Below are 56705 nucleotides of genomic sequence, written 5' to 3'. Positions count from 1 at the left end.
GCCACCGGATTGTCATTGGCAATCTTTGGCCCGACCTGTGCTGGTTTGCGCGCTTTGCCAGAGACCGCATGGCCGAGCGGTTGATCGATCATACCGGCCCGTCCCGGCGCCCCAAAACCGGCGGATGACAGGCCCAGCGGATCAAAAACATGGGCCTTGATCAGAGTTTCCCACGACTGGCCGGTTATGTTTTCGAGCATAGCGCCCGCGACGATATAGCCGTTATTAGAATAAACCATTTTCTCAGCCAGAGCGCCCGCCGGTTTCTGTTTCAGCGCCGTTAGGGCATAGCGCTGGCGTTCCTCACGCGCGTCCGGCAGGGGGTCACGCGAATAGCCCAGCAGATGGAACATATCGATATTGGGTTGCAATCCCGCCCGGTGGCTGAGCAGGTGGCGGAACGTGGCATCGGCATAGGCGGGGTCAATGTCTTTTGGGAAAACTGATGCGACGCGGGTATCCCAAGTCACCTTTCCGGCTTCAACCAGACGCGCCACAAGGGTTGCGGTCATCGATTTGGTGATCGAGCCCCAATGCCACTGATCCGTCGGCTGAACCGCGATTTCATCTTCCGCCGAGCGCGCGCCATTGACGATGATGAGCGGGGTTTTACCTTTGATTTGCGCCGCCGCCCCCAAGGCTGGCGAACCCGCCTCAGCGCGCAGGGTTTGCAGCAAGGTTAAGGTCAGCGGCTCCACAATAACCGGCGCGGTCTCGGCAAAGGCCTCACCGCGTTTGAGGATCAGCGGAATGGGCGCCCCTTGCGTAAACGTGCCGGTCAGGGTGTCCTTATCGGTCAGTTCGCCCTCAAAGCGGGCATTGATCGACTTAAAACCCAGATCGGCCTTTTTGCCGTCAAGGTGCACCGAACTGGCCGGGATTTCGGCATTGCCCTGATCAAGGCTTACGACTTTCGCCGTCCTGGCATCAGTTATGACAAACCTCAGCCGCAGCGACGTGGCCCCAATATTCAGCGGCCCCGACCATGTGCCGATCAGGTCGGAGTCTGCCGCCTTGGACCCGCTGGAGCATCCAATCAAGCCCGCAGAGGCCAGCAGTGACTTAAGGTGTAAACGGCGCGATATTGACATGAAAGCCCCCTGATATGTGACCAGAAGGATCGGGCAACCCACCACCACAATCAAGTGAATTTCATGTCATGTCCGTAACCGTATCAGCCCTTAACGCGCTTGATCAACGCGGTCGTCGAAGCATCGTGGGCGGCGATGGCATCACCGGTGATGTCTTTCAACACCGAAGTCGCCAGCGTCTTACCCAGTTCAACGCCCCATTGATCAAAGCTGTTCAGCCCCATGACAATCCCTTCGGCAAATGTCTTATGTTCATAAAGCGCTAATAGCGCCCCAAGGGTTTCGGGGGTCAGTTCATTCAGCAACACCGTCGTTGACGGCTTATTGCCGGGGCAGACCTTTTGCGGGGCGATGATCTTGGTCTGCGCTTCATCAAGGCCCATCGCCTTGCACTCAGCCTCGGCGGTGGCGTAGGACTTACCGACCATAAAGGCTTCACCCTGCGCGATGACGTTCGACAGCAGTTTTTGCTGCATATCCACCGACGCCTCAGAATTATGCTGAACCGCAATCAGTTCCAGCGGCACGACGTCTTCCGACTGGTGCAGCATCTGGAAGAAGGCGTGCTGGGCATTGGTGCCTTCATCGCCAAACACCACCGGACAGGTGGCCGAACTTAAGGTCTCACCGGTCGGCGAGGTGCGCTTGCCGTTTGATTCCATTTCAAGCTGTTGCAGGAATGCCGCCAGACGGCGCAGACGATGGACATAAGGGATCACGGCGCGCGCCGGACGATCCAGACCGATGCGGTTGAAGATTTGCGCGGCTGCCAGCAATACCGGCGCGTTCTTATTCATCGGGGCGTGATAAAAATGCTGATCCATCTCATAGGCGCCCTTAAGCAGACGCTCATAGACATCAAAGCCGAGCGCGATGATAACGCTTAAGGAGACCGCCGACCACAGCGAATAGCGCCCGCCGACCCAGTCCTTGAAGCCAAACACGCGATCAGGCGCAATGCCAAAAGCGCCGGTCTTATCGGGCGCGGCCGATACAGCGGCCATGTGGGCCTTGGCCTTATCCTCACCCAGATGTTTGATCAGCCAGTCACGGGCCGCCAGAAAATTGGCCAGAGTTTCCTGCGTCGTGAAGGTCTTGGACACGGCGATAACCAGCGTCTCTTCCGCATTTAATCCGGCCAGCGCCAGAGCCAGTTCTGAGCCATCGACATTGGCGACAAAGCGGATATCGATCTGCGGGTTGAGAGCCGCCAAACCTTGGTAAAGCAGACGCGGCCCCAGATCCGACCCGCCAATCCCGATATGGACGATGGTTTTGAATTTTGTGCCGGTCGCACCGGTGATCGTACCGGAACGGATCGCCCCGGCATAGGCCTGCATCGCCTTGCGGGCAGACGCGACATCTTCGGTGATCTCAGGGCCACGCAGGCCCAGATTGTTGGCGTCGGAATCGCGCAGAGCCACATGCAAAACAGCACGGTTTTCGGATACGTTGATGGCCTGCCCCGACCACATGCGCTCCTGCGCGCCCTTGAGGTTGGCGGTTTCAAACAGTTTCAGCGCCGACTTAAACCCGGCATCGGACCAGCTTTGTTTGGAGACATCGACATAAAGCCCCGCGACCTCAAGACTCATGGTGCCAAGGCGGGCCGGATCAGCCGCAAAATGATCGACAATCGCAACCTTGGCATCCGCCTTGGCCTGGGACTTCAACGCATCAAACGCATTCATTGTCTCATCTCCTTCACATCAATACCGCGAATATCTACACCACGTCGGGTAATCTTACGGGGGTTCCATGTCAAAAGTTTTAGCAGGCGTAAAGACTTTAAGCGCCGCGCCCGCTGAATCTCACGACGTTTGCGCCGGATATGACCGAGGTTGGTCATAGCTTCCCAGACCGCGCGCACAGCAATCACACCTTTGCCCGACAGCGCATCCTTGATCATCACTGCGATAGTCATCAGCACATGCGGAATCAGGGTCAGAATCATCACCGGCCACGGCGTATTTTTCAGATACATCCATAGCCGGTTGCGATAGCCATAGCGCAGCGCGAAATCGGAGCGCGCCCCCAGAGTGGCTGAGCCGATATGATCGACCCTGGCCTGCGGGATCAGCAGGCATCTTTCGCCCAGCAGACGCGCGCGGTAGCCCAGATCGGCATCTTCGCAATAGATGTAAAAATCCTCATCAAAGCCCTTAAGTCGTTCAAACAGATCGCGCCGGATCATCATCGCGGCTCCGCACGCCGAAAAGACTTCACCGACCGGTAAAGACTGCGGCATATCGTGGCCGTAGCCCATGCGGTAATTAAATCCAAACGCCATCATGCCATCGCCCGCACCATCCAGCTTACCGGCATGATTGGCGCTCAGTTGCAGGGCGCTGAACATGGCGACATCAGGGTGATCGCTGGCCGCCCTCTGCAAGGTCTGCAACAGGTCGTCATGAGCAAAGGCATCCGGATTGATCAGCACCAACCACGGCGCATGGGCCATTTTGGCTGCGCGGTTATTGGCAACGGCAAAGCCCAGATTATCCTCAAACTGTTCAAACCGGATAGTGGGATAGCGGTCCCGCCACGCGTCCAGTTCAAAATCGGCCGAGGCATTATCAGCCACGATGATCTCAAAAGCATCACGCGGCAGGGTCTGAGCCTGCAACGCCTCAAGGCAACGGGGTAAGTAGGCCGAGCTGTTATAACTGACAGCTATGAGGGAAAATTTGAGACCGTCCGTCATAGGCCGTCCCATTCCGCCCGCACATCGGGATCGGCCTCGAACATATGCTGCGCCCGCAGAGCTGAGAACGCATCCTTCGCCATGACCTGCTTAAGCGCCCACACCGCAGAGGCCCGCACCACAGCCTGATCGCGCTTCAGATTATCTTTCAGCACCAAGATCATCTCGTCGTTTTCAGTTTCCGCCAACGCATTTCCCCCGAATGCGTTTCCTATGGCGTAGTGGACATTCCTTAAGAAAGACGCCAGTCCAATGCGCTTGATCGGTGATTTGGCAAACAGAGCCCGAAAGGCTACGTCATCCAGTCGCGCCAGATCGGTCAGGCGTAATTGATCAAACCCGTCACGCTGGGCGAGCTTTATTTCCTGCGTTGTTTGCGCAAACTTATTCCACGGGCAGGCCGCCAGACAGTCATCGCAGCCATAGATGCGGTTGCCCATCTGGTGGCGGAAAACCTCCGGCCACGCGCCCTTATATTCGATAGTAAGATAGGACAGACATTTGCGGGCATCCAGTTGGTACGGCCCGATAAAAGCCTCGGTCGGGCAGGCCTCAAGACAGGCCTGACACGACCCGCAATGATCCGGCTCATAGGCGTCACTGTCCAGCACATGGTCGGTCAGGATCACCCCTAAAAACAGCCATGACCCAAACTGGCGCGACACCAGATTGGTGTGCTTGCCCTGCCAGCCCAAGCCCGACAGATGGGCCAGCGGTTTTTCCATCAACGGCGCCGTATCGACAAATACCTTAAGCTGGCAGTCAAAATTCTGCGCAATAAAGCCCCCCAGCGCTTTAAGTTTCTTTTTGATCAGGTCGTGATAGTCATCGCCGCGGGCATAGACGCTGATATTGGCAGTATGTGGATGTCGCAGTTGTTCCAAAGGGTCGGTGTCGGGACCATAGTTAAACCCCAGCACAATCGCGCTTTTAGCCTCCGGCCACATGGCCGTGGGGTGGGCGCGGCGATCAAGTGTGTCTTCCATCCACTGCATCTGGCCGTGCAGACCCGCTTCAACAAAGGCCTTCAATCGCTCAGATGCCGACCATGACGATGGAATATCTAGGAACCTGAGATCAGCAAACCCAAGCGCCAGAGCCTCTGCCCTGACCGCAGCCTTAAACGCTTCTGGTGGCAGCTTTTTGGGTTTCGCCTTCATGGGATCATTGGGCGCACGCCGGCCTAAAAATCAAGTTCTTTATAATGGGCGGCCGCTGTCACCCCCGGCAGGATATCATTCAGCAAAGGCCGGAAACAGGGGCGCGATTTGATAACCATGTACCAGGTCTTAAGGTGCGGGTATTTCTGCCAGTTCATCTCATCGAAATAATCAATTACACTCAGATGCGCGGCGCAGACAAAATCGGCATAGGACATCGACCGTCCGGCCAGCCAGTTACGCGTCTCCAGCAAGCTCTCAAAATAGCTTAAGTGATCGCGCAGAGATTCACGCCCGGCGCGCAGATTGTTAATGTCCGGCGCACCATGCCCCATCAACCGCTTTTCCATTTTTTCATAGAGCAGCAGGGCATTGACCTCATAGTCGAACTTGCGCTCAAACCAGCCGACCAGACGGCGTGCCTCGGCTCGCTCCTGCATCGGCACCGGCCACAAGCGCGGCGACAGCGGCAGTTCTTCGAGGTGCTCTAAGATGGCGCGGTTCTCACACACTACCACGGTTTGGCCGTCTTCGTAATTCTCAACCAGTACCGGCAAAAGCCCTGACGGATTGAGCTTTAACAACTCATCGGTTGGCGACCAGTATTTGACGGCGATTTCAGTGACATCAAGTTTCTTCTCGCCCAGCGCCATGCGCACCACGCGCGAAGCCGGGTCAAAGGCAAAATGATAAAACTGCCGTTCAATGGCACTCATAAACTTAACCGTGATTGAAAAGCCGCGCGCGCGGCGACGCAAGCCAAGAGGACGAGTAAAACCATATTGCGCACGGTCACGGCAAGCCTTTTACCGCAGGATGCGCAAATTAGGCGTGAAAAGCTTTGAAATCATTCCAACACCCACCATGCTTATGATTTTCTTACATTTATTAGTTTCAAAACACTGTGATCGCCCGCGCAGACAACCGCCACATTATCGTCTTATTCCCTAAGCAGATAGTATGCGTCTCACGCTCACGCCCGGCTAAAAACTTAAGCGGGACAAGGGATGGACGGTTTTTAAGCTTAAGCTACGGCTAAAGCGATTTACGCACATCTTTATCGAAATCCATCTTGACTCACACCCGAATCAATAATGGATTTTTTATATGAAATGTGTCTAATTACCGCAAGTCGTCAATCTTGATTATCGCATTGTCAGTTCGCGTTCGCATACACAGGGAAAACATATGACACGTCAATGGATTAGCCGCGCCGAGGCGCTGGAGCGTCTGGATGTTAAGCCCCAAACCCTCTACGCCTACGTCAGCCGTCAGCGGATCGCGGCCAAAAGTGACCCTGATCACCCGCGCAAAAGCCTCTATTCCCTCGACGATGTTGAGCGCCTGTCCGGCCGCAGCGACCACACCCATGCAACGCCTGCGTCCCGTCCCGCCCCCAATATCATAAGTTCAGGCAATCCGGCGCGGGGCGAAGCCTCCATCGATTCCGAGATTTCGATTACCTTTCAGGGCCGCCACTATTATCGCGGCCAGGACAGCCTTGTCCTCGCTGAGACTGAAAACTTCGAGCCCGTAGCGACGCTGCTGTGGCAGAGCGATAATTCCAACCTGTTCGGCCCCTTGAAACCACGCCCCGATGTCAACTTCCCCGGCGGCCCGCGCGCACGGGTCATGGCCATGCTCAGCCGCCGCCTCGAAGAAGAGGCGATGCAGGAAATTTTGCCGGAGCGCGACCTTGAGTTAGAGGCGGCAGGCCTGCTCAACGAACTGATCGATTCGGTGACCAACGGTGGTCCGCGTCTGTTTTTCCATCAACGCCTTGCGCGCGGCTGGAAGGTCAATGACCCGCGCGATATCGACCTGATCCGGCGCATTCTGATTCTGTCGGCTGACACCGAACTGGACGAGGCAACCCTGGCCGTGCGCGTCAGTGCCGCCACCCAAGGCCCGCTGGCCAATTCGATCATGGCCGGTTTCGCCACCCTGATGGGACCAAAGCTCGGCGGTCGCATTTCCCGCGCCGAAGCCTATGTCACTCAGGTGCGCCGCCACGGCAATCCGGAACTGGTCGCCAAGACCTACCTTAATCAGGGTCTGGAGCTCCCCGGCTTTGAGGCTGGCACAGCATCATCCGAAAAGCAGCGCGCCGAAAGCCTGATGGCTGCCGCCCCCCACATGGGTAATGACCTCAAGACCATCCTTCAGGTCGGCGAAGACCTGACCGGACGCCCGGCCGGGTTCTCGCTGGCGGTTGCCTTGCTGGGTCGCCATCTCGATCTGCCCAAGGAAGCGCCGTTCACCCTTTACGGCTTAGGTCGCAGTGCGGGCTGGCTGGCGCACGCCATAGAGCAGATCGCTTCAAAATCCGCCCCCAAGGCCCGTCTGCGTTATATCGGCAAACACCCCTTAAACCCCTGAAAAACGTAATATAAACATTTCAGCGCGCGGCTTAACCCTCTTGTCATACCCGCACAGTAGATTAGGGTCGTTCAGACGTATGTGTTTGTGAGCCACTAGGCTGCGTTCCAAGAGGGTTTTATGGATTATCTGATCGCGTTGCTGCTGGGCTTTGTCGAAGGCCTGACAGAATATATCCCTGTGTCCTCTACAGGCCACCTACTGCTGCTCAGCCATTTCCTGAATTTCAGCACGACGGGTAAGACGTTTGAAGTGCTGATCCAGTTGGGGGCCGTACTGGCCTTGCTCAGCCTCTATTTCAACCGACTGTGGAACGTCGTCACCACCCTGCCCTCCAACCCGCAGTCACGCGGCTTTGTCATCAGCATACTGGTCGCCTTTCTGCCGGCGCTGGTGCTGGGGGTCCTACTGCATGACTTTATTAAGGGCGTGCTGTTTGAATCGCCGCAGACCATTTGCTACGCCCTGATAATCGGCGGCATATTATTATGGCTGGTTGACCGGTTCGCACCCACACCGACCCATAGCGACGCCATGCGGTTGGATGTTAAAACCGCGCTGGCCATTGGTCTGTTTCAGTGCCTGGCCATGATCCCCGGCATGTCGCGCTCAGGCTCGACCCTGATCGGGGCCATGCTGATGAAGGTCGAGAAGAAGGCCGCCGCCGAATTTTCGTTCTTTCTGGCCATGCCGACTATGGCCGGTGCTTTTGCCTACGACATCTATAAAACCTATGATCAGATGGATTTCAGCGATGTAGGGCTGATCGCCACCGGCTTTATTGCCGCCTTTGTAACGGCCCTGTTTGTGGTGCGCGCGGTGCTCGATTTCGTTAGCAAGCATGGCTACGGTGTCTTCGCCCTGTGGCGGCTGGCGGTCGGCATCACCGGACTGATCCTGCTGCACTACGGCGTGGTGTTCAGATAATAAAAAAGCCCGCTGATGTCTCAGCGGGCTTTTTAAATCAGGCTTCAGCAATCTTAGCTGACGGCTACGGCAAACTGGCCGTTCTTGCGGAAGCGCCACAGATAGCCCGGCACCACCGATTCCACGGCGGTCGGCGCTATGCCCAGAGCCTTAAGACCTGCCGCCTGCGCGCCCACAACATTATCCTTTTGCAGCAACAGCACCTGATCGGTCGTCACCAGCGGCGGCAGACCAAAGGCCGCCATCAGATCGCCACCGATCCCGATGGCACTGGCCACAAAGAACGGCATGTAAATCAGCGGCTTGGGCGCCATAACTTCCTGACCGACATATTTAACGACGTCATTGAAGCTGTAGACCTTGGGGCCACCCAGTTCATAGGTTTTGCCAAAATGCGCATCGGACGACATGATCGTCGCAAAGGCCTGGGCCACATCACCGATGTAGACCGGCTGGAACTTCGTCTTGCCGCCACCGATTGACGGCATGAACGGGAACATCTTGGTCTGATTGGCCAGCGAGGTGAAAAAGCCGTCTTGCGGGCCGAAGATCACGCTGGGCCGCACGATGGTAGCCGTCGGAATGGCCTTAAGCACGGCCGCCTCGGCCTGCCCTTTTGAGGCGGCATATTTCGACGAAGACTTTGCATCGGCACCAATCGCCGACATTTGCACAAAGCGCTTGATACCCAGATGAGCGGCCTTTTCGGCAATCGTCGCTGAAGCTTGACGATGCAGAGCATCAAACGTCTGCGCGCCGGTCTGATAAAGAATACCGACCAGATTGATTACGGCCGTAGCCCCCTCCAGCGCCCGATCTATATCGGCCTCTTTGCGCACATCGCAGCGCACAACCTGAATCTGGCCCACGTCACCGGCCGGCTTAAGGTCATAGGCCACGGTCGGTTTACGCACCGCCACACGGATGCGCCAGCCCTGCTTGGCCAGAGCCCGCACCACCTGCTTGCCCACAAAGCCCGAACCACCGAAGATCGTGACCAATTCCGCCATAGGAAACCCCTGGATAATCGCTACACTCCCCCAATTAGCGTAAGGTTTTCGCTTACGCAACGCCTGATGAAAGCCCCCCGTCAAAACATGCACAAATTGTTTTGGATATTCGTCACATAAGCCATTGACGCCACAAAAGTTTGTCGTTAAACGTCCGCCTCCTCAGCCGATAAGGCCTGAGGCCGCACCTAATGATAAAGTGCCCAGGTGGCGGAATTGGTAGACGCGCTGGCTTCAGGTGCCAGTGGCTTAACGGTCGTGGAGGTTCGAGTCCTCTCCTGGGCACCAATCAGCTTAATGTTGAAGATTTTCCATTAAGATACAACGATCTAAAACAATCCCCCTTCATTGCAGTCAACTACTGTAGCCCCAAATAATGAAATCTAACGATTCCGGCAATTTTGAGCGGGGGCGGTCATTATTGCGAGTCTGAAAACTGCTCGAACGCCAGAACGGCGTCGGCGGCGTACATGAGCGACGGGCCGCCGCCCATATAGATGGCCATACCCAGGGTCTCTTCGATCTCAGCCTTGGTAGCCCCCAGACGCACGAGCGCTTCGGTATGAAACCCGATGCAGCCGTCGCAACGGGTGGCAACGCCAATCGCCAGGGCAATCAGTTCCTTGGTCTTTTTGTCCAGAGCGCCATCGGCCGTGGCCGCCTTGGCCAGGGCCGAAAAGCCCGCCATAGTCTCAGGGATATCCTTACGCAGCGTCTTCAGGTTAGCCGAGAGACGCGCGGTAATGTCTGGGTAGGATTTGCTCATTTGAAAGCCGCCCCTGACTTGGCACCCAGGGCCTTGAATATCATCGCCGCAGGGCAAAACCGGGTGAAACTGGCCTGGATGAGGTTAGCCCCCACAAAAACGGTCAGCCACATCCAGGCCGGGTTTACATAGTGACTTAAGGCCACACTGATGAGCACAACAAGGCCGGCGAAGGCCATAACCATACGATCAATCGTCATTTTCTATCTCCATTACTTGATTTTGTGCGCGCCGATCAGATCGAGCGCGAGTTTTTCGTAGAACGGTTCGGACTTTCCGGACTTAACCTTGCCGATGAAGTATTTTTCAAAGCCCACCTTGGCGAGATGTACCCACTTGCCCGAGGCCGACCAGTTGATGTTGCGCGGTGGAATCTGCGGCTGGGCAAAGAAGGCCACGCCGCCATCACCAAAGTCGGCCAGACAGATAGCGTTCCAGGTCGCTTCATGGGTTGGGGCTTTACCCGCCAGAATCTCTTTAAAATTACGCGCAATGGCCGTGACCATCGACTCAATCATAAAGCCGGTCTTAGGCACACCAACGGGCACGGGCGTTTTGCCTGTCGGCGCAATCGCCACACAGACCCCAAGCGCAAAAATATTGGGATAGGCCGGGTTGCGCTGGTGCTTATCGATCAGGATAAAGCCACGCGGATTGGTCAGGCCTTCATGACCCCTGACCGCTTCGACGCCCCGGAACGCCGGCAGCAGCATAGAATAACCAAACGGTAATTCATGGCGCGCCTTGGTCGAGCCGTCGTCATTGACTTCCTCAATGTGCATCAGGCCCGCGGTGACCTTTTCGACCTTGGCATTGGTGATCCATTTGATATGGCGCTGACGCATTTCGCTCTCCAGCAACCCCTTGGTATCGCCGACACCATCAAGCCCCAGATGCCCGACATAGGGCTCCGGCGTCACAAAGGTCATCGGCACGCGGTCACGCACCTTACGTCGCCGCAGTTCGGTATCGAGTATCAAGGCGAATTCATAGGCCGGACCAAAGCATGATGCCCCCTGCACGGCGCCGACCACGATAGGTTTGGGGTCGCGAACAAACGCTTCAAAGGCGTCGGAAGCCCCAAGGGCATGATCGACGTGACAGACTGACTGGGTATAGTGTTGCGGGCCAAACCCCTCGATTTCATCAAACGCCAGTTCCGGCCCGGTCGCGATGACCAGATAGTCGTACGATAGATCAAAGTCGCTGTTCAGGGTGATTTTGTTGTCCTTTGGCGCTATCGATTTGGCGCCCATCGGATAGAAGGCGACGCCCTTGCGTTTAAACACCGGCTTCAAATCGACCTCGATGGCCTCGCGGGTGCGCCACTTCACCGCCACCCACGGGTTCGACGGTACAAAGTGGAAGGTGTCGCCCTTATTGACGACGCTGACATCGGCTTTGTCGCCGACAGCCGCCTTAATTTCGAAGGCGGCAATAGTTCCGCCTAATCCTGCACCCAAAATCACAATATGCGGCTTCGACATCGCAGTTTCTCCTGACCCCGGCACCACCCCTCCCTGTGAGGTATTCATTTTAAATAGTGCGGCGGGCTTGCCTTTAATTGCATATTATCTTAAATACGAAATTATATAATTTCAACCCCTCATTTGGAGACCGTCATGTTCGGACTGTTCAAATCTCAAAACCCGATTGTTAATCTGACACCCCTTGACGTGTCGGAGGGCCTGAAAAAGGGCGAAATAACCCTGATAGATGTGCGCGAGCCTTCAGAATTTGCAGCCGAACACATCAAAGGCGCGATCAACATCCCCCTGTCCCGCCTTAAGACCGAAACCCTGCCCGAGGCGAAAGGCCGCACCCTTGTTATGCAATGTCTGGCCGGTGGCCGCTCCGCTCAGGGGGTCATTTCCTGCCGCGACCTTGGCCTTGGGGTCGACCATCACATGCAGGGCGGCCTAAATGACTGGAAGGCCGCCGGCCTGCCGACGACCCGCTGAGACACATAAAGGAAACTGCCATGTCCCGCGCCCGCGCCTTTGTTTTCGCTGTGTCGCTTGCATCACTTACGGTCTTGTCAGCCTGCTCAGGCGGGCACGAGGATCAACCCAAAGCGGCCCCGCAGACCGTTTCTGGTGAAACCCTGACCGTCCGCACCGCACCGATCGACGACATCAAACGCGTAGGTGCCACCCTGACGACACGGGACATGGGCGAGGCGGTGGCGCGCATCTCAGGCGTCCTCGTCACCCTGAACGTGCGCGAAGGCGATACCGTTAGCAAGGGTCAGGTCATTGGCACCATTCAGGATCAACGCCTGAACTTTGAAGCCAGCGCCTATGCAGCCACCGCGGCGCAAGCCGAAGCCGACTACAATCGCGTAAAGACGCTGTATGAAAAAGGCATTTACGCCAAGGCGCGGATGGAACAGGCCGAAACGGCCTTACGGTCAGCGCGCGCCCAACGGGCCGCGGCCGGAGACCTTGCCTCTCAAGGCCTTATTCGCGCCCCGACTTCCGGTAAGGTCATTCGCGCCGATGTACCGGCCGGGGCCGCCGTCATGGCGGGCACCTCAATTGCCACCATCACCGCCGGTCCTCGCGTGGTCAGGTTGCAACTACCTGAGCAACAGGCCCGCAGTCTGGTGCTTGGCCAAAGCGTTCGGCTTGAGGCCAACGGCCTTAACGCCAACGGTACAGTCAGCCAGATCTATCCCGCCATCGATAATGGTCAGGTCATCGCCGATATCACCCCTCAAGGGCTGGACAGCGTGCTTTTGGGTGAGCGCGTGGTGACGGCGATAAGCCTCGGCCAGCGCACAGGCATCAAGGTGCCCCTAAGCTATGTCACCACGCGTTATGGCCTTGATTATGTGCGTCTGGTGGCCGCCAACAAAAGCGTTAGCGATATACCCGTCCAGACCGCCCCCCTTGATGGCCAAAGCGTGGAAATCCTGAGCGGCCTCAGAGACGGCGACACCCTGGCCCCTTACGGAGTTTCAAAATGAACGACGTAAAACCCGAGGTTAATCTGGGCCTGTCCGGACGGCTGACAAAAGCTGCGCTGCATTCTCCCCTTACCCCTCTGGCGCTGCTGGTGGCGATTTTCGTGGGCGTGATGGCGGTCATGTCCATCCCGCGCGAAGAAGAACCGCAGATATCCGTACCCATGGTCGATATCATCGTTCAGGCGGCAGGTTTGAAAGCCAATGACGCCAAGGAACTGATTGCCAAGCCGCTCGAAACCATCGTCAAAAGCGTCAATGACGTCGATCACGTCTACAGCTTCATCGAAGACGATAGCATCATGGTGACCGCCCGGTTCAAGGTCGGCACCGATCCCGATACAGCCGCGGTCAGAATTCACGAAAAGGTGCGCGCCAACTACGATCGCCTGCCCAAGGGCATACCCGAACCCCTGATTTCAACACGCGGCATCAACGATGTGCCGGGCATGGTGATCACGCTCTCGCCCAAACCCTCACTGGGGACACGCATCGACGATGTGGCCCTCTATAACCTGGCACTCAAGCTGAAGAGCGAGGTGGCCAAGGTCGACAATGTCGGTCTGACCTTCATCACGGGTGGCCGACCGGACGAAATCCGTATCGAGCCCGACCCTTCGCGCATGAGCCTGCACGGGGTCAGCCTTCAGGCTTTGTCTGCGGCCATACAGTCGGCTAACCAAACCCTGCCCGCAGGCTCCGTGCGCGACGGTGGGCAGTCACTCGACGTCCACGCCGGCAGGTCTTTGAATTCCACAACTGAAATAGGTCAGATCAGCGTCACCTCGGTCACAGGTCAGACGGTCTTCGTGCGCGATGTGGCCACGGTGCTTCAGGCCCCGCGCGAAACTCAGGCCCGCGTCATGCGCTATCAGATGACAAAGGATGGCCTGAGCGCAGCGCCCGCTGTGTCTCTGGCCGTGGCCAAGCGTCAGGGGGCCAACGCCGTGGAGGTGTCGCACGCCATACATGCGCGCCTCGACGCCCTTCAGGGGACGCTGATACCCGACAGCGTTCAGGTGTCGATCACCCGCGACTACGGTGAAACCGCCAACGAAAAAGCCAATGAACTGCTGTTTCACTTGGGCCTCGCGACCGTATCGATCGTCATTCTGATCGGCTTTACCATCGGCTGGCGCGAGGCCGGGGTGACAGCGGTCGTCATTCCGACCACCATTCTGTTGACGATGTTCGCCTCAAACCTGATGGGCTTCACCATCAACCGTGTCAGCCTGTTTGCCCTGATCTTTTCCATCGGCATTCTGGTCGATGATGCCATTGTCATGATCGAAAATATAGCGCGGCATTGGGGTATGGGGGACGGTCGTACCCGCGTACAGGCGACGATCGAAGCCGTGGCAGAGGTCGGCAATCCAACCATCGTCGCGACCCTAACCGTCGTGGCAGCCCTTCTGCCGATGCTGTTTGTCTCTGGCATGATGGGCCCCTATATGGCGCCGATTCCGGTCAATGCCTCAGCCGCCATGGTATTTTCCTTCTTTGTCGCGGTTATTTTGGCCCCGTGGCTGATGATCCGCTTTGCCCGTAAAACCCACGCACAGGAGCATCACGACCATGAGGGCTTTATCGGCGCCGTGTATCGCCGGGTCGCGTCAAAGGTTATCGCGACCCGCAAAAGCGCCTGGACCTTCCTGATCGCCGTCGGCATCGCCACCCTCGTGTCCATGAGCCTGTTCGGCTTTAAGGTCGTCACCGTCAAACTGCTGCCCTTTGACAATAAATCCGAACTTCAGGTTATCGCCGACCTGCCCGAAGGCACGTCACTTGAAATGACCGAGCGCGTTCTGGCCGAAGCGGCGCGTATTACATCGGGCCTGAAAGAGGTTGAAGCGATTGATGCCTATGCCGGCACGGCCACGCCGTTCAACTTCAACGGTCTAGTGCGTCACTATTATCTGCGTGCGCGACCTGAACAGGGGGATTTGAACGTCCTGCTGGCCCCCAAACACGAGCGTTCACGCGCCAGCCATGCCATTGCCCTCGACCTGCGCGAACGGCTGAAAGCCCTTAAACTCCCGGCGGGCGGAGTCCTCAAGGTGGTCGAAGCCCCACCCGGCCCGCCGGTCATGGCGACCCTGCTGGCCGAGGTTTACGGCCCTGACGCGGTCACCCGTCGCGCCGTCGCCGAGAAGCTGAAAGGTATTTTCCATAGCATCGATTTCATCGTCGATGTTGATGACAGCTACGGCCTGCCGCGCCCCGGTCTTAGTCTGGTGCCGGATCGCACGCGACTGGAAAGCCTGAAAATATCGGAAGCTGAACTCTACGCCTCGGTAAACACGTTGATGAATGGTCAGGTGCTGGGCTATGCCCATCAGGCCAGCCGTTCCGGCGAAGGTCGCGAACCGCTGGATATCGCACTGCGCCTGCCACAAAATGCCCGTTATTTGAACGAAACCCTGAAAGCCATGCCGGTGGCTACGTCGGGCGGACGACTGGTGGCCCTGAATGAGGTGGCAAGCTTTGAAACGACCCAAGGCTCAACCGCCTATTACCGCCGCGATGGCCGCGATGCCGACATGATCATGGCTGAACTGGCCGGGCGCTACGAGGCCCCGATTTACGGTCTGGGTGCAGTCAATGACGCCATTGACGCCGCAGACTGGGGCCGCCTGCCCAAGCCGGTCGTTCGCCTGAACGGTCAGCCCGAGGATGAAACCGTTCCGACCATACTATGGGACGGTGAATGGGAAATCACCTGGGTGACGTTCCGCGACATGGGGGCAGCGTTTGGTGTGGCCCTGCTGGGCATTTACATCCTTGTGGTGGCGCAGTTCAAAAACTTTCGCCTGCCGCTGGTCATTCTGACGCCGGTGCCTCTGACGCTGATCGGGATTGTTATTGGGCACATCTTGTTTGGCGCACCATTCTCAGCCACCTCGATGATCGGTTTCATAGCCCTGGCCGGTATCATCGTGCGCAACTCGATCCTGCTGGTCGATTTCATCCGTCATGCCGAATTCGATGCCAATGGCAGCAAGCGACCGTTGCGTGAGGTGCTGCTCGAAGCCGGGGCAACCCGCTTCAAACCGATCCTGCTGACCGCGCTTGCGGCCATAATCGGTGCCAGTGTCATCCTGTTCGATCCGATCTTTCAGGGGCTGGCGATCGCCTTACTGTTTGGCCTGCTATCCTCTACCCTTTTGACTGTGCTGGTTATCCCAGCCATATATGTTGTTTTTAAAGACGACACCGTAAAGCGAGTTCAGTAAGTATGGTAAGCGCTCAAGACATTGAAACCCTGAAACCAAATGTGCGGCGGGCGACGCGTATGCTTAAACTCCTCGCCAGCGAACATCGGCTGATGATCCTGTGCCGACTGTTCGAGGGCGAGGCCAGCGTCACAGACCTGGCCGATACCCTGGGACAGACCGTGTCCTCCACCTCGCAGCACCTGGCCAAGATGCGTGCCGAAGCACTGGTCGATACCCGCCGGGACGGCCAAACCATCTACTATTCCATCAGCGACCCCGCGGCGAAGCAGATGATCGACACCTTGTGCCAGCTATATAAACAGGGGTAAGGCTGATCTATATAAACCGCACATAGGGAGGCTGGCCGGTAGACCATAAGGCCTACACAGGCTATATGCTCCAGTCGCCATCATACATGCTTAACAGGTCCGACACGCGCAGGCGCTCGATGATCTGGCCTGCGGCTTCGGCGGCGGTCATGCGCTCGGTCTTGACGACAATCTCAGCATTTTCAGGCGCTTCATAGGGGCTGTCAAGGCCGGTGAAGTTCTTGATCTCGCCTTTAAGCGCCTTGGCATAGAGGCCCTTGGGGTCGCGGTTGATGCAGTCCTCAATGGGGGTGTCGATGAACACCTCAAAGAACTCACCGTCCTCAAACAGGTCGCGCACCATTTGCCGGTCAGACGCAAACGGCGAAATGAATGAACACAACACGACCGTGCCCGCATCGACAAACAGCTTGGCCACCTCACCGACGCGACGGATATTTTCCACCCGGTCAGCATCGGTAAAGCCGAGGTCTTTATTGAGGCCGTGACGGATATTGTCGCCGTCCAGCATCATGGTGCGAATGCCGCGGGCGTGCAGTTCCGACACCACCAGATTGGCGATGGTCGATTTGCCCGACCCGGACAGACCGGTCAGCCACAGGGCCGCCGATTTATGACCGTTCAGTTCCTGACGCGCCTGCTTACCGACCGTAAGATCCTGACGGTGGACGTGGGTGGCGCGGTTAAGCCCCTGAGTGATCATGCCCGCACCCGCCGTCGCATTGGTGAAGCGGTCGATCAGGATGAATGAGCCGTTATGGCGGTTCAGGTCATAGGCATCGAAAGCCGTCTGCGACGACAGGCGCACATGGCACAGGCCAATCTCATTGAGATCAAGCTTATGCGCACCTTCGTGTTCCAGGGTGTTGATATTGATCTTATGCTCGATACGGGTGACACGCGCCGGAATATAGTTATGGCCGAGCTTGATCAGATAGGGCCGGTCAACCTGCAAGGCTTCGTCGGTCATCCACAGGATATGGGCGGCAAAGCTGTCGGAGACTTCGGGGCGGCTTTGCGGGTGGGCAAAGGTGTCGCCGCGCGCCACATCGATTTCGTCATTGAGCACCAGCGTCACCGCCGCACCGGCGCGGGCCTCGCTCAGGTCACCATCGGCGGTGACGATGCGTTTCAGCACCGAGGATTTACCTGAACCGGCGACCACCAATTCATCACCGGGCTTGATCACGCCCGAATGGATAGTGCCGGAAAAGCCGCGGAAATCGAGGTTCGGGCGATTGACCCACTGCACGCCCATGCGGAAGGGTTTCTGGGCGTCAACGCTTTCGACATCAACGGCTTCGAGATGCTCCAACAGGCATGGCCCGTCATACCAGGGCATGAGGCCTGAGCGGGTGATCATGTTCTCACCAAAGCGCGCCGACAGCGGAATGGCCTGAATGGAGGTAAAGCCAAGTTGGTCGGCAAATTCGCGGTAAGCCGTCAGGATTTCCTCAAACCGCGCCTGATCATAGTCAACCAGATCGATCTTATTGACCGCCACGACCACATGCTTGATGCCCAGCAGAGAGGCGATAAACGAATGGCGGCGGGTCTGCGGCAGCACGCCTTTGCGGGCGTCGATCAGGATAATGGCCAGATCCGCATTGGACGCGCCGGTGGCCATATTGCGGGTATATTGTTCATGGCCCGGCGTATCGGCCACGATGAACGAGCGTTTAGGCGTGCTGAAAAAACGGTAGGCGACATCGATGGTGATGCCCTGCTGACGCTCGGCCTCAAGGCCATCGACCAGCAGCGCGAAGTCGATATCTTCGCCGGTCGTGCCGTGTTTTTTGGAATCGCGCTCCAGCGACTGAAGCTGGTCGTCAAAGATCAGCTTGGTGTCGTACAGCAACCGCCCGATCAGGGTAGATTTGCCGTCATCGACGGAACCGCAGGTCAAAAAGCGCAGCAGGCTTTTCTCAAGCGTGGCCGTCTTAGGTGCGGCATCGGCGGTCAGGGTAGCGGTCTCAAGCGACATCTAAAATTCCATACATTCAGCTAAAGGTATCGAGCCAGACAAAAGTACCCGCAGGGCAACTTTTGTCTGAGGCCCTAAAAATACCCTTCTTTTTTCTTCTTTTCCATCGAGGCGGACTCGTCGGAGTCAATCAGACGCCCCTGACGCTCGGACGAGCGGCTTGAGCGCATTTCAGCTATGATGTCATCCAGCGTATCGGCCTCGGACTCCACAGCCGCACTGAGCGGATAGCAGCCCAGCGAGCGGAAGCGGATATTACGGATTTCGACATCTTCGCCGGGATTAAGCGGCATGCGCTCATCGTCACGCATGATCAGCATACCGCTGCGCTTGACCACCGGACGCGGCGCCGACAGGTACAGAGGCACAATCGGGATGTTCTCGGCGCGGGTATATTCCCAGATATCAAGCTCGGTCCAGTTGGAGAGCGGGAAGACGCGGATGGTCTCACCCTTATTGATGCGGGTATTATAGTGGTTCCACAGTTCCGGCCGTTGGTTGCGCGGGTCCCAGACGTGGCCGGCGGAGCGGAAGGAGAAAATCCGTTCCTTGGCGCGCGATTTTTCTTCGTCACGGCGGGCCCCCCCAAAGGCGGCATCGAAGCCGTAAAGATCGAGCGCTTTTTTAAGCGCTTCGGTCTTCATGATCTGGGTGTGCAGGGAGGAACCGGAATCGATCGGGTTGATGTTGCGTTCCACGCCTTCCGGGTTGGTGTAGACCAGAAGTTTCACGCCGTACTTATCCGCGATCATGTCGCGGTGGCGGATCATGTCAGCGAATTTCCAGCGCGTATCGACATGCAGCAGCGGGAAAGGCAGCTTGGACGGATAAAACGCCTTCATCGCCAGGTGCAGCATGACGCCGGAATCTTTACCGATCGAATAGAGCATGACCGGGTTCTCAAACGAGGCGGCGACTTCGCGCATGATCTCAATCGACTCGGCCTCTAACCGCTTTAAGTGGTCCGACAGGGGGTAGGTAATAATATTGCTCATGATTCAGTTCGGCACTTTGAAGGCGACGTCGCCTTGCGCGAAAAATTCAGGGTTAAAAAAGCGGGGCTTGGCATAGATGAGCGGCGCACCGTCACGCGATAAAACCTTACCACCCGCGGCCGTCAGAATGGCATCACCGGCCGCCGTGTCCCATTCCATCGTCGGCCCAAGGCGCGGATAAAGATCAGCCTGCCCTTCGGCCACCAGACAGAACTTCAGCGATGACCCGATGGCGACCCGTTCCGAGACACCGTAAAGATCAAGATAGGCTTCGGTTTCCGGCGAATTGTGCGACAGGGAACAGACTGCAGCCAAAGATTGTGGTGCGGCCCGAACCTTAAGCGGCGCGAAATCAGCCAGCGTCAGCCCGTCAAGGCGCTCAGCTTCGATCCGGTAGGCCAGACCCGACACCACATCACCGATATAGAGGGCTTTGCGCACAGGCGCATAGATGATGCCGTATTTTGGGCGCTGGTTTTGGATCAGGGCGATATTGACAGTGAAATCCGGACGGCGATTGATGAATTCCTTGGTGCCATCGAGCGGATCGACCAAAAAGAACGACCCCGTCTCGCCTTCGGGAGCATTATGGCTGTCGGTGTCCTCTTCGGACACCACCGGAATATGGCCAAAATCTTGGGCCAGCCCCTCAGCAATCACGGCATGGGAGGCCAGATCGGCCTGGGTCAGCGGGCTTTGGTCGCCCTTGATCTGGACATCGAACTCGCCCTCATAGATGCGCATGATCTCGGCCCCGGCGTCGATGGCCAGTTGGCCAAGCCTGAGCAGGTCAGTCTCACTTAAAATCGTGGTCGCAAGTTCAGTCGTCACAATCCGGTCTCGTTTTTACAAGGCGCACCTGTACCGCGCGCCCGATCAGGTGTCGCGTAAAAAGCATTTCTGGCTGCGTCAAAAAAGCGATATATCATTATCTGACAGCTAAGCTTTGCTAATCAGGCAATGAACAAAAGGCTAAGGGCGGATCATGGATAATTACAGACGCGAACTGCTTTTGGGTCTTATGGCGATGGGCCTGACGGCGGGAAGTGCTATAGCGCAAACTCAGGATGAACTGGAAAACGCGCTTAAAGCCGCCATCGGCAAGACCTCCAAAAAAACCTCATCGACGGGCCTGCCTGTAGGCGTCACCAAAGCCACCGCCGACAAAGGCATCCGTGAGGCCCTATCCCTTGGGGCGGTCGCCGCCGTCACCCGAGTCGGCCGCGATGATGGTTACTGGGGCGATGACCTGATCCGCATTCCCCTGCCCAAAACCATTGCCAAGGTTCAGAAGACCTTAAAACCGCTTGGCATGTCCGGCGCGCTCGATGAAGTGCATGAAAAGGTCAATCACGCCGCCGAAGTCGCCGCACCTGTCGCCAAGGATCTGTTTTTGGATGCGATTAAATCGATCACCCTGACCGATGTGGTTGGCATTGTCAGAGGCGGGCCGACCTCCGGCACGCAATATTTGCAGAAATCGACGACGCCCCGCCTGATTACCTTGTTCACGCCGCCGATGGGCGAGGCCCTGCAATCGACCGGGGCTGTGCAGTCATTAGACCATGCCATCGAGCGCAACGGCCTTGGGGCCTACATCAAGAAAGACCCCAAGACTTACCTGAGTGAATATGCCGTGGGTAAGGCGCTGGACGGGCTGTTCCACTATGTCGGTACCGAAGAACGCGCCATCCGCACCAATCCGGCCAGCCGCACGACGGATCTGCTGAAAGCGGTGTTTGGCTAAGTGTGGTGTGTTTAAGCCGCCAGAACCTCGACGTTCTTTTTCACCTGCTCTGACGCCAGAGTGACCTGACGGAAGCTGTGGTCGATGCGCACCAAGCTCTCTTCGATACGGTGAATGGCATCGACCGCCGACTGCATATTGCCGGAGATTTCGCCGGTGGCGGCATTTTGTTGCTCAATCGCCCCGGCGACGCTGGTGACACTTTCCATCACAATCGTCATGGCGCCTGAGATTTCACCCAGCGCGTTGACCACATCGGCTGTGACCGTCTGCATGCGGGTAATTTCTTCGGAAATGGTCTGGGTCGAGCGCGCCGCCTGATTGGCCAGCGACTTGACCTCGGACGCCACCACCGCAAAGCCACGACCGGCCTCCCCGGCGCGGGCGGACTCAATGGTGGCATTGAGCGCCAGCAGATTAATCTGACCGGCTATATCCTGAATGAGGGTGACAATGCCGGTCATGGCCGAGGCCGATTGATCAAGATTTAGCGCAAAGGCACTGGCGCTTTCGGCATGCTTGAAGATACCTTCGACATTGTCGCGGGTAACAACCATGCTGACGGAAATCTCACGCACGCTCTGGCTCAGTTCTTCGGTCGCGGCCGCTACCGAATTGATGATGCCGCTGGTGTCAGACGATGCCTCGGCGACATTGGACGCCATACCGGCGGCCTCGGTGATTTCGCCAATCACCCCGCCCAGATCGTCATTGATATCACGGCTCAAGGCATCATTACGCAGGCGACGCAACACGACCGGGGTGAGGTCAGTCGCGAATTTAACGACCTTTACGACCGCGCCGGTGTCATCGAAAATGGGGTTATAGGAGGCCTGAATATAGACTTCGCGCCCGCCCTTACCCAGACGCTTATATTCCGCCGCCTGAAACTGACCCGACGCCAGATCACGCCAGAAAGCCTTATAGTCTTCGGTCGCTATATAGGCAGGATCGCAGAACATATGGTGATGACGGCCCTGAATTTCGCTCAAATCATAACCCATGACTGTCAAAAAATTCTCATTGGCCGTCAGGATGTCGCCCGTCGGGGTAAACTCAATGACCGCCTGCGCTCGGTCAATGGCCTTGATCTTGCCCTGAAAATCATCATTGCGGGATTTAATCGCGGTGAGGTCGGTGGCGAATTTAATGACCTTGGTGACGCGTCCGGACTTGTCACGGATCGGATTATAGGTCGCCTGTATCCAGACGGCCTTGCCGCCCTTGCCGATACGTTTGAATTCATCGCTTTTGAATTGCCCCGACGCCAGATCGCGCCAAAATTGCGCATAGTCCGGACTGTTGATGTAATCGGGGGCACAAAACAGGCTGTGGTGCTTGCCTTCAATTTCCTTCAGATTGTAACCCAACAGGTCACAGAAATTGGCATTGGCGGTCAGAACATGACCTGCCGGGGTAAACTCAATGACCGCCTGCGACAGGCTAAGGGCATCCATAATGGAGCGATAATCGGCAGACTGGGCGGAAAAAAACATATTGCTTCCCTGGTATAATACGACCGTTGCTTTAAGCAACTTATGAAACCAAGATATCAAAGTGAACTTAATCAGCCATTAAACTTGGCCCCTCCAGTAATTTTTATTATGTTTTTCGACTAATTCGCATCTGATTAGGCGGCGTCCCTGAGGCTGTCCATATCGCTGCGCGCGATCGGGGTGGCATAAAGCACAACCTTAGCCACCCCACCCGCATCATCCAGCACCGGATTATAACTCGCAGAAAGCGCGATGTGACGGCCATCCTTACCGTACCGGACACATTCACCGTGGCGAGCCTGCCCTTTGGCCAGTCCGTCCCAAAAGTCCGAATATTCGCTGCTTAAGCCCCGGTCATATTCGCACAGCTTGCGATGGGGGCGGCCCAGCAACTCATTCAGGCTGTAGCCGGTAAGTTTGAGAAAGCTGTCATTAGCATAGAGGATTTGTCCGCGCGCGCAAAATTCGACCACGGCATGGGTATCCGACAGGGCTTTCAGCAGGTTACGGCTGGCCAGTTCCTTTTGCTTGATGGCCGTAATATCGCACCCGGCCAGAATGACGCGCTCCATCTTGCCCATTGAGGCCCTGACCGGCAGCAGGCAGGCCTGCATCCAGCGGGCGCTGCCGTCTCTGGCTTGCAGTTTCAGCGTTTCCTGAAGGGTTTCACCTCCCGACACCCGGCGCCAGATATCTTCGGCGCGGCCATCAGCAACGGTCGCCAGATCGCAAATGACCGTATAGGGCTTGCCGCTCAGTTCATTGAGGCGATGACCCAATAGAGTGAGAAAGTCGGTATTAGCCGATACGATCGTGCCCTTGATGTCAAATTCCATCATAGGGATGGCATCGTAGAGCGCCTGGCCCAGAACCTGTTCGCGGGTCGAAAACAAGGAGGTTAACATCATACGCACACTCACCTGACATAGGGGTTGGTGTATGAAATTACGGTGGAAACCTGAATCGCGACCTAAAACCTATACTGAACCACAGGTTAACTACGATTAATCTATGGGCGCGCCGCCGCCGTTTTGTCGCGGGCGGCTTTGAACTCCGAGGTTTCGCGCCATTGCGGCCAGACAGTCGAGTTGGCCAGCTTAGCCCCTAACTGATAATAGAGCGCCACATCTTCCGCCAGACCCGACAGATCCCAATCCGCCGACCATTCGTCATTGGCCTGATGGTAGCGGTTTTTGCGGTAATCCTCATCAAAGGCGCGACCGGCGATCACGCCACCCTCGACCATATCCAGACCAGAGGCAGCATAAAGCACCGGCACACCGCGCTTGGCCAGCGGGAAGTGATCCGAGCGGAAGAAGTAGCCGGCTTCGGGCGTTTCATCAGGCGTCAGCACGCGATTCTGCCCCCCCGCCAGGGTTTTCAGATCGTCCTCCAGCGACGACTGGCCGGAACCGACCACTTCGACATTGCGTGTGCGGCCTGAGACATTGAGCGCATCCATATTGATGCCACCCACGGTCTTCGCCAGTGGATAGATCGGGTTAGAAGCGTAATATTCCGAGCCCAGTAAACCGCTTTCTTCGGCGGTGACCGCAATGAAGGCGACCGTACGGTCAGGGGTTTTACCCGACGCCTTAAAGGCGCGCGCCAGTTCGATCAGGGCCGCCACACCCGTGGCATTATCAACCGCGCCGTTAAAGATGGCATCGCCCTCAGCGTCCGGCGCACCAATCCCGATATGATCCCAATGCGCCATGTAAAAGACGGTCTCATCGGGGCGCTTGGCGCCTTTGAGCTGGCCGATGATATTGCGGCTGACCACCTCTTCGGCTGCGACCTTATAGCCGCCGGACAGGGTAATTCCGTCCAGCGGCACGGGCTTGAAATCCTTGGACCGGGCCGCGATTTTGAGCGCATTGAGATCAAGCCCCGCCGCCGCAAATATCTTAGTGGCCGCGTCGGCGCTAATCCACGCTTCCAGCTTGGGGCTAGTGGCCGAAGGGTCGGGGCGGACAATATCGAACTGCGCCACCGACCAGGAGTTTTTGACGGTATTCCAGCCGTAAGAGGCGGCGGCACTGTCGTGGATGATCATGACCCCGGCGGCCCCTTTGCGGGCGGCTTCCTCGAACTTATAGGTCCAGCGGCCGTAATAGGTCATGGCTTTGCCGTTAAAGGTCTGAGCGTCTGGTTGATAAAAATCGGGGTCATTGATCAGAACCACAATGATCTTGCCCTTGATATCAACGTCTTTGAAATCATCCCAACCGCGCTCTGGGGCCGTCACGCCATAACCGGCAAACACCAGCGGCGTGTCCTTAAAACTCACCGCCCCCAGAGCGCCGCGTGTCGAGGCCGTAATGTCTTCGCCCTGCACCAGCGGCATAGGCTGCCCCTTGAGGTTAAGGCTCAAAGTCGGATCACTGACCTGAAACTTGCGCAATTTTACGGTCTGCGTCCAGCCGCCATTTTCACCGCCCGGCGCAAGGCCTGCGTCCTTATAGGCCTTCGACACAAACGCGACGACCTTGTCTTCGGCAGGGGTGGCCACACCGCGACCGGCAAATGCGTCAGATGACAGCACCTTTACGTCCTCAGAAATGCGCGCACCGCTAATGACCGGCTCAGCCCCGGCGGCCGCGGCCAGCGCCATCAGGCTAACAGACAGGGTAAGGATTTGAGTGCGCATGGCAAAGGTTCCGGGACAATGACAACTGGTTTCAGTTGACGCTAAATCCTTAAGCCACAATGTCAAGGCTAAGCGCGCGCACCCATGCACTTACCTCTTTTTTGCGCACAAATTCATGACCTTACATATCAACCTTATCGGCGACGGCGCATGGTGAGGCAACCCTAACCTTTTTTCAGGTGCGCGCCATGCCCGACAATCCCAAACCCGCTGAACCGGTGATAACCCCTAAAACACAGCGCGATCATCGTGATCCATCGGGATTCAATGAGCCTGACTACCCAGATAATGCCGCCGACCAGATCATCCCGGACGATCTTGACCACAAGTCTGGAGATGAGGTTTCCGGATTTGATGAGCGTAAACCCTCAGACGTGCACAAATACTAAAAAAAACCGGCGGAATCTCTCCGCCGGTTTTTTTAATAGCTGCTGGGCGGGTCGCTGGCCGGAAAACTGTCTTCGACCATGTGATCCACCTGATCTTCACTCAGGTCATCACGCAGTTTCTTATCACCCTTCAGGCAGCGCCTATATTGATAAGGCCCGTGGAAAAAGCCGTCGTAAAACGATTTAAGAACCGGCCCCAAAACCGCCGTTGAAAAAATAAGCACCGGCAGGCTGAACATCGGGCCTGAAACGGGGCGAGCGTGAGCTACCTGTGTCATCTTTTTAGGTCTCCAATCGGGTAATCGGGGGGTTATTTATGACTTCGTCGATCCTGATCGAGCGTATTGGCATAGTCTTCGTCTTCACTGCGCTGATGACGGGCATTGCTGCGCGGATCATAGGACAGGACGTAGTCATTATCGCGGTCATCATAGGCCCTGCGGTTTGAGGCAGGGCGCGCATTTTTGGCCGAATGGCGAGGGAACGAAGGGTGCGGCATTTGAACGTCTCCGTTGAAATTCCAATCTTAAAGCCTAATGCATACGCCATAAGATTATTATGGCGCACATATGAGCTTAAGTAAAAATATAGCAAATAACGCCATCCATTTCACCGAAAATAAACAGCACGCAGCCGAAACAGCAACGATTTCATATTCAGAAAATCAAATTGTCGTCATTTACAAACCCAACGATTTAAAGACCGTGCTTTTTAATTTAAAATGATCTCTCAAATCCTGCATTTTTATGCGCACGATCTTAGTATTCGTCGCGAACCTGTTTAATTTCGTGTTGAGGAAACGCGCCATGCTTAAACGTCTGCTGACACTTCAGGCTACCGCCCTGCCCTATATGACCATGGCGCAGGCTCTGGCCCGCCCCTTAACTCAGGGGCCGCTGGCGCGCCGTCCGGTTATGCAAAGGGTGGCGCTGGGCGGCCTTATTGGCGCGGGCATGGCGCTTGCCGCCATTGCCTTGGGTCAGCGCCTGAAACGCGGGGCGCTCGATGCTCCGCATGACCCGACCCCGTTTATCTGAAACCCATATCCTATGGAGGTTATTATGCGCGTTAGAGACCTTATGAGCACCAGCTTCAAAATCATCGCTCCCGACACGACCCTGCGTCAGGCGGCTGAGATCATGCGTGACCATGATCTGGGCTATCTGCCGATCGGAGAAAACGACCGGCTGAAAGGTGCGGTGACCGATCGCGATATCGTCGTGCGCGGTATCGCCACCGGCATGAGTTGCGACGAAAGCGTCATGCGCGTCATGACCGACCACATCACCTACTGTTTTGAGGACGACACCATCCGCGAAGCTGCCGAAGTCATGAAGGCCGAGCAGATTCGCCGACTGGTCGTCCTCAATGAGCATAAGCGCGTCTGTGGCATCATCAGCCTGGGCGACATTGCTCGTGAGCATCACGACCGACACCTGACCGGCGATATCGAAACCGCCGTTGCCCAACCCGGCGGACACAGCCGCGCCTGGGATCCGTCCCTAAGCTTTATCCGCTGATCAACGCTTGAGCTGATTGAGATCACGCACGGCGCCGGTATCGGCGGAGGTGGTCAGCGCCGCGTAGGCTTGCAGGGCGGCTGAAACATAACGCTCACGGTTCTTGGGCGTAAAGGCGTCCTTGCCGCGGGCTTCTTCTTTGGCACGGCGGTGGGCCAGCTCTTCCATCGTGACGCGCAATTCAATGGTGCGGTTGGGGATATCGATGTCGATGATATCCCCCTCTTCGACCAGAGCAATCGCCCCGCCTTCGCCCGCTTCCGGGCTGACGTGGCCGATGCTCAGCCCCGACGTGCCGCCCGAAAACCGTCCGTCGGTCAAAAGCGCACACACCTTACCCATGCCCTTGGATTTGAGGTACGAGGTCGGGTACAGCATTTCCTGCATACCCGGCCCGCCCTTGGGGCCTTCGTAACGGATGACAACGACGTCGCCTTCCTTGATCTGGTTCTTCAGGATGGCGTCAACCGAGTCTTCCTGAGATTCAAACACGCGCGCCCGACCGGAGAATTTCCAGATGGACTCGTCGACACCCGCCGTTTTCACGATGCAGCCTTTTTCAGCGATATTGCCGTACAGCACCGCCAAGCCGCCGTCCTTGGTGAAGGCATGCTCGACCGAGCGGATGACGCCGCTTTCACGGTCTTTGTCCAGTTCGGGCCAGCGTTTTGACTGCGAAAAGGCCTGCGTGGTGCGCACCCCGCCGGGGGCGGCCTTGAAGAACTCTGACACCTCTTCGTCGTTGGTGACGCGGATATCCCAATAGGCCAGCGCATGGCCGAGCGTCGGCGAATGGACGGTCGGCAATTCCGTGTTCAGCAACCCGCCGCGGGCCAGCTCGCCCAGGATTGACATGATGCCGCCGGCACGATGGACATCTTCGATATGCACATCCGACGTAGCGGGGGCCACCTTACACAGGCACGGGGTAGAACGCGAAATCCGGTCGATATCGGCCATCTTGAAATTGACACCGGCCTCAGACGCCGCGGCCAAAAGGTGCAGAACCGTATTGGTTGAGCCACCCATAGCCACATCAAGGCGCATAGCGTTTTCAAACGCGGCATAGGAGGCGATTGAGCGCGGCAACACAGTCTCGTCATTACCCTCATAATAGCGCTTGGTGATATCTACGATCATCTGACCGACATTTTTAAACAGGCGCTCGCGGTCCGAATGGGTGGCCAGAACCGTACCGTTCCCGGGCAAAGACAGCCCCAGCGCTTCGGTCAGGCAGTTCATCGAATTGGCGGTAAACATGCCCGAACACGACCCGCAGGTTGGACAGGCGGCTTCTTCGACGGCCTTAACCTGCGCGTCGGAAATATTGTCATCAGCAGCCTGAACCATGGCATCAACCAAATCGAGCGCATGGGTCTTGGCCACCCCGTCCTTATCGGGCCACACGACCTTACCGGCCTCCATCGGCCCGCCGGAGACGAACACCGCCGGAATATTGAGACGCATGGCGGCCATCAGCATGCCCGGTGTGATCTTATCGCAGTTGGAGATGCAGACCATCGCATCGGCGCAGTGGGCATTGACCATATACTCAACACTATCGGCGATCAGATCGCGTGAGGGTAAAGAATAGAGCATCCCGCCGTGGCCCATGGCGATGCCGTCATCAACCGCGATGGTATTAAATTCCTTAGCGACACCGCCGGCTTTTTCGATCTCACGCGCCACCATCTGGCCTAAGTCTTTCAGGTGGACATGGCCCGGCACGAACTGGGTGAAGGAATTGACGACCGCGATAATCGGCTTGGTGAAATCGGAATCGGTCATGCCGGTCGCCCGCCATAGGGCGCGTGCGCCTGCCATGTTGCGGCCAAAGGTGGTAGTGCGGGAACGATAGGCAGGCATTATCTCATCCTTATCCGGAAAGTTGAGAACGGTTCACAAAAACTTAAAGCATTATAAGCCTTTTCAGGCTGGCATATAAGCCTAATGGCCAAGTTGGCAAGACTGATATATGATATGACGGCAAGACGCGGGGTATTGGCCCTTTTGCAGCGCGGAAAAGCCTTTCACAAACCCCGCCTCTCGTGCAAGTTTTGATATCAAAACCGGGGCATTTGGAAAATATTTTTCACAAATGGCTAATATTTAGAAAATTAATTCCAAATCGTCGCTTGATTGCCAATTTTCAGGAAAAAATTTTCCACTTTTTCCTTTGCTTTTTTAAAATCGATCAGGCATATAGTCATCCCAAGCCAAAGCTATGAATGCTGAGGCCAGATGGAGTTTACCTGTTGTGACGAAAGCTATAGCCATAGCGATAGACAAAACCGAGAGCCGTAAGGCGCTCGCGATGTCGTTTGTCAGCATGGTGTCCATTGTATCGCTACTAATCGTGGGCGTCGTACGCCCCATGATCGCGGAGTGGTGACCAAACGGTTTCAGACCAAATTAATGGCCTAAATCAGTCTCCCGCTCCGCCCCCGGAAGCGGGGATTTTTGTATCTAATCACCCTCGAAACCTTTGAAGAGCTGCACCATGAACGCGCAAATCAAGATGACCCCAACCGCCACTGAAGCGCCAGCCTTTATGGCCGCGCCGCTTGAGGCCGTGTCACCTGTAGTATCGTCGGGTTTCGCCATTCTTCATGGATCAATTGCGCCGGTTGGCGGCATTTTAAAACTGTCAGGCTTCGGTGAGCGCTTCGAAGGTCAGGCGCGTGTTTTCGAGGACGAAATGACGGCCATTGCCGCCATCCGCGCCGGTGAGATCGCCTCCGGCACTGCCATCATCATTCGCCACAAAACCGATCTGCGCGATATCGTGGACGCCATTGAGCACGCCGGCATCACCGGCATCGCCCTGATCAGTGACGGCCATATCGCAGGCTCCACCGCCCAGGCCATGATCGTTGGCAGCTGCGCCCCTGCAGCGCAGGCCGGTGGCAATATCGGTCGTTTGCGCGATGGTGACATGATCACCATCGATGCGACTTCGCGCCGCATCGACACCACGGCGGACTTGTCCGGCCGTAAATCCAGCTTCACAGCACCGGCCCGCGGCTATCAGGGCCATCCGGCGCTTGAAAAATATGCACGCGTTATGACCGCAGCCTCTTAACAGGCGCGGTCTTTTTCGTTTCGGGCATTTCTTTTTGGCTTTTCGTATTTATGGCTTTGCCGTAAACCCCTTCACCACTTACCCACGCTACACGAACTTTCAGGAGTACCTTCGTGAAAATCTATACTAATGACGACGTTTCCGCCGACAGCTTGAAAGGCGAGCGCGTCGCCATCGTCGGTTATGGCTCACAGGGCCGCGCCCACGCCCAGAACCTGCGCGATTCCGGCGTTGACGTGATCGTCGGCGTGCGCACCGGCGGCGCTGGCTATGAAAAGGCCAAGCACGACGGTCTGCCGACCGCAGAAATCAAGGACGCCGTTAAGGACGCGACCATCATCGCCATCCTGACGCCGGACATGAGCCATGCCGAAATCTACACCAACGACATCGCCCCTTACGCCGCTAAGGGCGCGTCGATCCTGTTTGCCCACGGCTTCTCGGTCCTGTATGGCCGCGTCGATGCCCGTGCCGACCTCGACGTCATTCTGGTAGCCCCGAAGGGTCCAGGCGACCTCGTGCGCCGCGAATATCAACGTGGACGCGGCGTGCCGTCGCTGTTTGCCGTTGACCGTGATGTAACCGGTAAGGCCGCTCAGCGCGCCCTGGGCTATGCCCGTGGCATCGGCGGTACCGTTGGCGGCGTCATCGAGACGACCTTCAAGGAAGAAACCGAAACCGATCTGTTTGGTGAGCAGGCCGTTCTGTGCGGCGGCACGACCGAGCTGGTCATGATGGGCTTTGAAACCCTGGTTGACGCAGGTTACCGTCCGGAAATCGCCTATTTCGAAGTTCTGCACGAACTGAAGCTGATCGTGGATCTGCTGTACGAAGGCGGCTTTGCCAAGATGCACTCGTTCGTGTCCGAGACCTGCAAGTACGGCGATCTGGTTTCCGGCCCGCGCATCATCAACGAAGAAACCCGTGAGCGTATGCAGGAAGTCCTCAACGACATTCAGTCCGGCGACTTTGCCCGCGACTGGATCCTTGAGAACATGGCTGGCCGTCCGCGCTACAACGCCCTGATGCGTCAGGATCTGGATCACCCGATCGAGCATACTGGCCGTGACCTGCGTTCGCGTATGTCTTGGTTGCAGGAAAAGAATAACGGCTAATAAAACTCACGGAAAAGTTTGAGGCTTTGCCTCAATACATTTTCCGTGGGCCATATCCTCTGATCCGGCTTCGCCTTGGCGAGGTCGGATACACAAAAAATGAAAATTTCTGAAGGGCCGTCCCAAGGAAATTTTCTCCGTATTGTTTACGTGAAAAACGTATTGGCGGCTTGCCCGCCAAACTTTTTTACGAGGGATCATCATGATAAACCAACCGACCGGAGCACAATTGGTAATTTCGACGCTGAGGGCTCTAGGCGTGGATATCCTGTTCGGCTATCCGGGCGGGGCCATCATGCCGATCTATGATGCGCTCGCAGGTTCCGGCCTCACCCATATTCTGGTGCGCCATGAGCAGGGCGCTGCCTTTGCCGCCGATGCCTATGCCCGCGCGACGGGTAAGGTCGGCGTCTGTATGGCCACCTCCGGCCCCGGTGCCACCAACCTCATCACCGGCATCGCCAATGCCTATATGGACTCGGTGCCGATGGTCTGCATCACCGGGCAGGTCGGCACGCATTTGCTGGGCACCGATGGCTTTCAGGAAGTCGATATTCTGGGCCTGACCTTGCCGATCGTGAAACACTCATGGCTGGTGCGCGATCCGGCGGAAATCCCCGCCATTCTGTCGCGCGCCTTTCAAATTGCTCAGGAAGGCCGTCCCGGCCCTGTTCTGGTCGATATCCCCAAGGATGTCGCAGCAAGCTTCGTCAAGGATGTCCCGACGACGGGTGCGTTCCCGTCCTGGCAGCCGCCGCAGCCCAATGACGCCGATATCAAGGCGGCTGAAAAGCTGATTGAGCAATCGCATAAGCCGCTGTTCTATATCGGCGGCGGGGTCGAAATGGCCTTTGCCGTGCCGCAACTGCGCGCCCTGATGGACCGCACCGGTATTCCGGTTGTCTCAACCCTCAAAGGCCTTGGCGCGATCCCAACCAATGATGACCTGTTTCTCGGTATGCTGGGGATGCACGGTACGCGCGCGGCCAATATTGCCGTTCAGGACGCCGATCTGCTGATCGTTCTGGGTGCGCGCTTTGATGACCGTGCCACCGGCAAGCTGTCGGCCTTTGCGCCCCATGCCAAGGTTATTCACGTCGATATCGACGCCGCCGAAATCAACAAACTGAGAGCGGCCCAGGTCGGTATTCTGGGCGACCTGAAAATCGTTCTGGATGGCCTTAAGCCTAAGATGCAGGACATCTCCCTGTGGGTCGCCAAGTGCAAGTCCGACAAAAAGAAACACGCCTTCCGCTATGACGCGCCGGGCACCGGCATCTATGCGCCGGCCCTTCTGAAACTGCTGTCGGAAAAGGCCGGTGATAAGTTCGTCGCCGCCTGTGACGTGGGTCAGCATCAGATGTGGGTCGCGCAACATTGTCAATTTTTGCAAAACCGCGCCCATCTGACATCGGGCGGCTCCGGCGCTATGGGCTACGGCCTACCCGCCGGTCTGGGCGCCAAGCTGGCCCTGCCGGATCACCATGTGGTCACGGTGTCCGGCGACGGCTCGTTCATGATGAACATTCAGGAAATGGCGACCTTGCGCCGTTACGGTATTCCGCTGAAGATCGTCCTGCTCGATAACTCGTCGCTGGGGCTGGTGCGTCAGTGGCAACGCCTGTTTTATGAGGAAAACTATTCGGAAATCGACCTCAGCGATAACCCTGACTTTGTGGTGGTGGCGCAGGCGTTTGGTCTTGATGCCTTCCGTATCACCAGCCGCGATGAGGTCGATGGTGCGCTGGATCGCCTGCTGGCGGCGGATAAGCCGACCTTGTTGCATATTTTGATTGATCCGCGCGAAAACGTCTGGCCGCTGGTGCCGCCGGGCGCGTCGAATGCGGAAATGATGGAGGAGCGTTGGGATGAGCCACTTGATTCATATTGAGATTGACGATCTCGACGGCACGCTCCTGCGGGTGTTGGGCCTGATTGAGCGGCGCGGCTTTTTCATCGATGCGATTGAAATGTATCAGATCGATGAAAAGACCCGTGGCTTAAGCGTTACCGCCCGCGCCAAGGAATCCCATCGCCGCATTGAAACCCTGCTCGCGCAGATCGACCGTTTGTATGGTCTGAAGCGCGTGGCAGAAGCGCGCAAGGCCGCCGCCGCTCAGAAACTGTCGGCCTGATTATGCGCGACTTGAAACCTATCGAAAGCGGGATTAAAGACGTTGCCATAGCAACCGGCTTTGAAATCGCGCCATCTTATCGGGGAACAGGTATACGGGGTCGTCGTCGCGACCCCGGTTCCGTAGGCAGTGGATTTTAAGCCTTTCACACTGCCTTTAAGTTAATTCTCCGAATACGGAATATTCCAAATGAATAAGAAACTCGCTGATACGATCTGGTTCAACGGCAAGCTGATCCCGTGGGAAGATGCCACCATCCACGTCATGACCCATGCCCTGCATTACGGCACCTCGGTTTTCGAAGGTGTGCGCGCCTATGACACGCCCAATGGCCCGGTCATTTTCCGCCTGCATGAACACTCGCAGCGTCTGATTGACTCGGCTCGGATTTATCATATCCAACTGCCCTATACGGTTGATCAGATCAACGATGCCTGCCGCGAGATCGTCCGCGCCAATAACCTCAAAAGCGCCTATCTGCGCCCAATCGCCTTTCTGGGTGAATGCGGCATGGGGGTCACGCCCAAGAAGGAAAATGTTTCGGTCGATGTCGCCATCGCCGCCTTTCCGTGGGGCGCTTATCTGGGCGAAGAGGGGCTGCTTAAGGGCGTTGATGTCTGCGTCTCATCGTGGAACCGCGCCGCCCCGAACACGATCCCGACTGGCGCCAAGGCCGGCGGCAACTATCTGTCGTCCTACCTGATCGGCTATGAAGCGCGTGAGCGTGGCTTTGCCGAAGGGCTGGGTCTCGGCCGCGACGGCCTGCTGTCCGAAGGGGCGGGTGAGAACCTGTTCCTGATCCAGAAGGGCAAGATCTTTACGCCGCCTCTGGCCGCGTCGATCTTAGGCGGCATCACCCGCGACACCGTGATCCAACTGGCCCGCGCCGAAGGCATCGAAGTCATCGAGCAGGTTCTGCCGCGTGAGATGCTTTATCTGGCCGACGAAGTGTTCATGACCGGTACCGCTGCCGAAGTCACCCCGATCCGTTCGGTTGACGGCATACCGACCCGCGTTGGCGGCCCCGGTGATGTGACTAAGCTGATCCAGAAGCGCTTCCACGGCCTGTTCACCGGTGAGACGGAAGATCGCTGGAACTGGTTAGCGCCGGTCAACTAACCACGCCTAAATGTTACGGGATGCAAGGGGCATTGCCCCTTGCACCTTTTATTATCAGGACGATCCAAGATGTCAGACCAACCAAAATCCTTGTTCGACAAGGTATGGGAAAAACACATAGTCGAAGACGAAAGCCATGACCGTCCGGCCGTGCTTTATATCGACCTGCATCTGGTCCACGAAGTCACCTCGCCGCAGGCGTTTTCGGCTATCGAAGAACGCGGCTTAAAAGTCCGCCGTCCCGATCGCACCTTTGCCACACTCGACCACTCGACCCCGACCTTGCCCCCCAATGAGAAGGGTGAGCGCCCCTATTTTACGGCGGACGCCAAAAATCAGGTCGAAACCTTAGAGCGCAACACCCAAAACCACGGCGTCAAGCTGTTTGGTTGGGGCTCGGAAAACCGCGGCGTCGTGCATGTCATGGGGCCGGAAATGGGCCTGACCCAGCCCGGCATAACAGTTGTGTGTGGTGATTCCCATACCTCAACCCACGGCGCGTTCGGCTGCATCGCGTTCGGTATCGGCACCTCCGAAGTCGGCCATGTGCTGGCGACCCAGTGTCTGGCGCAACGCAAACCCAAGACCATGCGCATCACCGTCACGGGCGAACTGCAACCGGGCGTGTCGGGTAAGGACGTGGCGCTTACCATCATCAATCGCTTAGGCTTTGGGGGCGGCACCGGCTATGCGCTGGAATATTGCGGGCCGGTGATCGAGGCGCTTGACATGGAAGGGCGCATGACCGTCTGCAACCTGTCGATCGAGGCTGGTGCACGTTGCGGCATGATAGCGCCCGATCAAAAGACGATTGAGTGGCTGCGCGGGCGTGCCTATGTGCCGACCGATTACGAAGCTGCCGCCGCTGAATGGCTGAAGCTGAAATCTGACGACGGGGCGGTCTTTGACGACGAGATCACCATTGATGGCTCGATTATTGAGCCGATGGCGACCTGGGGCACCACCCCGGATCAGGGCGCGGCGGTTTCCAAGGCCGTGCCCGTGGCCTCCAATGAGAACGAAGCCAAGGCCCTGAAATATATGCACTTTGAGGGCGGCGAAGCCCGCGATCTGGCCAAGGTCGATGTGGTCTTTATCGGCTCCTGCACCAATGGCCGTATGTCCGATTTGCGGGCGGCGGCTGAGATCATGAAGGGCCGCCATATCGCTGACGGCGTGCGTATGCTGGTCGTGCCGGGCTCTGAGCAGGTGCGCGCCGAAGCGGTCGCCGAAGGGCTGGATAAAATCTTCATCGAGGCCGGTGCTGAATGGCGTTTGCCGGGCTGTTCGATGTGCATCGCCATGAACGGCGATTTCGTTCAACCGGGTCAGTTGGCGGTATCGACTTCCAACCGCAATTTCGAGGGTCGTCAGGGGCCGGGGGCACGCACGGTTCTGGCCTCTCCGGCTACGGCTGCGGCGTCCGCTATCGCCGGTCATATCACCGACCCGCGCAACTATTTGCAAAGTGCTTAACTTTCTTCTTCTCCCCCGTAACAGGGGAGGAGATTAAGGAACCAAAATGGCCAGTAACCAAGAACCGATCAATACCTTCTCCTCACGCATCGCCGTGTTGCCCGAAGCCAATATCGACACCGATCAGATCATACCGGCGCGCTTTCTGACGACCACGTCGCGCAAAGGGCTTGGAGTGGCCGCGTTTAACGACTGGCGCTACGAAAAAGACGGCACGCCCAAGCCTGATTTCATCCTCAACACCATCGACCCGGAAGAACATCGTGTGCTGGTGGCTGGCAATAATTTCGGCTGCGGCTCATCGCGGGAACACGCGCCCTGGGCCTTGACGGATTACGGTTTCAAGGCTGTGATTTCGACCGAAATTGCCGACATTTTTACGTCGAACAGCCTGAAAAATGGCCTGTTACCGATTGTGGTGACGCCCGAAATTCACGCCAAACTTCTGGCCAGCCCGCAGCAGCGCGTGACGATTGACTTAGAGACCAACGAACTGCGCCTCGAAGACGGCACGGTCTTTATCTTCAAAATCGAAGCGTTTGCGCGCCAGTGTCTGCTGGAAGGCGTGGACGCTATGGGCTGGCTGATCAACCGCCTGCCCGCCATTGAAACCTATGAAAAAGACATTTCACAGAAAAGGGGGGCGGCATGAGCACCTTTAATATAGTCATCCTCCCCGGTGATGGCATCGGCCCCGAAGTCGCCGCCGCCGGGCGTCTGGCGCTGGAAACCATTGGCGACGTCTTCGGCCATGAGTTCGCGTTTGAAGAAAAGCTGATCGGCGGCATTGCCATCGACACCGTTGACGATCCCTATCCGGCTGATACAGACGCGGCTTGTCTGGCCGCCGATGCGGTGCTGCTCGGCGCGGTCGGCGGGCCAAAGTGGGACTTAAAGCCCAAGCGCCCTGAGCAGGGACTCCTTGCCGTGCGTAAATCCATGGGCCTGTTCGCCAATTTGCGTCCAATGGATGTGGCCCCCTCTCAGGCTTTCCGCTCGCCGCTGAAAGAAGAAATCGTGTCCGGCGCCGACATGCTGATCGTGCGTGAGCTGACCGGCGGGCTTTATTTCGGTAAGCGCACCCGCACGGAAACGACCGCGACCGACGAATGCCTTTATACCGTGGCCGAGGTCGAGCGCGTCGCTCATGTTGCTTTTCAGGCTGCCCGTAAGCGCCGCAATAAGGTCACCTCAGTCGATAAGGCCAATGTCATTGAAACCTCGCGTCTGTGGCGGGAGACGGTCAATAAGCTGCACGCGGCCGAATATGCGGATGTCGAGCTGGAGCACGCCCTGGTCGATTCCATGGCCATGCACCTGGTGACCCGCCCCAAGGATTTCGATGTCATCCTGACCGAGAATATGTTCGGCGATATCCTGTCCGATCTGGCCTCGGTTCTGCCGGGCTCGATCGGATTGTTGGGTTCAGCGTCATTAGGTTCGACCGGCAAAGGGCTTTATGAGCCGATCCACGGTTCCGCGCCGGACATTGCCGGTAAGGATCTGGCCAACCCGATGGGTACGCTCAAATCCGTCAGCATGATGCTGCGCCACAGCCTGAACCTTAGCCGTGAAGCCGATACGCTGGATGCGGCCATTGAGGCGGTCATCAAGGCCGGCACCTTAACCAAAGACCTCGGCGGCACCGCGTCGGGCTCTCAGGTTGCCAAGGCCGTTGCCGACCAGATCCGCGTTCAGGCTAAAGTCGCCGTTTAGGGCGCTGTCCGTTTAAACTATGCGGATAAAAACCCCTCAGGTTTCGGCCTGAGGGGTTTTTATTTGGGCCATAAGGTCATTATCGCTCAGACCTTCGACCTCAATCTGCTTATAGCGTGACGTATCACCGGACAGTAGGGTCAGCCGCGATTTGGGCAGGTTCAGTTCTTTGGCCAGAAACGCCAGAAGGGCCGCATTGGCGCGGCCCTCAATTGGTGCGGCTCTGACCCGCACTTTCAGAATTTTCCGCCCAAACTCATCCACATCCCAACCGTCGATCCGGTCATGGGCGGCCTTGGGCGTCAGGCGGATGACCAGCTTAGCCAAGAATGGGATAAAGGCCGCTTTGAGCCATCGGGATCAGGAATCGGCGCATCCCCGAAATGATCAGCAGCGCAAAGATCGGGCTGATGTCAATGCCCCCTAGCGTCGGGATTAAACGGCGGAACGGTTCAAGGATCGGGCCAGTGATACGGTCCAGCGTATAATGGATATTATAGACGACCCGGTTGTGGGTATTGATGACATTAAAGGCGATCAGCCAGCTCATGATAGCGCTGATGATAATGGCCCAATAGGCGATGCCCAAAATGCCGTCGAGAATAAAAATAACAAAACCGGTCATGCGTGTCCTTAACTGGGATCGGGCGGCGCGGCTTTAAGCGCGCGCAATTACATCCATATAATGATTTGGCTGTGTCAAACAAGTAAGCGTGACAGGTTAAGGAGCGCTTGACAGGCTCATATCCTGGTTTATTAAAACGGCACACTTTGTCATGGACAAAGGGGCCATAGCTCAGTTGGTAGAGCGCGTCGTTCGCAATGACGAGGTCAGGGGTTCGACTCCCCTTGGCTCCACCATAAAAACACCAACCCTTGCGGTTGGTTTGCCCGACGCTCCTTTTATAAATAAGCCCTATTCACACGCCGCCGGTGTGCGCTGCACCGCACACAACCTTCAGGTGATTTGCCTGTACGTTCACATATCGCCGTTATAGATTGTGGGCGTGGGGGATTTGACATGACATCGGCGGCACCGAAACCGGCTCATCTTAACACGCTTGATGGTTTGCGCGGCATTGCCGCGGTTTCGGTCATGGCTTTTCACTGGAACATCGAAGCTGGATCGACGTGGTTTCAGCATAGCCGTCTGGCGGTCGATCTGTTCTTTTTAATGAGCGGTTTTGTGCTGGCCTATGCCTATGATGATCGCCTGAAGGCCGGTCTGCCGTTCTGGGCTTTTTTCGTTCCCCGCCTGATCCGGCTTTACCCTATGATCTTGATCGGGATCGGATTTGGCGCCGCTTGGTTTACACTCGACTGGCTGATTACGGGGGAAAAAACCTTCACGGCGCCCCAGTTCGTCATGTATCTGGTTATGAACCTGTTTATGATCCCTATTGTGACCTGGGATCAGGACATTGCGATGTTTCCGCTTAACCTGGTGCTGTGGTCGCTGTTTTTTGAGCTTTTAGCCTACGCTGTCTATGGTTTGCTGTTCGCTAAAGCCAAGACCCGCTGGCTTTTTCCGGTCATTATCGCAGGCGCCGCAGGTGTGACCGGATGGCTGGTCTTCAATTTTGGACATTCGCCGACGGCACCTGCGGACTTAAGCTTTTTAAAGCAAGGCTTTCTCGCCGATCTTTCGCGGATTAGCCTGTCATTCTTTTTGGGCGTGTTGATCTGTCGTGAGCTCCCCAGGTTAAACAGCTTTCCGTCTATACCCGTCGTTTTTTTGCCCCTGATATGTCTGCTGATATTTGTTCAGCCGGCAGGCGCCTTCAACTGGTGGACATGCCTGTTCGTCATACTGATCGTTTTTCCGTCTATTTTATTGTCCGCTGTACGCGAAAATATCGGTGGCCACTACGGCGCCGTTTCCAAATTCCTAGGCGACATATCATACCCTTTGTATGTCACCCACTTGCCGGTCATGTGGGCTATGCGCGCGGTTTTGCACACACTATTCCCAGGACTGCCCATCATTTGGCTGGGTGTCGTTATATTGCCGGGATGCGTATTGGTCGCTTACTTCCTGCTCAGGTTCTATGACCTGCCTGTGCGGCGCTTCCTGAGCCAAAAGCTTAAGCCCCTGAGCCTCAAGGTCCGCGTCCCGGCGGAATAACTTCGGGCGTCGCAAGACGCACGTCAGGCTCCGGCTTCAGCGCATCAATCAACCCCGGCATAGAAAAACCCGACCTGATTACTCAGGCCGGGTTCTTTTGTCTTAAGACCTTAGAGATCGTGTTCTTAAATTAGAACGCGATGTCGATGGTCGAACGACGGTTCAGAGGCTCTTTCACGCCGTCGCCGGTGGCGACTGCCGGGGCCGATTCACCCTTCCAGTCAACAGCCAGCTTGGAACCGTCAACGCCGAGGCCAGCAAGGGCATCAGCAACGGTCTTGGCGCGGCGTTCCGACAGGCGGATGTTGTAAGCGGCCGAACCGGAGGTGTCGGCGTGACCAACAACCACGATACGGGTCGCGTTACCAGCCTTAGCGTAATCAGCCGCAGCCTGAACCACAGCCTGAGCGTCTGCCGTCAGAGCCGATTGGTCGAATTCAAAGTACACGATGAATTCGCGGGCTTCATAAACCGGGGCTGGTGGTGCAACTGGTTCAACCATCGCCGGAGGAGGCGGAGGAGGCGGTGGGGGCGGAGGAGGAGGAGGCGGTGGGGGTGGTGGGGTCGGCGAACCGAAGGCCCAACGCAGACCAACCGAAACCGTTTGGTTGTCGAAACGACCCGAGAAGTCACCAGGCTGATAGGTAGCCAGCGGCGACGTCGAAGTCGAAGCGATGCTGACCTTATCCAGCTTGTGGTAACGGTAGGTAAGGTCCAGGTCCAGCTTTTCGGACAGAGCCCAGACGAAACCGGTCAGGAACTGGTAAGATGCAACGGTGTCATCGCCAGAGATAGACAGGGTTTGGCTGGCATTCGAGAACTTGCCTTGAATGTCAACGTCAACCTTGGTCAGACCCGCACCGATACCCACGAACGGGTGGAAGCTGGATTCCGGCAGGAAGTCATAGATCAGGTTGGCCATGACCGACGTTTGATCGATCGAGCCATTCGGCGAACCGCAGGTAGTTGCGGTTTGCGTCGATGCGCAAAGCGATTGAGCCGTAAGTGTGCGCGGGAAACCACGAGCCGCGGTTACGTCACCAGGACGGTAGCCACCTTCGAGTTCAACACGCCAGTTCGGGCTGTAACGGTAACCGAGACGGGCAAAACCCGCCCAGTCGTCATCCGTTGCAACGTCGAAGATGTAGGGACCGCCGTCAGGGGCAGCACCTTGCGAACGTGCACCCCACTCGTCTTTCCAGTTGTAGCCGAGGTCGACTGCGCCGTACCATCCCTTGATTTCTTCAGCGACGGCGCCAGACGCCAACGCTAAAGAGGCGAGTGCAGCACTCGCCAGCAGTTTTAACTTCATAATTAGAGCCCTCTCTTGGCTTTTTCCAACAAACAGCCGACGCATTCGGCTGAAAGCTTTAATCATTACAAGCGCATTTAATAACTTCACGGGGGGAGTTTGACTAGCCGTCAAATTGAATTTAGCCCCACATTCAGCCGTTTCAGGTGCGATTAGGCGAACCTGACACCTTAAAGACACGCTTATTCCAATATATCCAGAGTATGTAAAATTTCAATTCGTGATGGATGCGCATACAATTGCGTTAATAGCTAAAAATACCGCACAAAAAAGCTTGCACAAATTTTCCTGAGCCATTAGAGACACGCGCTCTGACGACCACAGGCTTTACAGCCCCTACTCAGACCTCTGCGGAGAGGTGGCAGAGTGGTCGAATGTACCGCACTCGAAATGCGGCGTAGGTGGAAGCCTACCGTGGGTTCGAATCCCACCCTCTCCGCCACTCCCTTTATCACCCCCTGATATCATTAAGGTCTTACAAGACCTTAAGCCATGTGGAACCGGCTCAAAGCGCTACTGGTCCACAATGGTGCTCCACAACGCTGCTCCACACCTCGGAGCAAGTCGGAATATCAGGTCGGCGTTTTCAACGCCTGAGTCGGGTTTGGCCGGATGACCGGTAGCAATTCTTCCCACCTATCAAGACGAAACGGTATGTACTACATCCGCGTCCGCGTTCCTAATTCTCTTCGTGAGCGGCTTGGCTTGTCAGAAGTGAGGCGATCACTAGGATCGTTCACACTTAAAACAGCTAGGCCCCTCGCACTAAGGTATCGATAGCCTGAAAGGGGGCAACTAAGGTGCCCGTCAAGTTCAATTTCGATACAGCGGTAAAACCGGCCAAGGTTGACACCAAGCTCGCAAATGAGTCCGATTTCACGCCTCCAGATGCCACCCCCTCTAACAAGGCCGAAACTCCCGCCAAAGATAGCCAGATAACTTACCCTACTCCTTTCATAGACAGGATGTGTGTAGTGGTGAATGTTCCAGAGTGTCTTCAGGAAGAAATCTATAACGCCCTATGGTCTGGGCTGCGATTGGTGGCACAGTATTATTAGTTCTGGGCAGCGTGGGGTTTGTGGCAATAAACAGTCGCCCCACGCCAGAGGGGGCGGCGATCACGAGGAAAGCCAAACCACTTGATGTTGTGGTTGAGGCCAGAAGGGCATTAGCTGATCGACTGCCCGATAAGGCACTAACGGCTTTATCGAGCAACTTTACGTTGGCAGAGATTGAGGCGCAAACGGAACTGTCGCGGGTGTTCTCAGACACAAAAGCGGCCCTTATAGCTGAGGACGGCCAAGCCCTGGCTGACGAAGCGATCAAAATGGCCTTCTTACCTCCTGTTAAGACGGGGCTGTCCCGCACTCAGATGTTGGCGCAGGCAAATGCTGAGATTGACGAAGGCATCCCTATGCGGGCGCTGGATACGATCAGGGCGAACACTACCGGCACAGATATGTATCAAGACCCGGAAATCCGCGCCGTGGTCGATAGGGCCAGTGCTAAGGCCGATCAACTCATGAAACCGATAAAGGTATTGCACTATCCGCCTTGGCATCACTGCTCAATCAAGACCCCGCCGCCATCTGGCGACACTTAGGCGTCATAGTTATTGAGGACTTAGGGGTGGCCGGAATTGATACGGTGTCGCGCGTCATCGCCGCTGGTAGGAACCGCAGATGGCGGACTAAGATGGGCGGAGAATGGCGGGTCGCTTCATTCCTTGTGAAGCAGATTGCCGAAGACCTGAAATGCCAAGCGGCCTGTGACCTGCTAATGACTGCCCTAAACAACCCAACCGATGAATTGCTGCGGGTTGATATGCTTGAAGCCGAGTGTAGGGATTTGGTAAAAGCACTGGCAGAGGTAGGCAACCCTATTGAACATCGAGCGGTCGCGGCCTTGGCGCTGGGTGGGGGCTTGGCAGAAGAACAGCATTGCCGGTTCCCGGATGCGATTTTCGGTACGTTGGGCTTAATGAGCAACGACAGTCATGTGATTGTTACCGCACACGCCGGATGGAAGCTGACCCGTAATCCTATGTCGTTACTTCTACCCTTGGTTTGGGAGCCATTTATCTCCGGGCCGGATGCCATCGAAACCACTGACGTAATGCCGCCAGTTCAAATGGTCGGCGGGATACCAACCTATGCCGTGGATCAGTTCACCCGGATTGGCGGACAGGTCGCCCGGAGTTTCATTGATCATCACCCAGTGCTTCGGCAGTTTATGAAATCCGCAGGCATTCATCCGGCCAAAATGGCGCGGGTCGTTGGGGATTTGATGTTCATCCTTGAAGGAGGCTTGGTAAAGCGCCGAGCGGGATGGGAACTAGCTGATAAGTTAAGCCGTCCGCATAGGCCGTTGCCAGGTGTGTTTATGCTGGGTGAGCATCTGGAAAGCGCAATGGCGTACATGACCGCCCACGCGGCGCACATCAACGATCTGCGACAGACCCATCTTTCTTCGTACCATCAAGATAAGTAAGCCCAGCAGGCTCATAGGCCGACTAATGTACGCTAACTTCGACTACCTCTATCTTCTGAGGAGCTAAATTTAGAAAGATTGATACCGTTGGATAGCTTAGATTTCCATCGTGCCGCTTCCGTAGCGCTTCCGTGGGCGATAATCACTAGTTTCCGAAATCGCCGCAAATCCTTAAGGATTATGGCGCACCTTGATGGTGTGCAATCAAACGATTTATTCGCAGTTTTAGAGGAATGGCACTACGTTCTCAAATCCACATCGCTGGTATTAGGCGAGCCTTCAAACGCTTCGGATTCCGATGCCTTAGAGGGTGATGTTCCCCCCGCAAATCAAACGTCGGCAGGTCAAAAGAGAGTGACCCGCCGTCATTTGAGAAAAGGGAATTCACGTGCCGCGTGATAAATCTGAAATCATTTATCCAAAGTCTGTGCGCTTTCCGCGCGATGAAAATGAGAATGTTGAGCTTTACCGTGGAGACATGTCTGAAAGCGACTTCATACGCTTTTGCGTCCGATACTACATTGACAACAATGCTGCTCCACCAGTCGGGAGACGCAGAAACCCGATAAAAGACGAAACGGCTTTATCACGGGTTTTTGCGCGACTTGGGCAAACGCATTACGCCTCAAACCTAAACCAGTTGGCGCGTCTGGCTAATCAGGGGGCGCTTGAGGTTACGCCAGATACAGAAGCGGCATTAAGGGAAACTTGCGACCATATAAATGGGACGCTCACTGACTTTAAGAAAGCCTGTGGCTTTAAGTGTGAGCCATGATTTTGAAGGCTTCGCAACGCTCAGGCACGCGGGCGCTGGGGATACATATCCTCAATGGCGAAGACAACGAGCATGTCGAGTTGCATGAGGTCAAAGGATTCATATCCCAAGACATACTCGGCGCGATGAGCGAGATTGAAATCATTACGAAGGGCACGAGGTGTCAGCAGCCCTTGTTTTCTGTGTCGCTCAATCCGCCTCAAACCGAGTCTGTTCGGGTTGAGGTGTTTGAACATGCGCTCAATATGATTGAAGAGCGGCTGGGATTAAAAGACCAGCCGCGTATGGTCGTGTTCCATGAAAAAGAAGGTCGTCGCCATGCGCATTGCGTATGGTCGCGCATTGATGCCGACACCATGACGGCGAAGAATTTGTCCTTCTTCAAAAACACGCTGCGCGAAATCTCAAAGCAGCTTTACCTTGAAAACGGCTGGCAAATGCCGCGTGGGTTTGTGAACTCTCAAGAGCGCGACCCGCGCAATTTTACCCTTGCCGAATGGCAACAAGCAAAGCGTTCGGGTGAAAGCGCCAAAGACCTTAAGGCGATTATTCAGGAATGTTGGTCTGCATCTGACGGCGTGCAAGCCTTTTCGAAGGCTTTGGAGGAGCGCGGGCTGTTCCTCGCCAAGGGTGATAAAAGCCTCGATAAAAACGATAATCGTCTGCATGTCGTCGTGACACATAGTGGAGAAGTTTTATCTGTTGCCCGCGTTATCAAAAAACGCGGCAAAGACGTAACCGCAAAGCTGGGTTCGTCTGAGACCTTAAACACTGTCGCGGAAACTAAAGCGCATATAGCGGCGAATATAGCGCCGCGCCTGTCTGCCTATATCCAAGAGGCAAAGCGTCTGGCGGCAAACCAGATGAAGCCTTTGCATGAGCAACGCCATGCCATGAAAATCCAGCACCAGCTTGAGCGTCAAAAGCTCGATGCAGGTCAAAAGGCACGCCATGAGAATGAGGTGAAAGAACGCGCTGCTCGCCTCTCCACGGGCATCAAGGGCGTTTGGGATAAATTGCGCGGTGAACACGGCAAAATCAAAAAGCAGAATGAGGTGGAGGCATATTTCTGCCTTCAACGCGACCGCAAGCAACGCGATGATTTGGTCATCGCGCAAATGAAAGAGCGGCGCGAATTACAGGATAAAATACGCCTGACCCGCGAACGTGAGGCAAAGCAGATTCTCGCGCTCTACAAAGACGCGGCGCATTACCGCCTCATGCAAGCGGGTGAACTGCCCGAAATGCGCGAAAGTTTAGAGCGCGGCTCTGGGCGTGAAAGAGGCTCCGAACGCGGGGCAAGCCGTGGTCGAGACGTGGGCACTAGGTCAAAGGAAAAAGGGTTAGATTTAGGCTAGAAATTATATATAATTTCATAGATTTAAGGCAGAAATGATTAAAATTGATTGTCAGATAAAAGTATGCTATTATCTGACAGTAAGGATGTAGAAAATGACCGCCATAACCGACAAAATCGCCCGTAAAATCCGCGCCAAGCAGCGCGGCTGGGTCTTTACGCCTAAAGACTTTCTGGATTTTGGGTCGCGGGCTGCCATTGACCAAACCCTATCCCGCCTCGCCCGCAAGGGGATGATACGGCGTTTGGATAGAGGACTTTACGATTACCCCAAGCAACATGCGGTGCTTGGGACGCTATCGCCTGACGCGGACAGCATTGCCGATGCGGTCTCTGCTAAAACGGGCGATAAAGTTTTTCCATCAGGCGCGATGGCGGCAAACTATTTGGGACTTTCGACACAAGTGCCCGCAAAGCCAAGCTACCTGACCAATGGCGCATCGAAAGTGCGCAAGATTGCAGGTCGCACCCTGACCTTCAAACATGCCCGCGTACCCATATTGGTCAATGCCCCTGCACAGGTGAATTACACGCTGCAAGCCTTATCCTATCTCGGCAAAGACAATATCGACGCGGATATGATTAAGCGCTGCGCCAAGCGTTTAGATAGCCGTGACCTGAAAGCCCTGAACACGTCTAGGGCTGTTGTTCCAAGTTGGATGGCGGACGTAATTTTGAAAATCGAGTCTGCCGCGCATGGATAATTTTGCACGCAAAGCCGCTGAAGAAAGACTGGTCTTCATCAATGAAGCTGCCAGTCGGCGCGACGTGTCCGCCATTATCATAGAGAAAGATTTTTGGGTGTGTTGGACGCTCAAGCGTCTGACTGAACATGCCGACCTTGCCCCGTACCTCACTTTCAAGGGCGGCACGTCGCTATCCAAAGCTTACGGCATTATCGAGCGGTTCTCAGAAGATATTGACCTGACTATTGGGCGTGATGCGCCGTGCGTGCGCGATACGGCTTCGCCGATGGAAGCGAGCATTTCAAAGAATGAAGTTGGTCGCCGTGCAGAGGCTTTGAAGCTGGCTGCACAAGCCTATGTGCGCGACGTGGCATTGCCCGCCATTACGGGCGTGGTTGCCGCCGCACTGGGCACGCATGACGGCTGGCGAGTCGTGCTTGATGGCGAAGACCCTGACGCGCAAACCATCCTGTTCTATTATCCAAAATTGCTGAATTACGGCATGGGATTTGGGCGCGGCGCTTTTGGACGTGGCGCATTCGGCGAAGGCGAATACGGCTATATCAAGCCGCATATCAAACTTGAGTTCGGCGCACGCGGTGAAATTGACCCGCATGAATTGCGCTCACTCATGCCCTATCTGGCGCAATCCTTCCCTGACGCATTACCTGAATCTGAGATTCAGTTTTCGACGCTGGCGGCGGAACGTACCTTCTGGGAAAAAGCCACCATCCTTCATTCGCTTCATCATGGCGTAAAGTTGCGTGACCGCATGTCGCGCCATTACTACGACACCTACATGCTGACGCAAAAAGGCGTTGCGGAGTCTGCGCTCCGCGACCCTACCTTGCTAGAAAACGTCGTGAGAAACAAATCCCTGCTGTGGCGGGATGCCAAAGCGTCTTACGACACGGCGAAAATCGGCAGTTTGAAAATCTTGCCAACGGATGACGCATTGCCCGTCTTGAAAAAAGACTATGCCGCTATGTCTGATATGTTCATGGGCGCTGCACCTGAATTTGATGCGGTGATGCGTGGCATGGCGGATTTGGAAAAGCTGATAAACGGGTAAAGTATATCTACACGGAAGGGCTTTTAATTACCATTTTACCAATAATAACATTATCTACAAATTTTAATATGGACGTATTCCAAGGGCTTTTTGATTTATTTTTATCATAAAAATCAGCAACATTATCAAGATTTATTACTTCATGATAAAATTCCTTGGTGATGCACAAAAAATCACTCCATTGATAGGCTTCTTTAGTAGAAATAACTTTGTTCCCTCGTAAAAAATTGATTGTATATTGCCTATCTATTGGCGCAATTAAATCTGGCAAAAGATGTGACAACACTTTTGAATTTGCAACGATAATCGTCTTTATGGGCTGCGGCTCGGCGTCCAAATCACGCCCCACAAAGTTTCCCATTATTTTCACAGCTTTGTAAATTGCCTCAACATTACTCCATTTGTCCCCGTCCATGCTATCGTATCGATAATTTTTAGCCTTTTCCAATTTATCTAGAACACTATTTACGCTACCCTTGAACTCTTCATATGAAACCATTTTTGGACCGCCCATGCCCATTCTATGCATCCCCCAAGAAACCAATGTCGCATAGATAGCTTCCAGTAAATCTTCCCGCAATTCTCCCTTAAATGCACTTCTTCTGCAAATGTTTATCGCCTTACTATGGAAGTATAAACTTGGTCCGTTAAATTTGTTGGCTTTTACAAAAGAAGATAAGCCTTCTTCTAAAAAAGCATTATTTTTAAATTCGTTCACCCTAATATCGTATTTCATAATTTAAGTTCCGATCAATATTACACTGTAAATATTTTAACTTAAATGCGCCCGCATGAATTGAGCAATATTAAACAAGGCTTTATTTTGGTGCAATGAAAAACACTACTTCCACTTTTGGCGATACCGCCCGTGTGGTCGCTTAAATTACGAACCTAGACACATTCAAAATCTATATGGCGCAAGGCTTTGGGGACTTCCTCAAAGCCTTTTCTACTGCGTGGCAATCCATCTGGGATGCGCCCGATTTATGGTGGGTCTGAACACTTCTCCAACGCTGTCCACGGTGGGCGGCATAGCCAAAAGGAGAAGACCATGTTTCACATCACACGCGACGATTTAGCGAAAAAATCAGATGCACAATTGAAAAGTCTGTTCAATCAAGCCGTTCAAGCCAAACCAAGCGCACGCCGTGCCTTCGCACAAGTATCTTTCGCGCTTCGTCTCATCCGCGATGAAATCGCCCGCCGTGGTTTACGCCTGTAATCAAACGACAAAGTCGCAAATAAAAACTCAGTCAAAGAAGGCTGAGTTGGTTTGCTGATTGTTGGCGGTGCTCGCGACCTTCACGTTTGCCTATCAAGCTCGGATTCTGTATAAGCCGCGCAAATGAAAGACTTAAAAGGATACCAAATGACGCGCACCTTCTCGATAATCAAGCCAGACGCAACGCGCCGTAATCTGACGGGCGCGGTCAACGCCGTTATTGAAGCTACGGGTTTGCGCATTGTCGCCCAGAAGCGGGTGATATTATCGAAGGCACAGGCTGAACAATTTTACGGTGCGCATAAGGAGCGTTCATTTTTCAATGAACTGATTGCCCAGATGACCGCTGCGCCCGTCGTAGTGCAGGTTTTGGAAGGCACGGACGCCGTAAAAAGCTACCGCGCCATTATGGGTGATACCAATCCTGAGCAAGCGCCCGTCGGCACAATCCGCAAACTGTTCGCACTTTCAATTGGCGAGAACTCGGTTCACGGCTCCGACTCCGATGAAAATGCAGCGATTGAAATCGCGCAATTTTTCACTGACGCTGAAATCGTCGGTTAGGCTCACAACAAAAGAGCGGCATGGGTTTCCCCATGCCGCCCGCTTGCGCCCCTACAGGCAATAAAAGCCTATTTTGTTTCCCAACAGACGCCCGCATACTCATGCTTCATGCTGTATTGCAGGGCTTCGCAATAGCCGCCCAAAAACGGACATAGCAAATCGGCGGACGGGTTCTTCATCACCGACTCTTCTGTGACGCCGCTAAAATTACCTTGACGGTCAAAGAGCATCGTCAGGGTTTGCGGCACGTTATTGCTGTCCGTCCAAGGGATATTGACAACATAGTTGCTGCCGTCACGCTGCATAAGGTGGCGACCTGCCTTGATGTTCTTGCTCCCCTGCACGCCCATGATGGCAAGTTCAGATGCGGCGGGGTTCATGCGAACACCAAAGCCGATATTGCTTTCGCTGCGGCTCGTGCCAATCATGGCGTTGTTCACGACGGTCGATGCCGTGCCCTCACACGCCATAACCTTGACGGCGGGAAGTGCTGGGGCTGTGCGCTTCGGCTTTGCATCGGCGGCGAATGCCGACAAAGACAACGCGGCGAAGATGGCAGCGATAGAGATTTGGGATTTGCGGGTCATGTTTAGCCTCCTGAGAAAAAATGATGGAGGCTTCGTGTAACAACCCTATTTTTGGTTGTTGGGGGCAAGTTGCCCCGCGCCATAGGCGCGACTACAAACGGGGGATGCGGGCGGGCGGGTTCGAGTAAGCGAAGATGCGGCGGGGGTTTACCCCCAAGAGCAGGTCATATTGGAAATCCAGCGTCGCGGCTGGCTTTCCTTGCGGTGTTAATCGCAGCGATAGATATAGTTTTTTCCGTTCACGCTCGCTTCTGAATAATCGGCGCAAAGGTCGCGGGCGATAGCGTCATAATCTAAATAATATTCAAGGCTTTTGGGGATTTCGCCAAACACGCCATCATTCACAAACTCTTCTGCGAGTTCGCGCATGGTCATGTCTTCGTAAAAATCCATCAAAAAATCACACTTGGGGTCATGGGCTTCAAGGTCAAATTGCATCCCTTCGCGCAGGTGCAAAATCACGCGCACCTTGTCGTCTTCGTCCCATTCATCCACCGCCTGAAAATATCCTGCAAGATTGCATTGGTTCACGCTGAGGGCTTCAAATAGTTCGCAGTCGATGCCGTCGCCTTCGATGAATTGAATTTCAAATTCTTCAACGGGTTGCCCGTAGTCGTTGCGTGCCTTGCTGGCTTTATCGTTAAATTCGGCTTCGGATTCAAAATAAAATCCATAGGCTGATAGGTCATAGGGTTGTGCATGTAGTTGGGTCATTTGCTCTGTCCACTTCTTTATGGGCTAGGGTTTCGTTCTGAAACCTTGCCTCGTGGCGAACGTGGGGGTAGCAACCACACAGGGCGGCATAAGACCGAGGGGTATCACCCGTTCTGCACGCAGCCCGCCTATCTTCGGGCGTAGGAAGAATGGGGATACGGTCTTAGCCGTTCATCGAAGACCCTTGTGGGCGCTGGGGGCAAAGCCCCGAAGACCTCCCTTTCATGAATATGTAATTCAATCCTAAACCTAAACAGCGGATAACTCGCCGTATGAGGGATTGCAGTATAAAAACCCCTTTGCCTTGTTCCCCAATCTGGCTAAGTTCAAACCTAGAAATTTTAATGATTCAGGACATTTACAGTGGCGAACAAACACGAAGACCTCGTTGGATTTATTTGGAATATTGCAAACAAGCTACGAGGTCCGTATCGCCCGCCGCAATATCGGCGGGTCATGTTGCCGATGACCGTATTGCGCCGAATGGACTCGGTGCTTGCACCAACCAAGGATAAGGTTCTTGAGCAATTTGAGAAGCTGAAGGCGCAGGGGCATAGCGACGATGCAATTGCTACAATTTTGAGTAAGAAGACTGACCCTAAACGAGAACAAGCGCTTTATAACACCAGCAAATATGATTTCCAAAAACTGCTGGGCGACCCCGATAACATCGCTCGCAACCTTATTACCTACATCAATAGCTTTTCGCCGAAGGCAAAAGAGATTTTCGACAAGTTCAAATTTGAACAAGAAATCGAAAAGCTCGACAACGCCAATCGCCTCTATCTGATTATCAAAGAATTCGCTGACATCGACCTTCACCCTGATACGGTCGATAACATGGCGATGGGTTATGTGTTTGAACAGCTTGTGCGCAAGTTCAATGAACAGGCAAATGAAGAAGCGGGAGACCACTTTACCCCGCGCGAAATCATCCGCCTCATGGCGCACCTCGTTTATACGTTTGATGAGGATGTTTACAAAGCAGGTATCGCCCGCACGATTTATGACCCGACCTGCGGCACAGGCGGCATGCTGTCCGTCTCGGAAGAATATATCAAAGACCACAATAAGAAGGCTGAACTTCACCTTTACGGGCAGGAATATAACGAAGAATCCTATGCCATTTGTTGCGCGGATTTGCTGATTAAGGATGAGCCTGTCGATAACATCATTTTCGGCGACACGCTGGGCGACGGCAAATCAGGCGATGGGCACGCCGAGAAAAAATTTCACTACATGTTAGCAAATCCGCCCTTTGGCGTGGAATGGAAAACACAGCAATCCGTTGTTGAAAAAGAGCACACGACGCTTGGTGAAAATGGTCGTTTCGGCGCAGGTCTGCCGCGTATCAATGACGGGTCATTGCTGTTTTTGATGCACATGATTTCCAAAATGCACGCTGCCCCCGAACGCGGCGGCGAAGGCTCTAAAATAGCCATCGTCTTTAACGGCTCGCCCCTCTTCACGGGCGATGCTGGGTCTGGCGAAAGCAATATCCGCCGATGGATAATTGAAAATGACTGGCTTGATGCCGTAGTCGCCCTGCCTGACCAGATGTTTTATAACACAGGCATTTTCACCTATATCTGGCTGGTATCAAACCGCAAACGCCCTGAGCGCAAAGGCAAGGTTCAACTAATTGATGCCACAAAACATTTTCAAAAAATGCGCAAAAGCCTTGGCAATAAACGCAATGAATTATCCGACGACCATATCAATGAAATCACCCGCCTTTATGCTGAATTCGGTGATGATGCAGTATCCAAATTCCAGAGCAATAATGAGCCTAAAGAAGCGATTGCTTCAAAGGTTTTCAGAAACCAAGATTTTGGTTATCTGAAAATCACAGTCGAACGCCCACTTCAGCTTAATTTCCAAGCGTCACCTGAACGCATTGAGCGCTTACACACTGAGACTGCGTTCAAAAATTTGGCGACCAGCCAAAAACGCAAAGACGAAAAAGCGATAAAGGCAGAACAAGCCGAAGGTGAACGCAGACAGGCAGAAATTTTAGCCCTTCTGAACACACTTGATGCCGCAAAGCTTTATAAAAACCGAGACCAGTTTGAAAATGCGCTCAATGCTGCCTTCAAAAAAGCGGGCGCGGATAAACTCGAACCTCCATTGAGAAAAGCGATTTTGAACGCGCTGTCTGAACGCGATGACACCGCCGATGTATGCAAGGATGCCAAAGGCAGACCTGAATCCGATAGCGAATTGCGCGACACGGAATTAGTGCCACTACCCGACAATATCGCGCTACCCCTGCCGATTGGGTATGACAGTAAGGCGGACAACACAAAGTTGCTAACATTGGTCAAAGACCATTGTGAAGACTATTTGAAGCGTGAAGTTTTACCGCACGTGAAGGACGCGTGGTTAGACCATACCAAAACGAAGGTCGGGTATGAAATCCCACTCAACCGCCATTTCTATGTCTATCAAGCGCCGCGCCCGTTGGACGTTATAGCAGGCGATATAAAGTCGCTTGAGTCCGAAATCATTACCCTGTTGGCAAAGGTTACGGCATGAAATACCCCGCCTATGACCGATACAAAGATAGCGGCGTGCCTTGGCTTGGGGATATTCCTGAGGGGTGGGGTGTCAAACGTCTAAAATATTTGGCGTCATTCAATGACGAAACGTTAGGCGATACGACTGAACCAGACATGGTTATTAACTATGTTGATATTTCCAGCGTAGATTTGATAAGCGGCATAAAACATGTTGAAGAGCTAATTTTTGAAAAATCACCTTCAAGAGCGCGTCGAATAGTCAAGGACGGCGACACCATTATTTCGACTGTTCGAACTTATCTTAAAGCAATAGCCCCCATAAGAGACCCAATTGAAAATCTAATTGTGTCAACGGGTTTTGCTGTCATCCGCCCTCGTGACAATTTAAATCCTGATTTTCTAGGTTACTGCCTGCAAAGCGAAGGCTTCCTCGGCGAAGTTGTCGCCTATTCAAATGGGGTAAGCTACCCAGCTATAAACCCAACTGATTTGGTTGGATTACCAATTACTGCACCACCCCAAACCGAACAAAAAGCTATTGCTGCATTTTTGGATGAAAAGACGACTGAGATTGACGCGCTGATTGCCAAGAAAGAGGACTTGCTGAAAGCCTTGGCGGAAAAGCGCACAGCCCTCATCACCCATGCTGTCACCAAGGGGCTAAACCCCGGCGCCCAAATGAAAGAGTCTGGCATTGACTGGCTCGGTCAAATCCCCGCGCATTGGGAGGTGAAGCCAATATCTACTGCGGTCATGAAGCTTGAAAGTGGCGTTAGCGTAAATGCCATGGACGTTTCAAAAGAGGATGGTCAACAGGGCGTATTAAAGACAAGTGCTGTTTTTAGTGGCGTCTTCAATGCCTATGAAAACAAAACAGTATACGATGAATCTGAGAAGGAAAGGCTAACTTGTCCTGTTCGCATGGGAGAACTTATTATAAGCCGTATGAATACTCCAGAACTTGTCGGAGCCGTTGGGCTTGTGGATGAAAATTACACTGATTTATTTCTTCCAGACCGCTTATGGCAAACAATTTTCTGGCGCAATGCAACTGCAAGTGCTCCATTTTTATACTATTTTCTTAATAGCAAACTATTTCGCGCAATTATCGCTTCCATCGCTACAGGCACAAGTGGCAGTATGCAGAATATTACTCAGGGCGACCTCATGAAAATGAGAATAGGAATGCCACCTATCGATGAACAAGGAAAAATTGTATCCTATTTGAGAACTGAGCTTAAAACAACTTCAGATGCTGAAATGTTAGTAGGCGCTGCTATTTCATCACTAAAAGAATACCGCGCATCTTTAATAACCAATGCCGTAACTGGCAAAATAAAGGTGGTGTGATGCCGATAAATGCAGACGGTTACATCCACCTATTAAGAAACCACCTCAAACTAGAGAAGTATGGCAAAACCTGTCTGGCTGCCGAAGCAAGAAGTTTGCAGCCCAATCAAATTTCTTTGTCTGAGGCACTAGAAGATAGAACTGGACGAAGAAAAATAGTTCTTCAGTTTGATGGCGATATTTTAGCGGTCAAATTGGATGCAGACTCTAACCCACTATATAATTTTCTTTTAGACGAGCGCCATCCTTGGTCAAAGCGGTGTGATTTCATAATTTTTCAAAGCATAAACAATCAAGTCAAAGCCTATTGTATTGAATTCAAGGAAGCAAGAACACGCATTCCACTTGATAATATTATGCTACAACTCAAAGCGGCTGAAGCGTGGGTTTGTACGTTGAACAAATTGATTTCATCATACCTCGGCGAAACGCACGCCATCCAATTATCTAAGTTCGTGTTTACGGCGTGCGAAAACCCCGCCCCTGATTTAGATATATCGGGGCGGTATCTCGCTCGGTATCCATCCATACGACACTATCTTTTTGATGACGTAGACGGTGTAAACTTATCAAGCTTAGAAAATGCCACAGTAAATACAATTAATTAGGGGGGAAGCGCATGAACAAACATACCGAAGCCAGATTTGAAGATGCAATTGAACACCACCTGTTGAATGCGGGCGGATACGCCAAGGGCGATGCGAAAGGGTATGATGCCGAAGCCGCCCTTTTCCCCGCCGATGTCATAGCGTTTATCGAGTCAACTCAAGCCAAAAATTATGAAGCGGTCAAAGCCTTCTATGGCGCCAAGGCGCAAGGCTCGCTCATTGACGCGCTGTGCAAGGAACTGTCTGCCAAGGGGGCGTTGCATGTCCTGCGGCATGGGTTCAAGTTTTTCGGCAAGACGTTCAAGCTGGCGTACTTCGCACCCAATAGCGGGATGAACAAAGGCGCATGGGACGATTACGGCAAAAACCGCCTGACCATCACGCGCCAAGTGCATTTCAGCCCCAAAGACCCTAGCCTATCGCTTGATATGGTTCTGGCGATAAATGGTCTACCCATTGTCACGTTGGAACTGAAGAATCCGATGACGGGTCAAACGGTTGAACATGCCAAAAGGCAATATCAATACGACCGCGACCCGCGTGAGCCGATTTTCAGATTCAAAGAACGCGCCCTTGTTCATTTCGCCGTTGACCCTGACACGGCGTACATGACGACAAAACTGGACGGCAAAAACACCTATTTCTTGCCGTTCAATCGGGGCAATAATCACAGCGCTGGCAATCCGCCTGTCGTTGGCAACTATCGCACAGCCTATTTGTGGGAAGAGGTTTTATCCCGCGATAGCCTGATGGATATTTTCAAACGGTTTTTGCATTTGCAGGTCGAGGTCAAGAAGATCCCGACAGACAAGGGCATTAAGACCGTCACCAAAGAGACGATGATTTTCCCGCGCTATCACCAGTTAGACGTTGTGCGCAAACTGATTGCCAACACCAAAGCCAAGGGGTCTGGGCATAATTACCTTATCCAGCATTCGGCAGGTTCGGGGAAATCAAATTCTATCGCGTGGCTTACACACCGCCTATCAAGTCTTCATGACGATGCGGATAATAAGATTTTTGATACGGTCATCGTTATCACTGACCGCCGCGTCCTAGACCAGCAGTTACAAGACACCATCTATCAGTTCGAGCACAAGCAAGGCGTGGTCGAAAAGATTGATGAGAATACGCAACAGCTTGCCAAGGCATTGGCAACGGGCGTGCCAATTATCATTTCAACGGTTCAGAAATTCCCCTTCATTGCCCAAGCCTTAGACACCTTAGACAAAAAAGGTGAAGGCATAAAAATCAACACGGCAAACAAGCGCTTCGCGGTCATCGTCGATGAAGCCCATAGCTCGCAGAGCGGCGAAACCGCAATGGAATTGCGTAAGGTTTTGAATAAGGACGG

56 protein-coding genes and 3 tRNA genes (2 of these 59 only partly in view) are annotated in these 56705 nt (G+C 54.8%); 35 read left to right on the top strand and 24 right to left on the bottom strand.

Annotated features, from left to right (window positions below):
- The 5 genes from OVA03_RS13025 to OVA03_RS13005 all read right to left on the bottom strand — a co-directional run.
- A protein-coding gene (locus OVA03_RS13025) for a serine hydrolase domain-containing protein (RefSeq protein WP_267525280.1) crosses the window boundary here: on the bottom strand, positions 1-1091 show its 5' portion. 331 nt of this gene lie to the left of the window's left edge; the window shows 1091 of its 1422 coding nt (coding positions 1-1091); it begins with the start codon at positions 1089-1091; its stop codon lies off the left edge, out of view.
- 83 nt (positions 1092-1174) lie between these two features.
- The gene (gene pgi / locus OVA03_RS13020; RefSeq protein WP_267525278.1) at positions 1175-2782 is read right to left on the bottom strand and encodes a glucose-6-phosphate isomerase; all 1608 of its coding nucleotides are present in this window, start codon (positions 2780-2782) and stop codon (positions 1175-1177) included.
- On the bottom strand, positions 2779-3795 hold the full coding sequence (locus OVA03_RS13015) for a glycosyltransferase family 2 protein (protein ID WP_267525275.1): 1017 nt from the start codon (positions 3793-3795) through the stop codon (positions 2779-2781). The genes pgi and OVA03_RS13015 overlap by 4 nt, the downstream gene beginning before the upstream one ends.
- Positions 3792-4955 (bottom strand): tRNA epoxyqueuosine(34) reductase QueG, encoded by a 1164-nt coding sequence (gene queG, locus OVA03_RS13010; RefSeq protein ID WP_267525273.1) that lies wholly within the window; start codon positions 4953-4955, stop codon positions 3792-3794. Before queG ends, OVA03_RS13015 begins: the two co-directional genes overlap by 4 nt.
- Positions 4956-4978: 23 nt before the next feature.
- Positions 4979-5671 (bottom strand): glutathione S-transferase family protein, encoded by a 693-nt coding sequence (locus tag OVA03_RS13005; RefSeq protein ID WP_267525271.1) that lies wholly within the window; start codon positions 5669-5671, stop codon positions 4979-4981.
- Between the two features lie 472 nt (positions 5672-6143).
- Between OVA03_RS13005 and OVA03_RS13000 the strand changes: the two genes are divergently transcribed.
- Both OVA03_RS13000 and OVA03_RS12995 read left to right on the top strand, forming a co-directional pair.
- Positions 6144-7334: a citrate/2-methylcitrate synthase gene (locus OVA03_RS13000; RefSeq protein ID WP_267525269.1), complete on the top strand. Its 1191-nt coding sequence runs from the start codon at positions 6144-6146 to the stop codon at positions 7332-7334.
- 120 nt (positions 7335-7454) lie between these two features.
- A complete protein-coding gene (locus OVA03_RS12995) occupies positions 7455-8261 on the top strand; it encodes an undecaprenyl-diphosphate phosphatase (protein WP_267525267.1) in 807 nt (268 codons plus the stop codon).
- Between the two features lie 53 nt (positions 8262-8314).
- On the opposite strand, the gene OVA03_RS12990 is transcribed toward OVA03_RS12995, so the two are convergent.
- Positions 8315-9271 (bottom strand): complex I NDUFA9 subunit family protein, encoded by a 957-nt coding sequence (locus tag OVA03_RS12990; protein ID WP_267525265.1) that lies wholly within the window; start codon positions 9269-9271, stop codon positions 8315-8317.
- Between the two features lie 201 nt (positions 9272-9472).
- Here OVA03_RS12990 and OVA03_RS12985 point away from each other — a divergent pair.
- A tRNA-Leu gene (locus OVA03_RS12985) sits at positions 9473-9559 on the top strand.
- A 130-nt stretch (positions 9560-9689) separates the two neighbouring features.
- Here OVA03_RS12985 and OVA03_RS12980 read toward each other — a convergent pair.
- Genes OVA03_RS12980 through OVA03_RS12970 form a run of 3 tightly spaced genes read right to left on the bottom strand, consistent with a single transcriptional unit; the run spans position 9690 to position 11524 of the window.
- The gene (locus OVA03_RS12980; protein WP_267525263.1) at positions 9690-10037 is read right to left on the bottom strand and encodes a carboxymuconolactone decarboxylase family protein; all 348 of its coding nucleotides are present in this window, start codon (positions 10035-10037) and stop codon (positions 9690-9692) included.
- Complete coding sequence (locus tag OVA03_RS12975) at positions 10034-10237, bottom strand: YgaP family membrane protein (protein ID WP_267525261.1); 204 nt, start codon at positions 10235-10237, stop codon at positions 10034-10036. Before OVA03_RS12975 ends, OVA03_RS12980 begins: the two co-directional genes overlap by 4 nt.
- A 12-nt stretch (positions 10238-10249) precedes the next feature.
- The gene (locus OVA03_RS12970) at positions 10250-11524 is read right to left on the bottom strand and encodes an NAD(P)/FAD-dependent oxidoreductase (protein WP_267525259.1); all 1275 of its coding nucleotides are present in this window, start codon (positions 11522-11524) and stop codon (positions 10250-10252) included.
- 135 nt (positions 11525-11659) lie between these two features.
- Between OVA03_RS12970 and OVA03_RS12965 the strand changes: the two genes are divergently transcribed.
- From OVA03_RS12965 to OVA03_RS12950, 4 genes are read left to right on the top strand one after another with little or no spacing between them, the layout of a single operon-like run.
- Positions 11660-11998, top strand: a complete 339-nt coding sequence (locus OVA03_RS12965) for a rhodanese-like domain-containing protein (RefSeq protein ID WP_267525257.1) — start codon at positions 11660-11662, stop codon at positions 11996-11998.
- A gap of 20 nt (positions 11999-12018) precedes the next feature.
- The gene (locus OVA03_RS12960) at positions 12019-13005 is read left to right on the top strand and encodes an efflux RND transporter periplasmic adaptor subunit (protein WP_267525255.1); all 987 of its coding nucleotides are present in this window, start codon (positions 12019-12021) and stop codon (positions 13003-13005) included.
- On the top strand, positions 13002-16235 hold the full coding sequence (locus tag OVA03_RS12955) for an efflux RND transporter permease subunit (protein WP_267525253.1): 3234 nt from the start codon (positions 13002-13004) through the stop codon (positions 16233-16235). Before OVA03_RS12960 ends, OVA03_RS12955 begins: the two co-directional genes overlap by 4 nt.
- A 2-nt stretch (positions 16236-16237) precedes the next feature.
- Positions 16238-16546: an ArsR/SmtB family transcription factor gene (locus OVA03_RS12950; protein ID WP_267525251.1), complete on the top strand. Its 309-nt coding sequence runs from the start codon at positions 16238-16240 to the stop codon at positions 16544-16546.
- 61 nt (positions 16547-16607) lie between these two features.
- Here the strand turns inward: OVA03_RS12950 and cysN are convergent, their stop codons facing one another.
- The 3 genes from cysN to cysQ all read right to left on the bottom strand — a co-directional run bounded on the left by cysN (position 16608) and on the right by cysQ (position 20356).
- Positions 16608-18530, bottom strand: a complete 1923-nt coding sequence (cysN, locus tag OVA03_RS12945; RefSeq protein ID WP_267525249.1) for a sulfate adenylyltransferase subunit CysN — start codon at positions 18528-18530, stop codon at positions 16608-16610.
- A gap of 74 nt (positions 18531-18604) precedes the next feature.
- Positions 18605-19525: a sulfate adenylyltransferase subunit CysD gene (gene cysD, locus OVA03_RS12940; RefSeq protein ID WP_267525247.1), complete on the bottom strand. Its 921-nt coding sequence runs from the start codon at positions 19523-19525 to the stop codon at positions 18605-18607.
- A gap of 3 nt (positions 19526-19528) precedes the next feature.
- Positions 19529-20356: a 3'(2'),5'-bisphosphate nucleotidase CysQ gene (gene cysQ, locus OVA03_RS12935; RefSeq protein WP_267525246.1), complete on the bottom strand. Its 828-nt coding sequence runs from the start codon at positions 20354-20356 to the stop codon at positions 19529-19531.
- Positions 20357-20510: 154 nt separating this feature from the next.
- Here cysQ and OVA03_RS12930 point away from each other — a divergent pair, with 154 nt between their 5' ends.
- Positions 20511-21272: a DUF4197 domain-containing protein gene (locus OVA03_RS12930; protein ID WP_267525243.1), complete on the top strand. Its 762-nt coding sequence runs from the start codon at positions 20511-20513 to the stop codon at positions 21270-21272.
- Between the two features lie 11 nt (positions 21273-21283).
- Here OVA03_RS12930 and OVA03_RS12925 read toward each other — a convergent pair whose 3' ends face one another.
- The 3 genes from OVA03_RS12925 to OVA03_RS12915 form a co-directional block, all read right to left on the bottom strand.
- Complete coding sequence (locus tag OVA03_RS12925; protein ID WP_267525242.1) at positions 21284-22768, bottom strand: methyl-accepting chemotaxis protein; 1485 nt, start codon at positions 22766-22768, stop codon at positions 21284-21286.
- Between the two features lie 134 nt (positions 22769-22902).
- The gene (locus OVA03_RS12920; RefSeq protein ID WP_267525240.1) at positions 22903-23676 is read right to left on the bottom strand and encodes a PAS domain-containing protein; all 774 of its coding nucleotides are present in this window, start codon (positions 23674-23676) and stop codon (positions 22903-22905) included.
- Positions 23677-23777: 101 nt separating this feature from the next.
- A complete protein-coding gene (locus OVA03_RS12915) occupies positions 23778-25418 on the bottom strand; it encodes a M28 family metallopeptidase (RefSeq protein WP_267525238.1) in 1641 nt (546 codons plus the stop codon).
- A gap of 188 nt (positions 25419-25606) precedes the next feature.
- Between OVA03_RS12915 and OVA03_RS12910 the strand changes: the two genes are divergently transcribed.
- Positions 25607-25807 (top strand): hypothetical protein, encoded by a 201-nt coding sequence (locus OVA03_RS12910; RefSeq protein WP_267525236.1) that lies wholly within the window; start codon positions 25607-25609, stop codon positions 25805-25807.
- Positions 25808-25839: 32 nt separating this feature from the next.
- Here OVA03_RS12910 and OVA03_RS12905 read toward each other — a convergent pair whose 3' ends face one another.
- A complete protein-coding gene (locus OVA03_RS12905; RefSeq protein WP_267525234.1) occupies positions 25840-26085 on the bottom strand; it encodes a hypothetical protein in 246 nt (81 codons plus the stop codon).
- 32 nt (positions 26086-26117) lie between these two features.
- On the bottom strand, positions 26118-26306 hold the full coding sequence (locus tag OVA03_RS12900) for a hypothetical protein (RefSeq protein ID WP_267525232.1): 189 nt from the start codon (positions 26304-26306) through the stop codon (positions 26118-26120).
- A 307-nt stretch (positions 26307-26613) separates the two neighbouring features.
- Here OVA03_RS12900 and OVA03_RS12895 point away from each other — a divergent pair, with 307 nt between their 5' ends.
- Together OVA03_RS12895 and OVA03_RS12890 are read left to right on the top strand one after the other, a co-directional pair.
- Positions 26614-26844, top strand: a complete 231-nt coding sequence (locus OVA03_RS12895) for a hypothetical protein (protein ID WP_267525230.1) — start codon at positions 26614-26616, stop codon at positions 26842-26844.
- Between the two features lie 24 nt (positions 26845-26868).
- A complete protein-coding gene (locus tag OVA03_RS12890) occupies positions 26869-27327 on the top strand; it encodes a CBS domain-containing protein (protein ID WP_267525228.1) in 459 nt (152 codons plus the stop codon).
- Here OVA03_RS12890 and ilvD read toward each other — a convergent pair whose 3' ends face one another.
- Entirely contained in the window at positions 27328-29193 is a 1866-nt protein-coding gene (ilvD, locus tag OVA03_RS12885; RefSeq protein WP_267525226.1) for a dihydroxy-acid dehydratase, read from the bottom strand. It abuts the gene before it with no gap.
- 634 nt (positions 29194-29827) lie between these two features.
- Between ilvD and OVA03_RS12880 the strand changes: the two genes are divergently transcribed.
- The 8 genes from OVA03_RS12880 to leuB all read left to right on the top strand — a co-directional run bounded on the left by OVA03_RS12880 (position 29828) and on the right by leuB (position 37970).
- The gene (locus OVA03_RS12880; protein WP_267525223.1) at positions 29828-30409 is read left to right on the top strand and encodes a dihydroxy-acid dehydratase; all 582 of its coding nucleotides are present in this window, start codon (positions 29828-29830) and stop codon (positions 30407-30409) included.
- A gap of 113 nt (positions 30410-30522) precedes the next feature.
- Complete coding sequence (gene ilvC, locus OVA03_RS12875; RefSeq protein ID WP_189484582.1) at positions 30523-31524, top strand: ketol-acid reductoisomerase; 1002 nt, start codon at positions 30523-30525, stop codon at positions 31522-31524.
- Positions 31525-31726: 202 nt separating this feature from the next.
- A complete protein-coding gene (ilvG, locus tag OVA03_RS12870) occupies positions 31727-33415 on the top strand; it encodes an acetolactate synthase 2 catalytic subunit (RefSeq protein ID WP_267525220.1) in 1689 nt (562 codons plus the stop codon).
- On the top strand, positions 33393-33659 hold the full coding sequence (locus OVA03_RS12865; protein WP_267525217.1) for an ACT domain-containing protein: 267 nt from the start codon (positions 33393-33395) through the stop codon (positions 33657-33659). Before ilvG ends, OVA03_RS12865 begins: the two co-directional genes overlap by 23 nt.
- Before the next feature lie 189 nt (positions 33660-33848).
- Positions 33849-34778, top strand: coding sequence for a branched-chain amino acid transaminase (locus OVA03_RS12860; protein WP_189484585.1), 930 nt, complete (start codon positions 33849-33851; stop codon positions 34776-34778).
- 69 nt (positions 34779-34847) lie between these two features.
- Positions 34848-36254: a 3-isopropylmalate dehydratase large subunit gene (gene leuC / locus OVA03_RS12855; protein ID WP_267525214.1), complete on the top strand. Its 1407-nt coding sequence runs from the start codon at positions 34848-34850 to the stop codon at positions 36252-36254.
- Positions 36255-36300: 46 nt separating this feature from the next.
- On the top strand, positions 36301-36906 hold the full coding sequence (gene leuD / locus OVA03_RS12850; RefSeq protein ID WP_267525212.1) for a 3-isopropylmalate dehydratase small subunit: 606 nt from the start codon (positions 36301-36303) through the stop codon (positions 36904-36906).
- Entirely contained in the window at positions 36903-37970 is a 1068-nt protein-coding gene (leuB, locus tag OVA03_RS12845) for a 3-isopropylmalate dehydrogenase (protein WP_267525210.1), read from the top strand. The genes leuD and leuB overlap by 4 nt, the downstream gene beginning before the upstream one ends.
- Positions 37971-38006: 36 nt before the next feature.
- Here leuB and OVA03_RS12840 read toward each other — a convergent pair whose 3' ends face one another.
- Entirely contained in the window at positions 38007-38297 is a 291-nt protein-coding gene (locus OVA03_RS12840) for a DUF167 family protein (protein ID WP_267525207.1), read from the bottom strand.
- Entirely contained in the window at positions 38290-38595 is a 306-nt protein-coding gene (locus OVA03_RS12835) for a YggT family protein (protein WP_267525205.1), read from the bottom strand. The genes OVA03_RS12840 and OVA03_RS12835 overlap by 8 nt, the downstream gene beginning before the upstream one ends.
- Before the next feature lie 160 nt (positions 38596-38755).
- Between OVA03_RS12835 and OVA03_RS12830 the strand changes: the two genes are divergently transcribed.
- A tRNA-Ala gene (locus OVA03_RS12830) sits at positions 38756-38831 on the top strand.
- Positions 38832-38991: 160 nt separating this feature from the next.
- Positions 38992-40095, top strand: a complete 1104-nt coding sequence (locus tag OVA03_RS12825; protein ID WP_267525202.1) for an acyltransferase family protein — start codon at positions 38992-38994, stop codon at positions 40093-40095.
- A gap of 130 nt (positions 40096-40225) precedes the next feature.
- On the opposite strand, the gene OVA03_RS12820 is transcribed toward OVA03_RS12825, so the two are convergent.
- A complete protein-coding gene (locus OVA03_RS12820) occupies positions 40226-41407 on the bottom strand; it encodes an outer membrane beta-barrel protein (RefSeq protein WP_267525201.1) in 1182 nt (393 codons plus the stop codon).
- Between the two features lie 352 nt (positions 41408-41759).
- Between OVA03_RS12820 and OVA03_RS12815 the strand changes: the two genes are divergently transcribed.
- The 8 genes from OVA03_RS12815 (at position 41760) to OVA03_RS12785 (ending at position 47787) form a co-directional block, all read left to right on the top strand.
- Positions 41760-41849, top strand: a tRNA-Ser gene (locus tag OVA03_RS12815).
- Between the two features lie 170 nt (positions 41850-42019).
- Positions 42020-42187, top strand: coding sequence for a DUF6538 domain-containing protein (locus OVA03_RS17065; RefSeq protein WP_420710426.1), 168 nt, complete (start codon positions 42020-42022; stop codon positions 42185-42187).
- 241 nt (positions 42188-42428) lie between these two features.
- Positions 42429-43010: a hypothetical protein gene (locus OVA03_RS12810; RefSeq protein ID WP_267525199.1), complete on the top strand. Its 582-nt coding sequence runs from the start codon at positions 42429-42431 to the stop codon at positions 43008-43010.
- Positions 43011-43102: 92 nt separating this feature from the next.
- Complete coding sequence (locus OVA03_RS12805) at positions 43103-43897, top strand: hypothetical protein (protein WP_267525197.1); 795 nt, start codon at positions 43103-43105, stop codon at positions 43895-43897.
- Positions 43898-44285: 388 nt separating this feature from the next.
- Positions 44286-44672, top strand: a complete 387-nt coding sequence (locus OVA03_RS12800) for a hypothetical protein (RefSeq protein ID WP_267525195.1) — start codon at positions 44286-44288, stop codon at positions 44670-44672.
- The gene (locus OVA03_RS12795; protein ID WP_267525193.1) at positions 44669-46030 is read left to right on the top strand and encodes a relaxase/mobilization nuclease domain-containing protein; all 1362 of its coding nucleotides are present in this window, start codon (positions 44669-44671) and stop codon (positions 46028-46030) included. Before OVA03_RS12800 ends, OVA03_RS12795 begins: the two co-directional genes overlap by 4 nt.
- Before the next feature lie 94 nt (positions 46031-46124).
- Positions 46125-46733: a DUF6088 family protein gene (locus OVA03_RS12790; protein ID WP_267525191.1), complete on the top strand. Its 609-nt coding sequence runs from the start codon at positions 46125-46127 to the stop codon at positions 46731-46733.
- A complete protein-coding gene (locus tag OVA03_RS12785) occupies positions 46726-47787 on the top strand; it encodes a nucleotidyl transferase AbiEii/AbiGii toxin family protein (RefSeq protein ID WP_267525189.1) in 1062 nt (353 codons plus the stop codon). The genes OVA03_RS12790 and OVA03_RS12785 overlap by 8 nt, the downstream gene beginning before the upstream one ends.
- Positions 47788-47794: 7 nt before the next feature.
- On the opposite strand, the gene OVA03_RS12780 is transcribed toward OVA03_RS12785, so the two are convergent.
- Entirely contained in the window at positions 47795-48523 is a 729-nt protein-coding gene (locus OVA03_RS12780) for a hypothetical protein (RefSeq protein WP_267525187.1), read from the bottom strand.
- A 315-nt stretch (positions 48524-48838) separates the two neighbouring features.
- Here OVA03_RS12780 and OVA03_RS12775 point away from each other — a divergent pair, with 315 nt between their 5' ends.
- Both OVA03_RS12775 and ndk read left to right on the top strand, forming a co-directional pair.
- The gene (locus OVA03_RS12775) at positions 48839-49009 is read left to right on the top strand and encodes a hypothetical protein (protein ID WP_267525185.1); all 171 of its coding nucleotides are present in this window, start codon (positions 48839-48841) and stop codon (positions 49007-49009) included.
- A gap of 147 nt (positions 49010-49156) precedes the next feature.
- Positions 49157-49573, top strand: coding sequence for a nucleoside-diphosphate kinase (gene ndk / locus OVA03_RS12770; RefSeq protein WP_267525183.1), 417 nt, complete (start codon positions 49157-49159; stop codon positions 49571-49573).
- A 68-nt stretch (positions 49574-49641) separates the two neighbouring features.
- On the opposite strand, the gene OVA03_RS12765 is transcribed toward ndk, so the two are convergent.
- On the bottom strand, positions 49642-50160 hold the full coding sequence (locus OVA03_RS12765) for a hypothetical protein (RefSeq protein ID WP_267525181.1): 519 nt from the start codon (positions 50158-50160) through the stop codon (positions 49642-49644).
- 207 nt (positions 50161-50367) lie between these two features.
- A complete protein-coding gene (locus tag OVA03_RS12760) occupies positions 50368-50874 on the bottom strand; it encodes an antirestriction protein ArdA (RefSeq protein ID WP_267525178.1) in 507 nt (168 codons plus the stop codon).
- A gap of 363 nt (positions 50875-51237) precedes the next feature.
- Between OVA03_RS12760 and OVA03_RS12755 the strand changes: the two genes are divergently transcribed.
- The 4 genes in view from OVA03_RS12755 to OVA03_RS12740 are tightly spaced (at most 11 nt apart) and all read left to right on the top strand, a layout consistent with a single transcriptional unit that may run on beyond the window.
- Complete coding sequence (locus OVA03_RS12755) at positions 51238-53409, top strand: type I restriction-modification system subunit M (protein WP_267525176.1); 2172 nt, start codon at positions 51238-51240, stop codon at positions 53407-53409.
- The gene (locus OVA03_RS12750; protein ID WP_267525175.1) at positions 53406-54743 is read left to right on the top strand and encodes a restriction endonuclease subunit S; all 1338 of its coding nucleotides are present in this window, start codon (positions 53406-53408) and stop codon (positions 54741-54743) included. The genes OVA03_RS12755 and OVA03_RS12750 overlap by 4 nt, the downstream gene beginning before the upstream one ends.
- Positions 54743-55351: a hypothetical protein gene (locus OVA03_RS12745; protein ID WP_267525173.1), complete on the top strand. Its 609-nt coding sequence runs from the start codon at positions 54743-54745 to the stop codon at positions 55349-55351. The genes OVA03_RS12750 and OVA03_RS12745 overlap by 1 nt, the downstream gene beginning before the upstream one ends.
- Before the next feature lie 11 nt (positions 55352-55362).
- Positions 55363-56705, top strand: the 5' end (the start) of a protein-coding gene (locus OVA03_RS12740; protein WP_267525171.1) for a type I restriction endonuclease subunit R. 1705 nt of this gene lie beyond the right edge of the window; 1343 of the gene's 3048 nt are visible here — the first part of the coding sequence; the start codon lies at positions 55363-55365; its stop codon lies off the right edge, out of view.

The organism is Asticcacaulis sp. SL142 (assembly GCF_026625745.1).
In the GTDB taxonomy this organism is placed as follows: domain Bacteria; phylum Pseudomonadota; class Alphaproteobacteria; order Caulobacterales; family Caulobacteraceae; genus Asticcacaulis.
Note: the sequence above shows the minus strand (reverse complement) of the source record. Positions and strands in the feature narration are given on the sequence as shown.

Bases quoted from the DNA above. Each gene is read 5' to 3' on its own strand.
- pgi (WP_267525278.1), bottom strand. From the start codon at position 2,782: ATGAATGCGTTTGATGCGTTGAAGTCCCAGGCCAAGGCGGATGCCAAG.
- OVA03_RS13015 (WP_267525275.1), bottom strand. From the start codon at position 3,795: ATGACGGACGGTCTCAAATTTTCCCTCATAGCTGTCAGTTATAACAGC.
- queG (WP_267525273.1), bottom strand. From the start codon at position 4,955: ATGAAGGCGAAACCCAAAAAGCTGCCACCAGAAGCGTTTAAGGCTGCG.
- OVA03_RS13005 (WP_267525271.1), bottom strand. From the start codon at position 5,671: ATGAGTGCCATTGAACGGCAGTTTTATCATTTTGCCTTTGACCCGGCT.
- OVA03_RS13000 (WP_267525269.1), top strand. From the start codon at position 6,144: ATGACACGTCAATGGATTAGCCGCGCCGAGGCGCTGGAGCGTCTGGAT.
- OVA03_RS12995 (WP_267525267.1), top strand. From the start codon at position 7,455: ATGGATTATCTGATCGCGTTGCTGCTGGGCTTTGTCGAAGGCCTGACA.
- OVA03_RS12990 (WP_267525265.1), bottom strand. From the start codon at position 9,271: ATGGCGGAATTGGTCACGATCTTCGGTGGTTCGGGCTTTGTGGGCAAG.
- OVA03_RS12980 (WP_267525263.1), bottom strand. From the start codon at position 10,037: ATGAGCAAATCCTACCCAGACATTACCGCGCGTCTCTCGGCTAACCTG.
- OVA03_RS12975 (WP_267525261.1), bottom strand. From the start codon at position 10,237: ATGACGATTGATCGTATGGTTATGGCCTTCGCCGGCCTTGTTGTGCTC.
- OVA03_RS12970 (WP_267525259.1), bottom strand. From the start codon at position 11,524: ATGTCGAAGCCGCATATTGTGATTTTGGGTGCAGGATTAGGCGGAACT.
- OVA03_RS12965 (WP_267525257.1), top strand. From the start codon at position 11,660: ATGTTCGGACTGTTCAAATCTCAAAACCCGATTGTTAATCTGACACCC.
- OVA03_RS12960 (WP_267525255.1), top strand. From the start codon at position 12,019: ATGTCCCGCGCCCGCGCCTTTGTTTTCGCTGTGTCGCTTGCATCACTT.
- OVA03_RS12955 (WP_267525253.1), top strand. From the start codon at position 13,002: ATGAACGACGTAAAACCCGAGGTTAATCTGGGCCTGTCCGGACGGCTG.
- OVA03_RS12950 (WP_267525251.1), top strand. From the start codon at position 16,238: ATGGTAAGCGCTCAAGACATTGAAACCCTGAAACCAAATGTGCGGCGG.
- cysN (WP_267525249.1), bottom strand. From the start codon at position 18,530: ATGTCGCTTGAGACCGCTACCCTGACCGCCGATGCCGCACCTAAGACG.
- cysD (WP_267525247.1), bottom strand. From the start codon at position 19,525: ATGAGCAATATTATTACCTACCCCCTGTCGGACCACTTAAAGCGGTTA.
- OVA03_RS12930 (WP_267525243.1), top strand. From the start codon at position 20,511: ATGGATAATTACAGACGCGAACTGCTTTTGGGTCTTATGGCGATGGGC.
- OVA03_RS12925 (WP_267525242.1), bottom strand. From the start codon at position 22,768: ATGTTTTTTTCCGCCCAGTCTGCCGATTATCGCTCCATTATGGATGCC.
- OVA03_RS12920 (WP_267525240.1), bottom strand. From the start codon at position 23,676: ATGATGTTAACCTCCTTGTTTTCGACCCGCGAACAGGTTCTGGGCCAG.
- OVA03_RS12915 (WP_267525238.1), bottom strand. From the start codon at position 25,418: ATGCGCACTCAAATCCTTACCCTGTCTGTTAGCCTGATGGCGCTGGCC.
- OVA03_RS12910 (WP_267525236.1), top strand. From the start codon at position 25,607: ATGCCCGACAATCCCAAACCCGCTGAACCGGTGATAACCCCTAAAACA.
- OVA03_RS12905 (WP_267525234.1), bottom strand. From the start codon at position 26,085: ATGACACAGGTAGCTCACGCTCGCCCCGTTTCAGGCCCGATGTTCAGC.
- OVA03_RS12900 (WP_267525232.1), bottom strand. From the start codon at position 26,306: ATGCCGCACCCTTCGTTCCCTCGCCATTCGGCCAAAAATGCGCGCCCT.
- OVA03_RS12895 (WP_267525230.1), top strand. From the start codon at position 26,614: ATGCTTAAACGTCTGCTGACACTTCAGGCTACCGCCCTGCCCTATATG.
- OVA03_RS12890 (WP_267525228.1), top strand. From the start codon at position 26,869: ATGCGCGTTAGAGACCTTATGAGCACCAGCTTCAAAATCATCGCTCCC.
- ilvD (WP_267525226.1), bottom strand. From the start codon at position 29,193: ATGCCTGCCTATCGTTCCCGCACTACCACCTTTGGCCGCAACATGGCA.
- OVA03_RS12880 (WP_267525223.1), top strand. From the start codon at position 29,828: ATGAACGCGCAAATCAAGATGACCCCAACCGCCACTGAAGCGCCAGCC.
- ilvG (WP_267525220.1), top strand. From the start codon at position 31,727: ATGATAAACCAACCGACCGGAGCACAATTGGTAATTTCGACGCTGAGG.
- OVA03_RS12865 (WP_267525217.1), top strand. From the start codon at position 33,393: ATGAGCCACTTGATTCATATTGAGATTGACGATCTCGACGGCACGCTC.
- OVA03_RS12860 (WP_189484585.1), top strand. From the start codon at position 33,849: ATGAATAAGAAACTCGCTGATACGATCTGGTTCAACGGCAAGCTGATC.
- leuC (WP_267525214.1), top strand. From the start codon at position 34,848: ATGTCAGACCAACCAAAATCCTTGTTCGACAAGGTATGGGAAAAACAC.
- leuD (WP_267525212.1), top strand. From the start codon at position 36,301: ATGGCCAGTAACCAAGAACCGATCAATACCTTCTCCTCACGCATCGCC.
- leuB (WP_267525210.1), top strand. From the start codon at position 36,903: ATGAGCACCTTTAATATAGTCATCCTCCCCGGTGATGGCATCGGCCCC.
- OVA03_RS12835 (WP_267525205.1), bottom strand. From the start codon at position 38,595: ATGACCGGTTTTGTTATTTTTATTCTCGACGGCATTTTGGGCATCGCC.
- OVA03_RS12825 (WP_267525202.1), top strand. From the start codon at position 38,992: ATGACATCGGCGGCACCGAAACCGGCTCATCTTAACACGCTTGATGGT.
- OVA03_RS12820 (WP_267525201.1), bottom strand. From the start codon at position 41,407: ATGAAGTTAAAACTGCTGGCGAGTGCTGCACTCGCCTCTTTAGCGTTG.
- OVA03_RS17065 (WP_420710426.1), top strand. From the start codon at position 42,020: ATGACCGGTAGCAATTCTTCCCACCTATCAAGACGAAACGGTATGTAC.
- OVA03_RS12810 (WP_267525199.1), top strand. From the start codon at position 42,429: ATGGTCTGGGCTGCGATTGGTGGCACAGTATTATTAGTTCTGGGCAGC.
- OVA03_RS12805 (WP_267525197.1), top strand. From the start codon at position 43,103: ATGGGCGGAGAATGGCGGGTCGCTTCATTCCTTGTGAAGCAGATTGCC.
- OVA03_RS12795 (WP_267525193.1), top strand. From the start codon at position 44,669: ATGATTTTGAAGGCTTCGCAACGCTCAGGCACGCGGGCGCTGGGGATA.
- OVA03_RS12790 (WP_267525191.1), top strand. From the start codon at position 46,125: ATGACCGCCATAACCGACAAAATCGCCCGTAAAATCCGCGCCAAGCAG.
- OVA03_RS12785 (WP_267525189.1), top strand. From the start codon at position 46,726: ATGGATAATTTTGCACGCAAAGCCGCTGAAGAAAGACTGGTCTTCATC.
- OVA03_RS12780 (WP_267525187.1), bottom strand. From the start codon at position 48,523: ATGAAATACGATATTAGGGTGAACGAATTTAAAAATAATGCTTTTTTA.
- OVA03_RS12775 (WP_267525185.1), top strand. From the start codon at position 48,839: ATGTTTCACATCACACGCGACGATTTAGCGAAAAAATCAGATGCACAA.
- ndk (WP_267525183.1), top strand. From the start codon at position 49,157: ATGACGCGCACCTTCTCGATAATCAAGCCAGACGCAACGCGCCGTAAT.
- OVA03_RS12765 (WP_267525181.1), bottom strand. From the start codon at position 50,160: ATGACCCGCAAATCCCAAATCTCTATCGCTGCCATCTTCGCCGCGTTG.
- OVA03_RS12760 (WP_267525178.1), bottom strand. From the start codon at position 50,874: ATGACCCAACTACATGCACAACCCTATGACCTATCAGCCTATGGATTT.
- OVA03_RS12750 (WP_267525175.1), top strand. From the start codon at position 53,406: ATGAAATACCCCGCCTATGACCGATACAAAGATAGCGGCGTGCCTTGG.
- OVA03_RS12745 (WP_267525173.1), top strand. From the start codon at position 54,743: ATGCCGATAAATGCAGACGGTTACATCCACCTATTAAGAAACCACCTC.